The organism is Thiobacillus sp. (assembly GCA_024235835.1).
Taxonomy (GTDB): Bacteria; Pseudomonadota; Gammaproteobacteria; order Burkholderiales; family Thiobacillaceae; genus PFJX01.
Genome location: JACKLQ010000005.1, coordinates 1 through 57,671 on the forward strand (window position 1 = coordinate 1; position 57,671 = coordinate 57,671).

Sequence of the window (57,671 nt, forward strand, 5' to 3'; positions counted from 1 at the left end):
GGTGATGAGCTGGGCGCGGCTCGCGGCCGCCGCCTTGACCAGGTCCACGGCGGGCATGGTAACGGAGATGCCGCCCCGGATGTCACCCACCTTGTAGCCCTGGACGGCGTGGCAGCTCATGCACGGAGGAGTGACCTTCAGGGGCGCCATGTAGCGGTAGGTGGGGCTAGTAACGGTGCCTTGTCCCTGGGGGAAGAATCCCAGACGGTCCCCGGCGCCCCGGGTTTCGAACAGGACGAGGGATTCCTTCTCCCAGGGGTCCGGCGCGTTGGCGGGGCGGATGGGGTTCAGGCTGGTGATGTGGAAGCGGGCGCCCAGGGACTGCTCGGCCAGTTCGGAAAGCTGCCGGGTCATGTAGGCCGGGTTGACCATGGTGAGGGCGCGCCCCGTCTGGTCGGTGAGATCCCGCAGAGGGGCCTTGAGGTAGGGATTTGGCAGGGTTTCTTCGGCGACGGGAACATACACGCCCCCGTGCCGGGCGTTCCAGAGGCGGGTGAGCTCGATCAGGCGAAAGATTTCCACGCCCCGCTCCCGGGCGATGTTGGCGGTGTTCCGGTCGATGCTGGCGATACCCAGGTGGATGCCCAGCAGGGCGCCCAGCGCGGCAGCCACGTAGATGCCCACCACGATCCAGCGAAAGCGATACCTGATCTTGTCCTGCCTTGTGTTGCCCATGGGGGATCGCTTACGAAGAGGTTCCTGGAGTGTGGATCAAGCTGTCAGAAGTTCTATCGGCGGGACACTGTAAATCTGGGCGCCAGGGGGGCGTATGGTTTCAGGGCCGCTGCCGCTGTCAGTATGCCGCCGGCCTGAATCTTGGCCAAATCGCCGGCAAGTGCCAAGTAGGTCCAACCATCCTCGCGACAGTGCCGAGCAGCCACGTCGCGCAGCAGGCTCACAAGCGGACTTACCTGCAGGAACATTTTTTCGAGTAGTAGCTCGAATTCTGTATCCGCAATTTCTTTCGCGAACTGGTTAGCACGCTGCTCTAGACGAGTTTCGGCCCATTCTTCGCAGAACTTCCGCTTGGAATTCTTCGAGTTCAGTGGCCAAGGAACGCGCGTCCAGATTTTCTCAGGCCGCCAGGCTCATCACTTCATCCAGGGAATCGCCCAGTTTCGCCTGTGCTTCCCTGAGTTCATATTCGTCCTGAAGGCCCATCCAGAACTGCACGGATGTCCCGAACGCCTTGGAAAGGCGCAGTGCGGTGTCGGCTGTAATGCCCCGCTTTCCGAGTACGATCTCATTGATGCGGCGGGGCGGCACGCCGATTGCCTGGGCGAGCCGGGTCTGACTCAGGCCCATGGGCTTGATGAACTCCTCGAGGAGGATCTCGCCGGGGTGAATGTTCTTCAGGGTGTCCATGGTTCGACTCCGTTTTCAGTGGTAATCCACGATCTCCACCGCCTCCGCGCCCCGGCGGGTCCAGATGAAACAGATGCGCCACTGGTCATTGATCCGGATGCTGTGCTGCCCTTTCCGATCGCCTTTAATTGCCTCCAGCCGGTTGGCGGGTGGAATGCGCACGTCATCCAGGGACTGGGCCTTGTCCAGCATGAACAGCTTGCGCAACGCGGTCTGCTGGATCTCTCCTGGCAGCCGCCGCGACACCAGTTGACGCCAGATCTTCTCCGTCTCCTTGTCAGCGAAGTCGTGAATCATGACGCCACTATAACGCGTACCGTTATATGGATCAAACCTGCGACAAGGCGGGCCTCTCAGTAGCCGCCCTGATGAGGCTGTAGCAAAGCCGACAATGGACCAGCCGGGTCTGGCCGGATCAATAGTCGAGCTTGGACACCCACGACCGCATGGGGGCCCAGATCCTGCTGGGCGTGCTGAAGCGGGATGCCGAGCCCGGGATGTTCCAGGTAGGTCACGAGGCCGGCGGATGCGGCTGCGGAAAAAGGGGCCCTGCCACGGTTCCGCGGCCGCCCTGGGGAGTTGAAGAGGTCGCGACAAGGACTCAGGCCCTGCAGACCCGCTTCGACTATGGCGATTCGGTGCGCATCACCCGTAGCGTGCGCAACGACGGCACCTGCCCCGGCTTGGACATCGGCAACCTGCTGGTGCGCCGGGGCTCCGTGGGATTCGTCATGAACGTGGGTGCCTTCCTCCAGGACCAGATCATCTACACGGTGAACTTCCTGGACCAGGACCGCATCGTGGGCTGCCGGGAGGAAGAGCTCATCGGCGCCAGCTCTATCCCGAGCCGGACAAGTTCCTGTTCGGGATGACGCCCTTGCAGGTCAGCCCCGTGCTGGAATCCCCCGCGGGCCTGCATCTCCCGCGGTGCGACGAGGCGATGCAAGGGGAAGAAGGATGGCGCCCACGGCAGGAATCGAACCTGCGACCCTTCCCTTAGGAGGGGAATGCTCTATCCACTGAGCTACGTAGGCGGGCAGGTCATTCTAACCCGGCCCGGGCAACGTGCCATCTTCATCGCCCCAAGTCCCCGGCAAGTCACGATGGGAAGTGCTGCCCGATTCAATGCGTCTTGCAGGCCCCGGGTGCCGGACCATAATGAGGGTTGAAAGCCTTCAACCGACCATACGAAGAACCATCATGACCCACCTCAGCCCCCATGACCTGCAGCAGATCCGTGAAGCCTTGAACACCCGCAGGGATGCGTTGCTGGCGCAGATGCGGGAAGCCCTGGAGCAAAGTGGCCAGACCCAGTATGCGGAAATACTGGGACGAGGCTCCGGCGACAGTTCCGACGAGGCCCTGGCCGTTACCCTGGGGGACTTGTCCGCCGCCCGCCTGGACCATGAGGTGCGGCAGTTGCGCGCGCTGGAGGCCGCCGCTGCCCGCATCAGGGGCGAGGAGTTCGGTACCTGCGAGGACTGCGGCGTGGCCATCCCCGCCGCCCGCCTGGTGGCCAATCCGGCCGCCACCCGCTGCGTGGCCTGCCAGGAACTGCACGAAAAGACCTTCGCCGGCCAGGATCGCGGCAGCCTGTAGAATGCCGCTCCATCCCCACGGGAAGGCGGCCAGGCCGCCTTTTCCTTGCGCCATTGCCTGAACGACATGCCCCTGCTCATCCTGGACAAACTGGAACTGGCCTACGGCCACTGGCCCCTGCTGGACGGCGCCAGCCTGGTGGTGGACAAGGGCGACCGCATCGGCCTCATCGGCCGCAACGGCACGGGCAAGTCCAGCCTCTTGAAGGTAGCGGCACGCATCGTCCACCCTGACGCCGGCGAGGTCTGGCACCAGCCCGGCCTGCGCCTGGGCTACGTGCCCCAGGAGCCGGACTTCGAGCCGGGCCACGCGGTGTTCGACGCCGTGGCGGAAGGCGTGGGCGAGGCCCGCCGCCTGCTCACCGCCTATCACGAGATCGCCCATCAGGTGGCCCACGAGGCCACGCCCGACCTGCTGGCGGAACTGGACCGCCTCACCCACGAACTGGAGGCCCAGGACGCCTGGCGGCTCCACAGCCGGGTGGAGGAGACCCTGCAGCGCCTGGGCCTGCCGACGGACGTGCAGGTGGACACCCTGTCCGGCGGCCAGAAGAAACGGGTGGCCCTGGCCCGGGCCCTGGTGGCGGAGCCGGAACTGCTGCTCCTGGACGAACCCACCAACCACCTGGATTTCGAAGCCATCGCCTGGCTGGAGGAATTGCTCAACGCCTTCAACGGCGCCCTGCTGTTCATCACCCACGACCGCCGCTTCCTGGACAACGTGGCCAACCGCATCGCCGAGCTGGACCGGGGCCTGCTGCGGGAGTACAGCGGCAACTACACCGCCTACCAGGCCAGGAAGGCGGAACAACTGGAGGTGGAGGCGGCCCAGAACCGCAAGTTCGACAAGTTCTGGAAGCAGGAGGAGGTCTGGATCCGCAAGGGCATCGAGGCCCGCCGCACCCGCAACGAAGGCCGTGTGCGCCGCCTGGAGCAGCTGCGCCGGGACCGGGCTGCCCGCCAGGCGCGCATGGGCCAGGTGGGCTTCGCCCTGGACGCGGGGGAACGCTCCGGCAAGCTGGTGGCGGAACTGGAACACGTCAGCCACGGCTATGCCGGCAAGCCCCTCATCAAGGACTTCTCCACCCGCATCCTGCGGGGCGACAAACTGGGCCTCATAGGCCCCAACGGCTGCGGCAAGACTACCCTCATCCGCCTCATCCTGGGGGACCTGAAACCGGACGAAGGCCGGGTGCGCATCGGCACCAACCTGCAAGTCGCCTACTTCGACCAGTTCCGCAACGTGCTGAACGAGGAGGCCACCCTCATCGACACCATCTCCCCGGGTTCCGACTACGTGGAGATCGGCGGCCAGAAAAAGCACGTCATCGGCTACCTGGAGGAATTCCTCTTCCCGCCGGAGCGGGCCCGGGCCAAGGTGTCGGCCCTGTCCGGCGGCGAACGCAACCGCCTGCTCCTGGCGAGGCTGTTCGCCCGTCCCTCCAACCTGCTGGTGCTGGACGAGCCCACCAACGACCTGGACATCGACACCCTGGAACTCCTGGAGCAACTGCTCCAGGACTATCCGGGCACGGTGATCCTGGTGTCCCACGACCGGGCCTTTCTGGACAACGTGGCGACCCAGAGCATCGTCTTCACGGGGAGTGCCGGCCAACCCGGTCGGCTGCTGGAACTGCCCGGCGGCTACGAGGACTGGCTGGCGTATCGGCCCCGGGTGCTGGCCGAGGCTGCGCCGGCAGCCAAGCCGGCGGCTGCGTCCAAGCCAGCATCAGCGCCCGCGCCCAAGCCGAGGAAGGCGGGGCTCAGCTACAAGGAGCAGAAGGAGCTGGAGTCCCTGCCCGGGCAGATCGAGGCCCTGGAAGCAGAGCAGGCCGACATCGCCGGGCAGATGGCCGATCCGGCGGTATATGCGGATCACGTCAGATCCGCTTCCTTGCACGCACGTTTGGCGCAGATCGATGAATCTTTGCTGGAAATGCTGGAGCGATGGGAGGCGTTGGAGGCCAAGACTTGCGCCTGAGTGCCTTTTGCATGGGGCCTCAGGCAGCGTACGCCCGATGTCAGTCCATATCAGCGCGGCAAGCTGGATCGCCCGTCCAGCACCGCCCAGGGCCGACGTGCCGCATCAAGCCATCTAACCGCAGCAATGGCGGACTGGAATTTTCTCCCCGCCGCGTGTGCCTAGCCGTTCCTGTCTGTCTCCGCATGAGTCTTTTTGACTAGTTCTAAGTTGGTTCGCCGCAACAGGGGCTTCATGGTCATGGCCGATAGTGACGTTCGTTGGCCACGCGCTGACACCCTTCCGCTTGTTGCTCTGTGGCAAAACCATTTTTTTAGGAACCTAGCAAATGACGCTCAAGAAACTGACCCTCGCCGTAGCCATGGTTCTGGCTGGGCAAGCCCACGCCGCCGTGCCCAATATCGTCAACGCCATCACCCCCGTGGGTGGCGCTGCTGAAACCGTTGCCCCCTTCGCCCTGGGCCCCGGCTTCACCCAGACTGTCATCGCCGACCGCGTAACTCAGAACACTCTGGTCCCCGGCTCCAACTCCGGCAACTGGGACATGATCGACACCAACGACACCGGCGCCGACGCCGGCCGTTACCTGTTCATGCCCTTCGAAACCGGTACCGGTGGCGTGCAGCGCGTGGACCTGTGGGACAACAACTACAACACCCGCACCGTGACCATCGTCGCGCCCGGCACCCAGGGTTTTGTCTCTGGCGATGCCTCCCGCTGGACCCCCTGGGGCACCTATCTGACCGCCGAGGAGTCCTGGTCCGACCCCAACCAGACCGCCAGCGGAAAGGGCCGTCTGTTCGAGGTCACCAACCCCACCACCGCCGGCGTCAACGGCGGCGACTTCGTGCATCGCAAGATCGGCCCGGCCGACATCCGCGTGTCCCATGAAGGCCTGGCGTTCGACAAGGACAACAACTTCTACTTCATCGACGAGCGCAACGACAGCGGCATCTTCAAGTTCACCTCCAACAACCCCAATGCCAATAACGGCGCCGACTTCTTCGCCAATGGCACCATCTCCGTGCTGCGCGTGGGCAACGGCCTGAACGACACCTTCACCAACGTCAACGAGGAAGCCACCGGCGCCTACAGCTGGGTTGCCCTCACCGACGCCAACGGCAACGCCCTGTCCAACGCCATCGTCAAGACCGACGCCAACGGCATGAAGATCATGGACGGCCGCGCCACCCCCAACGTCATCGGCCTGCACGGTACCAACTTCGACCGTCCGGAAGACATGGAAATCGAAACCCTGGCCGACGGCAGCCAGATCCTGTACGTGGCCACCACCACCAACGACAAGGTCTTCGCCATGGACCTGGCCAACAACGAGATCAGCCTGTTCGCCAGCCAGGACACCATCGATGCCGCCACCGGCGCCGCCGTGGGTGGTGTTTTCAACAGCCCGGACAACCTGGCCATCGACAAGAACGGTGACATCTACATCATCGAGGACCAGAACTCCTTCAATGATGGCGGCGTGATCAAGCACCAGGCCAACATCTGGAAGGCCACCGACGCCGACAACGACGGCGTGGCCGAGTCTGTCGAAGTCTGGGCCACCCTGATGACCCAGGGCGCCGAACCCACCGGCCTGTACTTCCACCCCGTCACCAACGAGGCCTTCGTGAACGTGCAGCATCCCTCCAGCGGCAACGACGTGCTGGTGCAGATCAGCGCCGTTCCCGAGCCCGAGACCTATGCCCTGATGCTGGCGGGTCTGGGCCTGGTGGGCTTCATCGCCCGTCGCCGCAAGGCCTGAGCGAGGCGGTTGAACTGACCGTCCATGCTTTGGGCATGGACGGTCAGTGGTAGATCCAGAGCCGCCAACTCCATGGCGGCTCTTTTTTCGTGCGCGGCAAGCCAGATTTCCCTGCAAGCAATGTCGGTGTTTTCAAGCCAGCCAGGCGCCACTTGAATACGGGAGCAATCATGTTCAATCGCGCAATGGGTCGACCGACCCGCATCACCCTGGCACTGGCCCTGGTCTTCTGCGCCCAGGCTGGCAACTCCGTGGCCAGCGGCTACGTGCAGACCAACCTGGTGGCCAACCACGCCAAGTACAACCCCACCGTGATGGTGGACGAATATCTGGTCAACCCCTGGGGCATCGCCCTGCGCCCGCCCGGCGCCGGTGGCCACATCTGGACCAGCAACGCCGGTACCGGCACCACCACCACCTACATCGGAGATGTGTATCGGCCGACCCAGCCCGGCTACCCCGTCACGCCCCTGTATCAGGACGGCCTCAAGGTCGTGCCCATCGTCACCTCCGCCCTGGACATGGAAACCACCCGCCTGGGCGCCGACCAGACGGCCCAGGTGACCGGCCAGGTCTACAACGCCGCCAGCGACTTCGTCGGCCAACCCACCGAGTTCTTCGTGCAGGGCCCGGCCATCAATTACTCCAACGGCAGTGTCCACGGCAATGATGCCGGCTCCGCCAAGTTCATCTTTGTGACCCAGGACGGCACCATCAACGCCTGGCGCACCAAGACCGACCCGGGCATGCTGGAAGCCGTGGTGGTGAAGGACTACTGGACCGAGGATTACGTGGACCAGGGCTTCAACAACCGCCCCGGCTTCAACGGCGTGGCCATGACCGTGGACCATTGGAGCACCGACGCCCAGGGCAACAAGGTGGCCGACAACCGCCTGTACGTGGCGGACTTCGCCAACGCACGCATCATGACCTTCGACAACCAGTGGAATGACATCACCTGGAAAACCCCCTTCGCCAAGCCCGTCGACCTGGTGGCCCCCAATTGGAGTCCGTTCAACGTCCAGGTACTGAGCGACGACCGGGTCTATGTCGCCTGGAGCTTGAGCAGCTTCGAAATCGACGAGCCCACGGAGGAAATCCCCGGCGCGGGGCATGGCCGCATCGTGGCCTATGACCGTAACGGACAGATGCTGCAGGACTATACCGCCCAGGGGCTGCTGAACAATCCCTGGGGCATGACGATAGCCCCCGACAACTTCGGCGAGTTCTCCGGCGCCCTGCTGGTGGCCAATTTCGGCGACGGCACCATTGCCGCCTTCGACGTGAACACCGGCGCTGAACTGGGGTACCTGCGGGATCCGGACGGCAACGTCATCAGCATCGATGGCATCTGGGGCCTGACCTTCGGCAACGGCTGGTCCCTGGGGGATGCAGACAGCCTGTACTTCACCGCCGGCCCCGACGAAGAGCGGGACGGCATCCTGGGTCGCCTGAACGTGGCCGCCGCCCCCGTCCCCGAGCCCGAAACCTACGCCCTGATGCTGGCCGGTCTGGGTCTGGTAGGCTTCATGGCCCGTCGGCGCGCGGCCAAGTAACGCATGCCCGATTCCCGAGTCGAACCATTGGACTTGGCAAAGCGGCCTGTGGGCCGCTTTTATTCTTCCTGGCGCCTCGTGGACCGGAGGTGATGCATGCCAGTCCGCCATCTAGGGCATGCGGCGGACAAGCCCCAGCCATATGAGGTGTTGGCTGCCCTGAATGGCTGAGCCGCAGGGAGCTGGATGAGCGAATCCTGTGGTTGCCTCCCGATGATGCCGCCCACTGGCTCCAATCCCAGACCCACGCGACAGGAGAACCCTTGTGAATCGAGGGGGACTGATCCCTTTTGCTTATGCCGGAGCCCGGGCGGCATCACGAGGCAGTAACCCGATCGCGCTAGCGTGACCTGGTTCAACCAGACCGGAGCCTCTACTATGCGCCTGACCCGCCTTGCCGCCGCCCTTGCCCTGATCCTGCCCGCCGCCGCCCAGGCCGCCGTAGGCGCCCTGTCCCAGGGCGTGGTCGCCGGCGACCTGCGACACGACGCCGCCATGCTGTGGGCCATGCCCAACGTGGCGGGCAGCCTCAGCTTCGAAGTGGCCACCGACGCCGCCTTCACCCAAGTTGTCCTGAACTCCAGCCCCATCTCTGCCACCCCAGGCGTGGCCGCCAAATGGGACGCCACCGGCCTGGCCGCGGGCACCACCTATTTCTACCGGGCCACGGATTTCGCCAACAACATGAGCAGCGGCACCTTCACCACCCCCTTCAGCGGCGGGTTCAACGGCCTCAGGTTCGGCGTCTCGGGCGACTGGCAGGGCGAGCTGACCCCCTATCCGGCCTTCGGCAACGTGGCGGGGCGCAATCTGAACTTCTTTGTGCAGCTGGGCGACACCATCTATGCCGAGGACTACCATACCCCGGGCGAACCCACCGCCGCCACCCTGGCCGAGTATCGGGCCAAGTACGCCCAGGCCCTGACCCCTCCCGCCGGTACGGCCAACACGCTGAAGGATCTGCGCCAGTCCACGGCGGTGTACTCCATGATCGACGACCACGAGGTGGTCAACGATTTCGCCGGCGGCGCCCCTTCGGCCAGCGACCCGCGCTTTGCACCCGGCGCGCCCTATATCAACGAGACCCAGCGCTACGCCAACGGCCTGCAGGCCTTCCACGAGGCCATGCCCATGCAGAACCTGGTCTACGGCGCCACCGGCGACCCCCGCACTGCCGGCAAGACCCAGCTGTTCCGCAGCGAGTCCTTCGGCCGGGACGCCGCCATGTTCCTGCTGGACGCCCGCTCGTTCCGCGACCAGGAGCTGGGCAATCCCAACCTGGCCAACCCCGCCGAGGTGGGCGCCTTCCTGGCCAACTCCGCCCTGGCGCCCCGCACCATGCTGGGGGCCCAGCAGGTGGCCGATCTGAAGGCGGGCCTGCTGAGCGCCCAGAACGACGGCGTCACCTGGAAATTCGTCATGGTCCCGGAGCCCATCATGAACCTGGGGCCCCTGGCCGCCGCCGACCGCTTCGAAGGCTACGCGGCGGAACGCAACGACATCCTGCGCTTCGTGGACGAAAACGGCATCGACAACGTGGTGTTCGTGGCCGCCGACCTGCATGGCACCCTGGTGAACGACCTGAGCTACCAGAAGACCGAAGAGGTGTTCGCCGCGGTCACCAACCCCAACAATCCCTTCGGCAGCCTGGCCGCCCCCCAGCACAAGGTCGACTCCTGGGAAATCATCACCGGCGCCGCCGCCTTTGACCAGCCCCTGGGCCCCACCATCATCCAGCAGGCTCTGGCCGCCGGCCTGATCGACGCCAACACCGTGGCCTACTACGACTCCCTTTCTACCCTGGGCAAGGAGCAGTTCCTCAAGCAACTGATCGATGCCCAGATCGTCCCCCTGGGCTACAACCCCCTGGGCCTGGAGGATTCCGCCATCCCGTTCGCCGACCTGACCCCCTTCGGCCTGCCCCAGGACTACGCCCTGGCCACCCACACCTACGGCTGGACCGAGTTCGCCATCGATCCCGTCACCCAGGCGCTCACCGTGACTACCTACGGCGTGCCCGCCTATGGCCTGGGGGTGCTGTCCGAGGCCACTCCGGTGGTGGTCAGCCAGTTCCAGGTGACCGCCGTGCCTGAACCCGAAGCCTACGCCCTGATGCTGGCCGGTCTGGGCCTGGTGGGTGCCCTGGCCCGTCGGCGGGTCAACAGGTAAGCGGAAGCGCGGATTCCGCAAGGGAATCCGCATGGCGGTGGAACCAGCCATGCGATGTGACGCGACGGCTTTGCCGTCGCGTTTTTTATTGGCGCCGGATCTCATGGCCGGCCCCGGCTAACGGGCCATGAGCAAATCGGCTCAAACAACCCCCATAAAAAATTAACTGGATATTCATATCTGGTTTCTAGCCTACAAGGGCACCCGGTCAACCAGAACAAGGTTACCCAGAATGCCCGTTGGCTGGGGTGCGGGACACACCTCAACCACAGCTCAGGAGTACCCATGAAAAGCCCCGTTCTTTCCGTTCTTGCCTTGACCCTCATCGCCGGTTCCGCCCATGCCTCCGTCAACCTGACTTTCCAGAATGGCGTGAACGGCTATGCAGGCACCCAGGACACGGAGTTGCGCAGCAGCCCTGCCGATACCGGCACTCCCCAGGGAGGCTTCGAGTCCATCAGCGTCGATGGCGACGACGGCAGCCCCGACCGCAAACCCAACCATGGCCTGGTCCGCTTCGACAGCGTCTTCGGCGCCGCAGCCGGTCAGATCAACGCCGGTGACACCATCATCAACGCCACCCTGACCCTGAATGTTTTCAATCCGGGCAGCGGCTTCTCCGTTTACGACATGCTGGTGGACTGGAACGAGGCCACCGCCACCTGGGACAGCCTGGCCAACGGCATCCAGGGCAATGGCGTGGAGGCTTCCAACATCGCCTTCGCAGTTTTCGGTGCCGACACCAGTGGCGAGAACGTGCCCACCGGCGCCCTGGTGATTGACGTCACCGCCAGCCTGCAGAAGGTGCAGGCCGGTCTGTTGCCCGGCCACGGCTGGGGCCTGGTCCCCTTCGTCAACGGCACCAACGGCATCGACTTCGAGACCAGCGAGGCCTTCATGGCCAGCGCCCGCCCCATGCTCAGCGTGGAAGTGGCCCCCGTGCCCGAGCCCGAAACCTATGCCCTGATGCTGGCCGGCCTGGGCCTGGTGGGTTTCGCAGCTCGGCGCGTCCGGGCCTGATTTGTCACAGATTCGGTTTCATGCCTCGCGGGGCGGCACGCGCCCCGCATGCTTAGAAAGGAGCATTTCGTAATGTCCGCGCATCTCAAAGTTAGCACCCTAGTCCTGGCCCTGGGCCTCAGCGCTTCCATGTCCTCTGCCCTGGCCGCCCCGTGGAGCTTCGGCATCATCTCCGACACCCAGTGGTCGCCCACCGGCCCCGTGGACCAGTCCGTGGCCATCCATGTCATCGACCAGGTCAACCAGCAGTTCATCAACCAGGGCGTTGACCTGGTACTCCAGGTGGGCGACCTCACCGACGACGGCAAGAACAACATGCTGGACGTGCGGGCGGCCCACAACCAGGCCCTCTCCGGCGCCGGCATCGAGTTTTATCCGGTTCGTGGCAATCACGAAGGCACGTCCACCGCGGCCGCCTACATGAACACCGCCTTCCCTGGCCTCAGCGGATACAGCACTCCCTATGCCGAGACCGCTGGCCTGACCTACGCCTTCACCCACAACAACACCAAGTTCATGCTGCTGGACACCTTCACCTTGGCCAACGGGACAACCAAAACCGTGGGCGAGTACCAGTCCTGGATCAATACCGAATTGGCGGCGGCCGACCATGAGCAGGCTTTCGTCTTCACCCACAAGAACCTGCTGGGCCAGAACCACAAGGACAACATGTTCGGCTCGTCCAACGATGCCAACCCGGACATGCAGAACGACTTCCTGGCAAGCATGGAAGCCAACAACGTCAAGTACGTCATCAGCGGCCACGACCACAACCACACCCGTTCCCTGGTCACCAGCCCGGATGGTCAGTCCCAGGCGCACCAGCTGATCACCGCCTCGGACAGCTACAAGTTCTACACGCCCAAGGCTCCCTACTCGGACCGTGAAACGCCCTTTGCCCAGGAACTGTACCAGGTGGGTTATTACGTGGTTACGGTGGACGGGCCCAGGGTTACCTTCGACCACTACGCTTCGCCCAAGTGGTGGGCCCTGAGCGATGGCTCCGACGGCTCCCCCACCTGGACTAAGCGCGAAAGCTTCGGCTACAGCCTGAACGGCAAGGAATTCGTCGTCGCCCCGGGTGGGTACTTCGACGGTGTGGCCGACAACAGTCCCACCGGCTCGGGTTGGGTCGGCACCGAGATGGCCATCCTGGACGGCATGAACGCCACCTACAGCAACATTTCCGGCAACCGCGCCACTTCCCAGGACGTCAATACCGGCTGGACCAGTCGTACTGAAGCGGGTGGCAACCTGGCCAGCGACGTGCTCAGCCTGTGGGGCATGGCCGACACCATGGGCTCCGAGGAGACCGACATCTACGTCCTGTCCATGAGCTATGACCCCAGCGAAGGCGCGCCCGTTTTCCTGGCTACCCGGGATGCAAATGGCAACTGGGTCAACGCCGTGGAGCTGAACTTCGGTGGGGCCAAGACTTTTGTGGCTGGCGCCTACTCGGGCCAGGGTCTGGGCAGCTACGGTATCGATGAGCAGACCCACACCGCATGGGCCGTGCTCAACCACGGCAGCGATTTCGCCGTGGCCGCCGTGCCGGAGCCCGAGACCTACGCCCTGATGCTGGCCGGCCTGGGCCTGGTGGGTCTGGTGGCCCGCCGCCGCCGGGCTCAGGGTTCCCTGAACTGAAGTCAAACGTCCCTGTCCGCGCCCGGGTCCTTCCGGGCGCGGCGACCCCTTGAGGAGTTGTTCATGCGTACCCTAGCCCTGCTGGCCGCCGCCCTGGCCAGCCTTTCCGCAATGCCCGCCCAGGCCCTGACCAACGGCAGCTTCGAATCCGGTTTCACCGGTTGGTCCCACATGGGAGATGCCACGATCTACGCCGACCTGGCCAGCGACGGTTTCCTGGTGGCCCTCATCGGCACCGCCTCGGTGGACCAGAATGACGATGGTCTTGTGGGCCTGTCCCCCGGCGAAGCCAACTTCTCCGGGATATCACCCGCCCCGGTGGCCGGCCCCGGCGGCCTGGCCGCTGCCCTGGGCCTGGCGGCCAACGCCTTCGACGGCACCGCGTCCGCCATCGAAGGCTCGGCGGTCTGGCAGGAAATCACCGTCAACGCCGGCGACACCCTGTTCTTGGACTGGACCTTCGTCAGCATCGACCCCCGCGTCGGCGACTACGCCTTTGCCGCCATCGGCGACCAGGTTTTCCACCTGGCCGACGGCAACGACATCGTCTTCGTGGACGATGGCATCGGCTTCAGCATGGGCCAGACCTTCAGCCACGTGTTTGCCCAGGGCGGCACCACCCGCCTGGCCATGGGCGTGGTGGACGTGGGCGACACCCTGGGCACCAGCCTGGTCGTCGCCGACAACGCACGCATCGTCGCCGCGCCGGTGCCGGAACCCGAGGCCTATGCCCTAATGCTGGCCGGCCTGGGCCTGATGGGCTTCGCCGCCCGCCGCCAGGGGCGTTGATGCTCACGGCAAGTGAATTCCCCAGTGGCCCCATCCACGGACATGAGCCGAACAGCTCATTCACCGGGAGATTGCCCGTTACCGGCCCGTCATGTCACCGGCCTAGCCTGATCGGGCACCACGCCCATCATCGCTCTACAAGGAGAAAACCATGCAAGTGAAATCCCTCGCCCTCGTCCTGGCCCTGATCGCCGCCGGCCAGGCCCAGGCCAACAACGTGCTTACCTTCCAGAATGGTGTGAACGGCTATGCAGGCACCGCCGACACCACTCTCCTGAGTTCCGACCCGGACGGGGTCCATGGCAGCGACGAAGAGGTCAGCATCGACGCCTCCGACGGCGGTTCCCCCAACCATGTACTGCTGCGCTTCGACAACCTGTTCGGCAACGGCGCCGGCCAGATCAAGGCCGGCGAGAGCATCGTCAACGCGAAGCTGACCGTGGAGATCACGAGTGCCGGCAGCGGCATCCTGTTCCATGACATGCTGATGCCCTGGAACGAGGCGGCCGCCACCTGGAACAACATGGGTGATGGCATCCAGGCCAACGGCATCGAAGCGTCCGCGACCCCCTTCCTTTCCGTCGGCGACAACAATGGTGGGGGCAACATCTCCAGCGGCATCCTGGAACTGGACGTCACCGCCTCCCTGCAGGATGCGCAGGCCGGCAATGTCCCCGGCCATGGCTGGGCCCTGCTGCCCTTCATGCCCAACGGCACCAACGGCGTGGATTTCTTCACCAAGGAAGCCTTCCTCACCGCCAGCCGCCCCCTGCTGACCGTGGAAGTGGCGCCGGTGCCCGAGCCCGAAACCTACGCCCTGATGCTGGCCGGCCTGGGCCTGGTGGGCTTCGCCGCCCGCCGCCGCGCCCCGCGGTCCAATTGAACTCAACATCTCACGGATGAACCTCGACCCGGGCCCGGCCCGGGTTTTTCCTTTCAGGAGCCCACCATGTCCCTGTTCCCTGGATTTCCCGCCGCCCTGGCCAGCTTGCTCGTCGCCACCGCCCTGCCAGCCCAGGCGGTCGTCGCGCTGGCCGAGACACCCACCATCGGCGCCAACGGCGACGCCGACGATCCGGCCATCTGGCTGCATCCCACCGACCTGGCCAAAAGCCTCGTCATCACCGCCGTGAAGGAGGAGGGGGGGCGGGTCTACGACCTGGGCGCCGGGCAGGTCCAGGTGCTCAGCCCGTTTCCGGTGGCTTCCGGAGTCAGCCGCATCAACAACGTGGACGTCCAGTATGGCTTCCGCATGTATGACGGCAGCCGGGTGGACATTGCCGTGGGCAGCGACCGGGGCCAGGACGTGTTCCGGGTCTGGAAGATCGACGGCGATGCCGCCAGCCCGTTGACCTACATCGGCAGCGCCAACCCCAGCCGGGCATTCCTGGACAAGCCCAACGGCGACCCCAACCCGGTGAGTGCCCAGAACACCGCCTACGGCATGACCCTGTACCGGGACGTGGCCGCCGACCGGATGTACGTGCTGGCCACCCAGCGCAGCCAGCCCCGGGTCGCCCAGTTCGAACTGGTGGCCCTGGCCGACGGCACGGTGGACACCCAATGGGTGCGGGACTGGGATTTTCCCTCCATGGCGGTGAACGGCACGCCGGTGAACCTGGCCGGCAAGCAGTTCGAGGGGCTTGTGGTGGACCAGCAAAGCGGCCTGCTCTATGCCGGCCAGGAAGATGTCGGAATCTGGCGCATCGACCTGAACACAGGCTCCGCCGAGGCTTCGCCCTTCGTTCTGTCGCGGAACTATGACCTCACCTCGCCCCTGCGAGCCGATATCGAGGGCCTGGCCCTCTACTACGGCACCAATGGGGCCGGTTATCTGCTGGCCTCCAGCCAGGGGGACAACAGTTTTGCCGTGTTCGACCGCCAGGCGGGCAACGCCTACCTGGGCTCCTTCTCCGTCGCCGCCGGTGCCTTCGATTCCGTGCAGGAGTCCGACGGCGCCGACGTGACCAACCTGGCCCTGCCGGGCTACCCCCAGGGCCTCTTCATCACCCAGGACGGCAACAACACGCCAGAGGCCGGCACCAACTTCAAGTTTGTCTCCTGGGGAGAAATCGCCCAGGAAAAAGGCCTGGTCGTGGATACCTCGTCCTATGACCCGCGCAGCGTGACCGCCGTGCCCGAACCTTCGGCCTATGCCCTGATGCTGGCCGGGTTGGGCATGACCGCCTGGGCCGCAAGGCGCCGTAAAAGGAGTTGAGGTTCATCGGGCGCGGCCCTTCGAAAAGGCCCTGGTCGATGGACCTGGGAGACGGGCGCCCACCGGGGCATGAGCGGAAAGGCTCATGCCACCGACCTCATCGCCCCACACAGTTGTCATACATCGACGCCAGCATGTCCACCATTCGTGACGCACTCCGAGGAGTTTCCATGTTCGCCCTTAAACCCGTAGTCCTTGCTTCCCTGCTTGTCTTCGCCAATGCCGCCATGGCCTGCTCGGGCCCCGTGACCCTGGGCTCCGTGTCCAGCACTGTCGAAGACCGATCCGTGAACGGCGCCTGCATCAATGACCTGATCATCGACACCCCCAACGCCTGGGGCACCCATGGCGACTTCGTGAACCATGTATCCAAGGTCACCCTTAACCTGATGAAGTCCCGCCAGCTCAGCGCCATGGAGCGCAGCAGGATCATGAAGGCCGCCGCCCAGTCCGACGTGGGCAAGACCCTGATCGTGAAGATCATCGCGTTCAACGATTTCCACGGCAACATCAAGGCCGGCGAGGGTTCCTCCAGCAACCCCGGCGTGGCCCGCTTTTCCACCCGCATCAAGGAACTGCGTGCCCAGAACCCCCTGAACGCCGTGGTGTCCGCCGGCGACATGATCGGCGCCAGCCCCCTGACTTCCGCCCTGTTCAAGGACGAGCCCACCATCGAGGCGATGAACCGCATCGACATCGACTTCAACGCCGTGGGGAACCACGAGTTCGACGAGGGCAAGGATGAACTGCTGCGCATGCAGAAGGGCGGCAACCATCCCTCCGACCCCTTCTCGGGCCTGGGTATGCACCAGGACCTGAAGGCGGGCGAGTTCGCCGGCGCCAGCTTCAACTTCCTGGCCGCCAACGTGGTGGACAGCGCCACCGGCAAGACCATCCTCCCGGCCTTTGGCGTCAAGCACTTCAAGGGCAACCGGGTGGCCTTCATCGGCATGACCCTGGAAAACACCCCCACCATCGTCTCGCCCTCCGGCGTGGCCGGCCTGCAGTTCAAGGATGAGGCGGACACCGTCAACGCGCTGATTCCCAAGCTCCAGGCCAAGGGCATCAAGAGCATCGTGGTGCTGGTCCACGAGGGTGGCTTCGCCGCCGGCGGCATCAACGGCTGCACGGGCGTCTCCGGCCCCATCGTCGACATCGTCAACCGCCTGGATCCCGAGGTGGACCTGGTCATCTCCGGCCACACCCACCAGGCCTACAACTGCCTGATCAACAACAAGGCCGGCAAGCCCGTGCGCGTCACCTCCGGCGGCCAGTACGCCCGCAACCTGACCGACATCGACGTGACCATCGACACCCGGACCCGGAACGTGGTCAACGCGGTGGCCAACAACCTCACCACCGGCACCGGCGCCACCACCGCCGAGGATCCCGCCCTGACCGACCTGGTGGCCCACTACGACAGCCTGGCCGCCGTGCCCAAGTCCCGGGTGATTGGCACCATCACAGAGGCCATCAGCCGCAGCCAGAACGCCGCCGGCGAGTCCGCCCTGGGTGACGTCATCGCCGACGCCCAGCTGGACGCCACCGATGACGCCGGTTTCGGTGACGCGGTCATCTCCTTCATGAACCCGGGCGGCATCCGTGCCGACCTGCCTTACAACGCCCCCAGCGGCCAGGTCACCTACGGCGATGCCTTCACCGTGCAGCCCTTCGGCAATTCCCTGGTGACCATGACGCTCACCGGCGCGCAGATCGACACCCTGCTGGAACAGCAGTTCACCGGCTGCACCAACGGCCAGACTTCCAACCGCATCCTCCAGGTGTCCAACGGCTTCAGCTACACCTGGGACGCCAACGGCGGCGCGTGCGCCAAGGTGGACCCGGACAGCATCAAGCTTGATGGCGTCACCATCGACCCCGTCGCCAGCTACCGGGTGACAGTGAACAGCTTCCTGGCCGACGGCGGCGACCTGTTCAAGGTGTTGATCGAGGGCACCAACCGCCTGGGTGGCGCCCAGGATCTGGACGCCTTGGAAGCCTACCTCCAGGCGAACCCCGCCGGCGTGGCCCCCGGTCCCAAGAATCGCATCAGCCGGATCAACTGAACCCATTTTAGAGATTTGGAGCAGTCATCATGAAACGCACCCTACTCATCCTCGCCCTGACCGGCCTGGCCGGTTCCGCCCATGCCGCCACCTGGACCCTGGGCGACACCACCGTGGCCGGCCTGCGCACGGGTGTGGTGGCCCTCACCGACGGCGTCGGCGCCATGGGCACCGCCGGTGACGCGTTGTTCGGTTCCGTCACCAACGACCTCAACGAGATCGACACGGATGCCGTGGCCGTGGGCAGCTGGGACTTCACCAGCGCCGTCCTGGGCGGCAACGCCATCGACCTGGGCCTGAGCCACGAGATCTATGCCGGCAACGCCTACTTGGGCGATACCAGCACTGCCTTCGCCAACCTGCTGACCAGCGCCAGCGTGGATAACGCCTCCCTCGCCGACGCCGGCCTGGATCTGGAGTTTTCCGGCTTCGCCCCCGCCCGCCTGAACCAGCGCTTCGTCATCACCCCGGAACTGGGGGAGCAAGCGGGGGATCTGGTGATGGTGAACGTGAATGCCTGGGCCACCCACGCCCTGGATGGCAATCTGAACGGCAACGGCATCAGCCTGGATCAGGATTTCCTGTCCAGCTACAGCCTGGCCTTGAACGGCACAGTGCTGGATGCCGACAGCTACACGGATCTTGGCAACGCTGGAAAGAGCTGGAGCTTCCAGGCCCACGTGGGCGATGAGCTGAGCCTGCAACTGCGCACCCAGAGCCAGGTCGGGGGGACTGTCCTGGCCATGGCTGCTGGCGCCACGCCCGAAGTGATGGCCAGCAGCGAGGCCTTCCTGAGCATGAGCGTCACGGCCGTCCCGGAACCCGAAGCCTACGCCCTGTTGCTGGCCGGCCTGGGCCTGGTGGGCCTGGTGGCCCGCCGGCGTGGCGCCGAGCGTCAGCGCCTGTCTCTGCATAGCTGATCGGGCTGATGACCCATCCCGGCGGCATTGGCGCCGCCGGGATGCGCGGGGATGAACCATGGGGTTGCATCCCGGTATCGATCGCCTGTCCTGTTTTTCCACCCGTATTTCTGGAGATGAGCATGTCCAAAGGAATTGCCCGGGTCCTGGGCCTCTCGCCCCTCATCCTGGGCTGCTCGGTCATGGCCGATACCGCCCTGGCGGCCGATACCGTCCGTTTCGCCACCTTCAACGCGTCCCTGAACCGGGACGCCAGCGGCCAGCTGCTCTCCGACCTGGGCAATCCCCTGGCCAGCGGCGTCACCACCACCGTGGCCAGGCGCATCCAGCAGGCCCACAACGTGGCCGAGATCATCCAGCGCGTGAATCCGGACATCCTGCTGGTGAATGAATTCGACTTCGACCAGAACGGCGTGCCCGGCTCTTCCTCCATCCCCAGCGCCCTGGGTTATTCCAGCCAGGCCGCCCAGCTGTTCCAGGACAACTTCCTCTCCGCCGCCCACGGCAACGCGGTGCGTGGCACCACCCAGGGCGTTGTCTTTCCTTACCGCTATACCCCCGTCACCAACACCGGTCTGGCCAGCGGACTGGACCTGGACAACAGCGGCGGTGTCGGCGGCGGCAACGATGCCTTCGGGTTCGGAAATTTCGCAGGCCAATACGGTTTCACCGTCTACTCCAGGTACGAAATCGTGGGCGTGCGCACCTTCCAGAATTTCCTGTGGAAGGACATGCCGGGCAACCTGCTCACCAACGACAACACCGGCAACAAGCTGTGGGCGGCCGACGGCAGCGGCTACTACAACGATGCCGAGAAGAATGCCCTGCGGCTGTCCTCGAAGAACCACGTGGACGTGACCCTGCGCATCAACGGCCAGGACGTGCACTTCCTCACCGCCCATCCCACACCCCCCACCTTCGACGGCGCCGAGGACAAGAACGGCAAGCGCAACCACGACGAGATCCGCTTCTGGGCGGACTATGTCGATGGCGCGGACTATATCTACGACGATCAGGGGGCGATGGGGGGCCTGGCCGACGGCGCCAGCTTCGTCATCGCCGGGGATTACAACGCCGACCCCTTCGATGGCGATTCCTATGCCAACGCCATCAACCAGCTGCTGAACCACCCCCGGGTGAATGCGGCCGTCACACCGGAAAGCGCGGGGGGCACGGCGGCGGCCACCTATCCGAGCAACAACGGCGCGGCCAACCAGAGCCACGACGGCGATCCCAGGTTCGACACCGCCGACTTCAGCGACAGCGCGCCCGGCAACCTGCGGGTGGACTACGTGCTGCCCTCCGCCAACCTGGACATCCAGGATGCCGGCATATTCTGGCCCGTGGACAGCAACACCGGCGTGGCCAACACCACCGGCGAGCTGTTCGACCTGGTGGGCACCTACAACAACCCGGGCCTCTACGCCGGCCTGCCTTCCTCCGACCACAAGGCCGTCTGGGTGGACGTGCAGGTGGCCGCCGTGCCGGAGCCTGAAACCTATGCCCTGATGCTGGCCGGCCTGGGCCTGGTGGGCCTTGTGTCCCGCCGCCGCAGGATTTTCTGAACCCCACAGTGACCAAACCAAAAAGGAAACCTCCCATGAATGCCCGACTCCTCAGCAAGCTCCTCTCCACCGCGATCCTGTCCGCCGGCCTGATACACGGCGCCCAGGCCGACGTCGTCATCACCGAGTGGATGTACAGCGGCAACGGCGGGGAATTCATCGAGTTCACCAACCTGGGCAACAGCGCCGTCGACTTCACCGGCTGGAGCTATGACGACAACAGCGCCATCCCCGGTGTGTTCGACCTGTCCGGCTTCGGCCTGGTGGCCGCCGGCGAATCCGTGGTCATCACCGAAGACCCGGCCGCGACCTTCCGCGCGGACTGGAACCTGGGCGCCGGCGTCAAGGTGCTGGGCGACTACACCAACAACATCGGTCGTGGGGACCAGATCAACCTGTATGACGGCGTGACGTTGATCGACCGCCTCACCTATGACGACGAAACAATTGGAGGCCCTCGCACCAAGGATGCCAGCGGCGTGGCCAAGAACGCCGCCGCCCTGGGCGCCGATGACGCGACCCAGTGGCAACTGGCCGCCTTGGGCGACTTCGAGAACTCCTATCTCTCCGCCAAGGGCGATATCGGCAGCCCCGGTTTCACCAGCTACGCCGCCCCCGTCCCCGAGGCCGACACCTATGCCCTGATGCTGGCCGGCCTTGGCCTGGTGGGCTTCATGGCCCGCCGTCGCGGCAGCCGGTAACCAGGAATCGAGAAAAGCGCCTCCCTCGAATCCGCCGTCCATCCGCCAAGCGAGAACAAACAATGCTGAAAAAATCCATCCCCGGCCACGCCCTGCTGGCCACTTTCTTCGCCCTGGGCGCCGCCAGCACCCAAGCCGTCGCCGGCATCAACCTGGCCAACTACCAGCTGAGCGGCACCTACGCCATCGATGCGGCCAAAACCCTGGGCGAGCTGAGCCTGGAATCCTCCGCCGTCGCCTATGCCCGGGACCGCAACTCCCTGTTCGTGGTCGGGGACGAGGGCGCGGGCGTGATCGAGCTCTCCCTGGACGGCGGTGTACTGGGCAGCATGTCGTTCAGTGCCTGGCCCGCCCGTACCACCCACAACGATGCGGAAGGCCTGGCCTATCTGGGCAATGGCGTTCTGGTGGTGGGGGAGGAGCGCATCCAGGATGCGTTCCGGTTCAACTTCGTCAACGGCGGCAGCGTGGACCTGTCCGCCGCCCCCTGGGCGTCGGTGGCCAACGAGGCCTATGCCAACACCGGTATGGAAGGCATCAGCTTCGACCCCCGCAATGGGAGCTTCGTGGCCGTCAAGCAGGACAGCCTGCAGAAGCTCTGGACCGGCACGCTCTCTTTCGAGGCGGACGCGGACGGCGGCGCCTCCGGCATGACCGAAGCCCTCAGCGGCGCCTCCCTGTTCGGCGGCCTGGCCAGCCTCTCGGACGTGCAGACCCTGTCCCCGGTGGACGCCCTGGCCGGCACGGATGACGCGGACAATCTCCTGGTGCTGAGCCTGGACTCGCGCAGGCTGGTTGAAGCCAGGCGCGATGGCACGGTGCTGAGCAGCTTCGACCTGGCCCCGCTGACCACCCAGGGCATCGAGGGGGTCACCGTGGACGAGCTGGGCCGCATCTACCTGGTGGCCGAGAGCAACAACACCAATCCCTCGCGTCTTTTCGTGCTCACCCCCGTGCCCGAACCCGAGACCTACGCCCTGATGCTGGCCGGCCTGGGCCTGGTGGGCGCGCTGGCCCGTCGGCGGACACGCGCCTGAACCGTATTCGATCCGAAGCATTTGTTTGAAGGAACAACCATGAACAAGCTCGTACTGATTTCAGCCCTGCTGGCATCCGTCGGCGTTCAAGCCGCCCAGGCCGCCAGCGTCGAAGCGTTTGCCAATGCCACCGTCCAGCCTGCGGGCCCCCGAACCGGCTCCAGCGGCACCAATTACTTCAACATCGAAGGCAGCGACAACGGCGGCTTTGCCTCCTACGGTGTCGCCCGTTTCGACCTGGCCGCCATGAAGGCCGACTTCGACGCCCTCTATGGCGCCGGAGGCTGGAGGGTGGACAACGTGGTCCTGGAACTGACCCAGTCCAATGCCGGCTTCACCACCGACGGCGGCGTCCAGATCTACTTTACCGGCGACGACGCCGTATCCATCGCCAACGATGGCACCAGCCCTCTGAGCCATCCTTTCGCTGGCGATTTCGCCGATGCGCTCCTGGTCAAGAGCTATGCCTTCACTGAAATTGGCAGCGGCACCGTGGAGAACCACACTCTCTACCTGGCCGGTGGCGCCAATGGCGCCGGTGGGCTAAGCCTCGCTGCCAATATCCTGGCTGATAACCTGGTTACCCTGGCCCTGGTGGACGCAGATGCCGCCGTCGCCGCCACCTATGCCGGCCATACCAACTCCTCCTACGCCGGTCCCACGTTGAGCGTCAGCGTGGCCGCGGTGCCCGAACCCGAGACCTACGCCCTGATGCTGGCCGGCCTGGGTCTGGTGGGCGCGCTGGCCCGCCGTCGCATGGCCTGACCGGATGGTTTCGGGTACGCCCGAGTCTTCTGACTGATCAAGACCCTTTGCCGGAGATCAATCGCATGAACAAGCAACTGAACATCCTTTGTGCAGCCCTGGTGGCCGGGTTCCTTTCCGCCGGCGCCAACGCCGACATGCTGGTGGACTGGGACCTTTCCGGCATGACGGGCACCGAGGCCAGCCGCGCCTCCTTCAGCGCCGCAGCCGGCATCACCGGGCTGGATCTCGCCCGGGGCGCCGGCCTGGCCGGCAACACGGGGGCCAACTCCTTGAACACAAAGGGGTGGGACGGGGCCAACGGCGATGACTACATCAGCTTCGGCTTTTCCGTGGCCCAAGGCCTGGAAGTCGATCTCGACTCCCTGGTGATCGGCTCCAAGTCTTCGTCCACCGGCCCCGGCACCATCGGCCTGTTCCACAACGGCGACAATTTCACCACCGCCCTGACCACCTTCGTCCAGGACGGTGCCAACTACGTGAATGCCATCGTGGACCTGAGCAACCTGGCCAGCCTGACGGGCACGGTGGAGTTCCGCCTCTACGAGGTGGGGGACACCCAGGCCGACGGTGTTGGCGCCACCTCCAGCGCCGGTACCTTCCGTGTCGCCGAGTACACCGATGGCGCGAACTTCACCAACCTGCAGATCAACGGCGCCGTGGCCGCCCCCGTGCCCGAGCCCGAGACCTATGCCCTGATGCTGGCCGGCCTGGGTCTGGTGGGCGCGCTGGCCCGCCGTCGCAAGGGCTGACCCGGACTGACCATGTCTCCCGCGCCAGGAGGCGCGGGAGATTCCGGCTGATCGAACCCATACTGGATGGGTTTTCCGGGCAACCAGACCCTTTCAGCCCGCCTGGATTTCATGAAATTGTCATCCGCGGCACGGACCATTGCGCCACGTTCGGAGTCGCCCATTCAGTGAGCGGGCCCGAAACGATGCATCCCCGGGCCGTGTCGGCTCGACCTCTCCAACCCTTTCGCCAACCAGTCCGTTACCCCGTTGAAATTGCTCATCGCCCTGACAGCCGGTTTGGGCCTGCTGGCCATGGCCGCCACGGATAAGGCCCTGCTGCCCGACGGAAGAACGCTGGAACTGGCCCGTGGCCGTTTCGGGCCCCAGGCGGCGGCTCGCCTGGAGGAATGGCGTGACCTGGTCAAGAGCCTGGCGGGGGCGACGGAGGGCGAAAGATTGTCGCGCGTCAACCGCTTCTTCAATGCCTTGCCCAACGTGGACGACCAGGCACTTTGGGGCCGGCGGGACTACTGGGCCACGCCGGTGGAACTGCTGGTACGCAACGGCGGGGATTGCGAGGATTTCGCCCTGGCCAAGTACTTCAGCCTGAAGGCGGCGGGGGTGTCCACGGCCAAATTGCGTGTCACCTATGCACGGGCCTGGCTGGCGCGCCAGGGGCGCATGGAATCCCACATGGTGCTGGCCTACTATCCCGCACCTGACGCCGATCCGCTGATCCTGGACAACCTGGTGGCCGCGATCGTGCCTGCCGCCCAGCGCACAGATCTGTCCCCAACCATGAGTTTCAACGCGGAAGGCCTCTGGTCCGCTCGGCAACGGGGTCAAAGCGGCCGCATCGGAGAGACCGCCAGCATCCGCCACTGGAACGACCTGCTCGAGCGCATGCGCGAGGAACACAACGGAGGCCCGCGATGAAACACATCAGCCTGAAAGCGCTGCTGATCCTGGTATTGCTGCCCATGTACCTGACGATGGGCATCGCCCTGTTCGCCACGGGCCTGGACCATACCCGGGACTTCCTGCGGCAGCAGTTACGGAACCATGCCCAGGACGCCGCCAGCGCCCTGGCCCTGCGCCTGGCCCCGGCCTTTGCCGCCAACGACATGGCGGCCGTGGCCAGCGCGGTGGACGCCCTGCATGACAGCGGCTACTACCGTGCCATCGTGCTGGAGCGACCGGGCGGCAGCCCCGTCGTGTCCAGGGAGTTCCCGCTGGTGGTGGAACAGGTGCCGGCATGGTTCATGCGCCTGTTACCCATGGAGGCGCCCCGGGGCACGGCCGAGGTCACCACGGGCTGGCGCCTGGCCGCGCAGGTTGGCGTCGTCAGCCACCCCGGCCATGCCTACCGCCAGCTATGGCAAGATGCAAGGGACACCTTGCTCTGGACCCTGGCCTTCTGCCTGGCCACCATCCCCATCCTGATATGGGTGATTAACCGCGCGCTGCGCCCCCTGGGCGCCATGGAAAGGCTGGCCATACAGGTGGGGGAGGGGCGCTTTCCCAGGCTCGATGCCGTGCCCCGCGTGCGGGAACTGGTCCACATAGGCCGGGCACTGGACCACATGTCCGCGTCCGTGGAGCGGATGCTGGACGAGAAGACGCGCCTCATCGACCAACTGCGGGCCGACCTGCTGCACGACCCGGCCACCGGCCTGGCGAACCGCGCCTACTTCGAGTCCAGCCTGGACCATGCCCTGGGCCAGGACGCACCCCGCTGCGGCATCGCCCTGCTGCGGGTCGAAGGCCTGGCGGAACTGAATGCCCGGCAGGGGAGGGAGGCGGGCGATCGACTGATAAATTGCGTGGCGGCGGCCCTGCACGGGTTCGCCCTGGGGCACGGTGGCTCCGCTGCCCGTATGGATGGCGCCCAGTTCGCGATGCTGCTGGAAGACTGCGAACGGGACACCTGGCGAGAGTACGCGGAAACCCTGTCCCTGGATCTTTCCCAGGCCCTGGACCAGGTGCTGGCACATCGCCTCCCCGAGTTGGGGGTGGACCACGGTTGTGCCCTTCACGTGGGCACGGCCTGGACGAGGGAAGGTGACCGCCCCGGCCTCCTGGCCCGGGCGGACGCGGCCCTGCGGGACGCCCGGCTGGGGCCGTCCGGCAGCACGCGGCAGGCCGATGGCCCGATGCCCGGGCGTGAGGAAACCCGCCGATGCCTGCGCCAGGCTCTGGGAGAAGACGCGTTGACGCTTGCCTGGCAACCCCTGGTGAACTGCGGGGACCAGGCCCTGGTGCACCGGGAGGCCTTCGCCCGCCTCACCGATGCCCAGGGCATCCTCCTGCCGGCGGGGGCATTCATCGCCCTGGCCGAGGAAGAGGGCCTGTTGCCAGAACTGGACCGCCTCGTCATCGCCCGGGCCTGGCGGGCCCGGGCCGCAAACACCCGGGACGCCTGCGCCGTCAACGTCTCCGCTGCCACCCTGGCGGGGGCGGATTTCCCGGAATGGCTGGCCGGATTGGCGGGTGAGCCGTCCCGGCTATTCCTGGAATGCACCCTGGGAGGCGCCGAATTCGCCCCTGGCGTCACGCGGGCCCTGGCGCGCCTGAAGGCCACCGGATTCCCCGTCGTGCTGGATCGCTTCGTACCCGGGGCCCGGGCCCTGGAGCAGATGGCCACCCTGGCGCCGGACTGGGTCAAGCTGGAAGGGGGGCTATGTCGCCACGCGGTCGCCCACCCGGGTACCCGCATCCTGCTCACAACCCTGTGCGAGTACGCCCATGCGCTGGGTATTCGGGTGGCCGCCACGGGCGTGGAAAAGGAGGAAGACGTGGCCGTGCTCCAGAGCCTGGGCCTGGATGCCGTGCAGGGCCGCGTGTTCGACGGCCTGTTTCCGTTTCAGGATGGGATTAAGGCGTAACGTGGAGGTCATGGCCAGGCTCTAGCATGGGCCCTTTCAACCAATGACATCCGCCATGCGCCGCATCCTGATTACCTGTCTGCTCACCCTGGCCGCCGTGCCGCTTGTTCATGCCGCGGAAAGCGACGTGGTGGCCCGCATGGGGGACATCACGCTGACCCTGGCCGAAGCCCGCCTCCTCGCCGCCCAGGGCCCTGCCGAGGCCCTTACCCCCCAGGCCCTGGAACGCCTGGCCCGCACCGAGATCATCCGCAAGTCCATCGCGGCGGAGGCCCGCAGGCAGACGTTCGACAGGAAGCCTGACGTGGCGGCGCAGATGGAGCGGGCGGCCGAACAGGCCCTGGTCACGGCCTACATGAACGGCATCGCCCGTCCTCCGGCGGACTTTCCGCCGGAGGATCTGGTCAGGCAGGCCTACGAGTCCAACAAGGCGGCTTTCACTACCGCGCCCCAATTCCATGTCAGCCAGATCTACGTCGCCGGCAGCGATGCCAGTGCCGCCCGCAAGGCTGATGACCTTCACCGCCAGGCCGTCAAGAAGCGGGCGGACTTCGCCGCCATCGCCCGCAAGTCCTCCGACCACAAGCCCAGTGCCGAGAAGGGCGGCGACATGGGCTGGCTGTCTGCCAAGGACCTGGTTCCCGCCGTGCGCGCAACCCTGGAGGGGCTGAAGAATGGGGAAGTCGGCAAGCCCGTGCAGGGCGGCGAGGGTTACCACATCCTGAAGCTGGAAGCGCGCAAGGACGCGGAAGTCCTGCCTCTGGACAAGGCTCGGCCCATCCTGGCGCGGAACCTGCGCCTGGCCAAGGCCCAGGAAATCGAGGCGGCCTACCTGGACGCGCTGCTGGCCAAGACCCCCGTGGCCATCAACGGCATCGCCCTGAGCGAATTGGGCAAGGACGGCAAGAAGTAAGGCCTGGCTCCCGTCCACCCGGGGACGATGCCCTGTGAGTTGGGCTGCCCCGACAGGCTCCAGCGCGTCACCCTGGCCTGCCCGGGAGGTATCTCAGCCGCCCGGCGGCTTGATGATCTTCTGCTCGTCCAGCTTGTCCCGGTACTCTTCCAGCAGGTTTTCGACTTCAACCCGCTTCAGCCCGGTGAAGGGCTCCTTCTGGGCCAGGATCTCGTTGCAGCTCTTTTTATCGAATCGGACCATCAGGTCGCGGCCGATGCCATAGAGCTTCAGGTTCTTGTCCTCGCACAGGGCGATCTCCCTTTCCTGGCGGGTCTTGATGCCCTCAAGCCTGCGCTTGTCGCCTTCCGTGACTTCCAGGGTCTGGCTGGTGCGGGCCAGGTTGGCGCGGGTTTCGGACAGCCGGCCTTCGGTCTGGGTCAGCCGCTCCCGGGTGGCGGCCAGATCCTGCCTGGCCTGCTCCAGGTCCTTTTCCAGGGCTTCCCGTTGCCGCTTCTCCGCCTTCAGGTCCCGGTTCAGGCGCCAGGCCCGGCCCTGGGCGGCCTTGGCCTCCCTGGACGCCTTGTCCAGGTCCTGGGTCAACCTGGCCTTCTCCTGCTCCAGGGTGGAGACCTGGCCCTGGACCTGCCGCACCTGCTGCTGCAGGCGTCGCATCGCCTCCTTATCCCTGTTCTTTTGCTTGTCGCTCGCGGTGGCCGTGCCCGTCGCGAGCAATACCGCCGCCAGCAGCATCACGGCCTTTCCGACGCGATCACTCGTTTGCATCCCGGTCGCCCTCATTGGGTTGAGGCGCCGTACTGCACCAGCAGATCCAGCACCTCTGTGTGGTCATCGAACCCCGCGGCCGTCAGCGCCGTGCCGCCCGACTTGTCGCGGACGTTGGCGTCCACCCCCGCCTCCAGCATGGCCCTCACCGCGTCCGTGAAGCCTTCCAGCGCCGCCACGCTCAGGGCGGTGCGGCCTTCCAGGTTGTAAAGGGTGTAATCCGGCCTGTACGACATCAACTCGCCTATCACTCGGGGGTGGTTCATGGACGCCGCCGCCGTCAGGGGCGTGTTGCCGTCGCTGCTTTTCAGGTCAGGATCGGCCCCGTGCTTGAGCAGCATCCAGGCGATTCGCGCATGCCCATGAAGGGCCGCCAAAACCAGGGGTGTGTAGCCCCCTGCTTTCATATCAGGGTCGGCACCCGCCTCCAGCAGCAGTCGCGCCAGTTCCATGTCACCCTTGTCGACCGCCAACACCAGGGCGGATCGGCCCCACATGTCCGGCCTGCCGTTGGGGTTGACGCCCTGCCTCAGCAGCGCTTCCACTTCGGCTCGGTTTCCACTGGCCACGGCCACGATCAGGGCCCGCTGGGCGGGATTGGCGTAAACCGGTTCCACTTGGTTGCCCGCGGCCCGCATGCGCACGTACTCCAAAGGATCCGATACCCGGAACTCGCCGGGTGGGGACTGGGTCTGCAGCAGGGGCAACAGCCAGGTATCCCGCTCGGGGTCGAAGGCCAAGGCCATCCGCGCCGGGACGAGCACCATAAGCCCCAGCAGCGCGATCCCCAGGCGGCTAGAACTTGGCATTCAGGTCCACCTGCAACACGTCCACCCCGAACGGCAAGCCGTCGATTTCATCGGCCGAAAGCCAGCGGGCGGACAGCCAGGTATTGCGGTCGATGCCATACAGGCCGCCGATGTAATAGCCCTTCCCGTCGGTGCCTCCCAGGCGGAAGTCCGAATCCGCGAAGGCATCCAGCACGGCGTCCCGCTCCAGGTGACGGTAGCCCAGGTAGACCTGCCAGTCGCCGGGCAATTCCATGCTGGGTTTTCCCACCGTGAGCTTGGCGTTCCAGCCCAGGGTTTTCTCCGCGTAGCCCGCGCCCATGCGGGTAGCCATTTCGCCGCTGTCATAGCCGATGTTCTTCACCACATCCCCGCTCAGGATGACGTGGATGGGGTCGAAATGGGCCAGGTCGGCCATGGCGGTGAAGTTCAGCAAGCGGTAGTCGGATGCCAGGCCCCAGATCGGGTCATCGGCCGTACCGTTGTTGTTGGCGTCGGTGTCGATGACATACAAGGAATTCCCCTTCTGCCGGAACTGGGGCGCGGTGGCGTCATGGAAGCCGTTGGCCAGGGGGGTGGGATTGCGCACGCCGGCCACGTTGCGGTAGTCGTAGTAAGCCAGGCCAAAGCGCCAGCGGGTGAAGGCGCCCGTGCGCCAGTCCAGCCCGGCCTGGGCCGCATAGAGCCATTTGTCCCGGGCCAGGTTGGTGGCGGAGGTCTCCACTTCCTGCAGCGGGAAGGCGCCAAGGGTGAAGAAAGGCTTGGCGGTCATGGATTCGCGGGGCCAGGGCTTGAACGTGGCGGCCACGCCCTCGAAGTTCAGGTCGTCATCCCACACCAGATCGGTGCTGAAGAAGGGGTTGGGAATGCGGCCCCCGCTGGCCGAGAGCCAATCCCAGGGTTTTGCCTTGATGTAGGCCCGATCCAGCACCAGGGAGTACTTGTTGGCGGTGGTGCCCAGGGTCTGGTTGGTGGATACGGGGTCCGACGTATTCCCAGTGCTAACCCGAACTCCCGCGACCACCTTATCCGTGATCTTTGCCAGCAGCCCCAGGCGCGCTCGCAGTCGCATGCGTTCCCGATCCTCGGCTGTATTGCCGAGGGTCACGCCTGTAGCCTGGAAGACAGCTGGAGCGGCGTTGCCGTCGGCGAACAGGTCATCCTGGTAACGAACCCGCAGGTCACCTTCCCATTTCAGCCTTCCGACCCATTCGGGCACGGCGTTCACGTCGCCCCAGCGCTCCGTCTTGGCCTGGGCCACCACTTCCTGGCGGATCTGCTCGCGGATCTCCCGCTTCACCGCCTCGGGCACATACTGTACCCGCACCACGCCGGCCTCCGCCTTGGCCAGGGCCTCGGCCTTCTCGCGGCCCTTTTCCTCGGCCTGCCTGAGCAGGGTGTCGGCGGCGTCCTTGTTCATTATGCCTTTCTCCACCAGGGCGTCGAGGATGGCCAGGGTGGTCTGGCGCAGTGCTTCCAGGTCCTCGCGTTCACCGGCGTGGGCGGGCAGGGCGGTGATCAGTCCCCCCAAGGCCAGGGCAGCTGCGATTCTTTTCTTGGTCATGAGTCTTTTCCGGTCAATCGAATTGGTTACGCCCTCGAGGCCACCCGGATGCGCACCGGCTGGGCCAGGTCATCCGGCAGGACCTCGCGCAGGGGCGGCAGGGTCATGATTTCCTCGCGGATCGCCGCGTCAGTCTCTGAGTTGCCACTGCCCCGGGTCAGGCGCACCTGGCGCACGGCGCCGCCGTCGAACCAGACCTGGGCCACCACCTGGTAATTCGTGCCCTGCAGGCGCTTGGAGCGGCGCAGGTATTCCTCGAAATGACGGGAGATGAGGCGGCCGTACCAGCCTTCCCGGTCCCCCATGCCGCCGCCGGAGCCCAGGGTGGTGATGTCGCGCCCGCCCTTGCGCGCAGCCAGGCCGAAGCCGTCACTGCCGGCGCCGCCCTCGGCGTCCAGGCCCAGCTGCTCGCCGGGGGGCGGGCCCTCGTCCTGGGGCTGGTCAGGGGTAGGAGGCGCGTCCATCTGCACCTCCTCTTGCCGGCTCTCCTTGATTTCTTCCATCTTTTCCGGCTCGGGGGGCTTTTCCTCCGGCTTGGGCGGGGGCGGCTTCACCAGGGAGATCTTCTGCACCCGGGTCTTTTCCGGTGGCTCGGCGTTGTCGATGAACCCCTTCACCATCCATACCACGCCGGCGGTAAACAGCAACATGAACAACGCGCCGGCCAACACCGGCAAACGACTGCGCAGGGAACGCTGCTTGCCCGCCATGCCTACTTGACCAGCTTCTGGGTCACCAGGCCCAGCTGGGTGATGTCCAGCCGTCCGCACAGGTCCATGACCTCGATGACCTTCTCGTACTGGATCTTGGCGTCACCCTTGATGACCACCGGCAGGTCCGGGGTGATGGCCTTGAAACCCCTCAGACGGGTCTCCAGTTCATTCATGCTGACTGGATAGGTGTCCAGGTAAATCTGCCCGTTGGCGTCGATGGTGACCGCCTTGGTCTTGGGCTTGGCCAGGCTGGGGGCGGCGCTGGCCTTGGGCAGGTTCACCTGGATGCCCTGCACCGTGGCCGTGGTCATGATGATGAAGATCACCAGCAGCACGTAGGCCAGGTCCAGCATGGGCGTGATGTTGATGTCGTCGTAGGGCTCGTTGTCTTCGCGCAGTTCGGCCATGATCGTCGCCCCTCAGCGGCTGTAGGTTTCCGCGATGCGGGCGATGTACTCGTCCACGAACACATGCATGTCGGCACCCACGGACTTGATGCGGGAGCCCAGGTAGTTGTAGCCGAACAGAGCCGGGATGGCCACGGCCAGGCCTGCCACGGTGGCCACCAGGGCGGCGGCGATGCCCGGCGCGATGGCCGCCACGTTCACGTCCCCCGTGGCGGCGATGGCGGCGAAGGTGATCATCACCCCCACCACCGTGCCCAGCAGGCCCAGGAAGGGACCGCCGGAAATGGCGATGGTGAGCAGCACCATGAGACTGTTGAGCTTCTGGTTCTCCCGCACCAGGGTGGCGTCCAGGGTGGCGCGAATGGCGTTCAGGGCCTGGGACGACAGCACCGCGTCGGTCTTCTCCCCCACCCGTTTCTTCACTTCCTGGATACCGGCGTGATAGATGCGGTAGAGGCTGGAGTTCTGGAAATGGTCGTGGTGACCAAACACCATGGAGGCCAGGCCCGAATCCTTCAGGTCCGCGTCTTCGCTTGCTTCCTCACGGTCCAAATCCGCCGTGTGCCGACTGTCCAGACCACGGAAGGCCTCCAGGAACTGCTGGTTGGCCTTGTCCGTCTTGCCCACCACCATGGCCTTGGTGACCATGACCATGGCGCTGATGCCCAGCATGATCATCAGGATCACGATCACCACCCAGCCGTCCAGGGTAACGCTCTGGAGGATGACGCCGAAGTAGGAGGCCTCGCCGCCGCCCCCCTCGCTCTCCTCCTCGCCGAAGACGGTGAGCCTGGCATCCGGCCCCTGGCCCAGGGCTATCACCTTCACCCAGTCTGCGCCTCGGGCCAGGTTGGACAACACGATTTCGTCCATGTCTCCCCGGAAGCCCCGGCCGAAGATGAACTCGCCGTTGAGCTCGGGGCACCGGGAGGCGGATTCCGCCACCTTCTGGCCGTTCACGTACAGGGCCGTACCCTCGCCCACCGACAGGGCCACGTGGTGCCAGCCCCCGGGCGGCAGGTCCACGCCGGGGTCGGTGCGCAGGTTTACGCCCCCGTCGTTGACGGCGGCCACCAGCTTGCCCGCCTCCAGCGCCAGAACAATGGACCTCGGGCCTTCCTGAACGCTGAAGAGGACCGCGTCCTGGGCGCCTTCGGCCCGCACCCAGGCCGAGTAGGTGAAGCCGGACGCGGGCCCGATCTTCAGGGACGGGGAGGCCGGGATGGCCAGCACGGCCTCCCCGTTGAGCTTGATGCCCTCGCCGACGGGGGCCCCCGCGATGCGGGCCCCGTTGAATTCCCGCGCGTGGTTGGCGTAGCCCGTGGCGTCCTGGGGCGCGCCATTCGCCTCCGCCAGGTGGTACACCCCGACGTAGGCCACGTCGTAGGTCCCCTTGGCGTCGCTGACCGGCGCCGCATCCTCGTTGCCGGAATAGATCCAGATTTTCTGGGTCTTGTTGCCGGGCTGCAGTTTGGGCACCTGCACCCATACCAGGGCAACCTCGTTCACCGCGTCGAATTTCTCGATGTGGAATCTCAACGGCGTCTTGTCGTCCTCGGCAATGAAGCGCAGGTCGGCCCCGTCGTCCATGACGGAAAGGAAATCGAAGTTGCCTGTATGCAGGCGCACCAGCACCGGCACGTTCTCCAGGCCCGCCGCGGTCTCGGCCCCCGAGGCCGAGGTGTCCAGGGTGACCTGTCTGCGGACGGTCCAGTCATCGTTCCACCAGGCATGGGAAACAGGCGCTATGAACAACAGGGCAAGGAACAGGAGCAGGCTTCTCATGCTTCGCTTCGCGGAGGGGGAACAAAGCCTGCGAGTTTGTGGGCAGGTCGTTACATGAACGTGAAGACGGCATGAGCCGAACGGCTCATGCCGGCAAGGATCGACGCGGATGCCCCGCATCGGCGGTTCCTTATCACATCAGGACGCGGAGGGAGCTCTTCAGCCGTCCCCGGCCCGGTCGCATCCTATGCGCCACCGTCCGGGCCGCGTTTCTCCATTTCCCGTCGCTTGCGTTCGGCCTCGTCCATCTGCCCCCCCAGGCTGGCGGTGCCTTCGCCGAAGCCCAGCACTTCAACGGAGATGAAGGTGGGCTTGAAGCTTGCCAAGAGTTGCCTGGTCGCCTGGGCGTTCTCCTCGCCGTCCTTGGCGGAAGATGACATGGAGCGGGTGGCTTCGCTGGTGGCGCCGGCGGACTCGTTCAGGCCGCTCACCCCGCTCAACCCCGAAGACAGCCCGGATGTGTCGGCCACGGGCACCCCGGTGGAAATGCCGCCTACCTGGATGTTGTCCGCCCCCACCACCCGCACGGCGGCGATGGACAGGTTGCCAGCGGAACGGATGCCCGCGTCGCCGGCATTGATTTCGCCGTTGGGCGCGATCAGGTGGCCATCGTCGCGGGGGTTGGCCCGGCTGGTGTTGATGGTGCCGATGCCGCTGCCGGCGACGGAGCTGGTGATGTCGAAAAAGATGCGGCCGTTCTCCACGCGCAACTGGGGTGGTGGCGCGGCGGCGGCGGTCTTGGCCCCCTTGCCGGCATCGATGTCGCCCACGTCGGACCAGAGCAGGATGGCCCCCCCCCCCAGGGTGAAGACGCGGGATTGGTTCACCAGGAAGTCGTCATGGACGTAGGCGCGGATATCGCCGCCGCGAATGGTGAAAAGGCCCAGTTCCGCTTCGCTCTTGCTGAGTTCTCCGCTGCTGGCGAGGCCCACGTTCACCAGGCCGCCAGGCGCGAAGATCTCCACATTCCCGCCCCGGTTGGAGCGTACTTGGCTGAAATAGAAATTCACGTTGCCGGCATAGGTGATGGCTTCGCTGCCTGCTTTTGTCGGGAACAAGCTCGCCACGGCGTCAAAACCACGCTGGGCATCCTGGGCGACCTTGGGGGAGGGGGCCGCGTTGAACTCTTCACCGGCGGCCTGCAGTTCGTTGAAGAACACCCGGGTCACCCGGGCTTCCAGGGGCATGGCCTCAAAGGCGGACCACAACGCATGCTGGCGGGCCGTCACCCGGGCGGCGTAATGGCCGTCCAGATAGGCATCGATGGTTTGCCTGTCAGCGGCGTTGTCCGGGTCCAGTTCAGGATGTTCAGCCAATACGGTAACCGCCACGTCCTTGCGGGCTCGGTAGCCAAGCTCGTTCCGAAGGTCGTTGAGCGCCTTGCTTCCCGCCGCCAGGTAGTCGTTGGCGAAGGCCTGGTAATGCGGTTCACGCACTCCACCATCCTGGATGCCCAGGCCAGCCATGATCATCAGGTCGGCGCCCTGCTTGTCCAGGTAAGGGTTGAATTCATTGCCGATGGAGAGCACCCCTTCGGAACTGCCCAGGTCCACGTCCCGGCCCGCCTGGAGCATCAGGTAGCCGGGGCCGGCCACGGCCATGGCATGGTTGCTGGAACTCACGCTGCCGTCTGCCACGTTGAAGCCATCCGGCAGGCGGATGTCCCGTCCGGCGCGGATGCTGCTCATGTCATCAGAGTGGACGTTCTGGATCACCATGGAGAGGTCCTTCACGTCCCGTCCCGCCTTGAGATGAGCGGCCTTCGGGAGCACCAGTTCCACCAGAGAGCCCCCTTCCGTGACCCCGAGGATGTCCCCTGCAAGGGCGTAGATACGCGCCGCGGTCCTGTCTCCTAGATGCAGTAGGCCGGGGGCGTGGTTCAGGAAGGACTCATACAGGGAGAGATCCGGCTGGCTCGTGCCAGGTCGGGTCAGGTTGGGCAGTTGGTCCGGACTGTAGTCGGACATCACCAGTCCGCCCTCGAAAACGACGTCCCGCCCGGCTGCCAGCACCAGTTGGCCGGTGGCATGGGGCAGCATGGTCAAGCCATCCTGGATCACCACGCCGCCCAGGGGGGTCCTGGCGGCCAGGGTGCCTGGGTAGGCATGGGTCGCATTGGCCAGGGAGATGCCCTCCAGCACCGACAGGACATCCAGCCTGGAGGTGGGGGCACCGCTGTTGACCACAAAATTGACGTTGTCCGCCCCCACGCCAGGGGGGGTGTTGTTGCCGTGGGCGTCCTGCAGGAGGGGATCTACAAATCCCAGGATGGTCGCTTTCTCGGGTGCATACACCGAAATCCGGGCATCCCCGGCGGTGAAGCCCACTTCAGCGGTGAGCCCTGCCACCAGCCGGCCCTGGCCCTCTTGCACCATCACCTGGGCACCGGTGATGTCACCCCCGGCCCGCAAGCGTACGTCTCCGCCTCCCTGCTGCGCAAGGTTGGCGGCATCGGGGGCGGCGCTCCGGTCGCCACCCTGACGCGCGTTGGTGGGGGCGAACAGCCAGAGATTGACGACATCCCCGGCCGCGGCCACATCGATGTCTCCGCCTCCCAGGGTGCCAATGCCTCGTTTGAACAGGTCGAAGCGAGGGAAGTACGAGGGCTGCCGGTTCAGGTACACCTGGCCCGTGGCCAGGTCGATGTCCGCATCCTGGTAGCGCAATTGCCACTCTCTCGCCTCTGTCGCCAGTGTATTCCTGTCTTCGATGTCTCCCCCCGCACGGATGTGGATGTCCCCGCCCTGGGTGGGATAGATCGCTTTCAGAACCTGGTTGGGGTAGGCGGTGGGGAAACCGGCAGGTGACAGGCGATCGAAGCCGGGCACCGCCGGCCCAGGGATGCCCGCCGTATAGATCACCGACTTGGCCCCCTCCAGGACCACGTTTCCACCGGCGGCGATGCGGATGTCGCCGGCTCCGGTGCGGATGAATTTGCCGGCCGCGAGGGAGAAGTTCCCGTTCCCCGCCGCATAGGCAAAGGGGTTCGCGGCCTGGGTGTCCGCGCCCGCCACGAAGTTGTAGGCGCTGGAAGGCCCTGCCTGGAGTACGTAGGCGGAGTGCTTGCTTTGGTCGAATTTTTCGCCGTTGGGGAGGCTATTGCCGATCCAGAAACCATCATTGATGGACCCCTTGATGACGAGATCTCCAGCCGCCCTCAGGGTCAGTACCATGGCCTGGCTGGTGCGTACTGCCACCGGTCGGGTGATACTCAGGGTGGCCGAGCTGGACTTGAACAGGTTCCAGTCCCGGGATACTTCCAGATTGCCGGCACTGCGGACTTCAACACCCGGCGTGACCCGGAATGCAGGATTTCCGGTTGGGTCCAGGCGGCTGGCAATGGCGGCGGCCTTGCTCATGAAAATGTTGTTTTCAGTATTCAGGCTGTCGAACCCCAGCTTGATTCCGCTGGTGGTGCCGATGTCGATCTTGCCGAAGCCGTCGTAGACCTTGACCCCTTCCGCCAGGATTTCCCGGGCGCCCAGGATTTGTCCATCCAGGGCGGATATTGCCAGGTCTGTCCCGGCCCCGTTGCCAGTTCGCGGAGCCCGCAACCAGACGCGCCCGCCGCCTCCTGTAATCATGCCTGCCCGGTCCCCTGTCACATCGATCATGGAATCCGCTTCCGTGGCCAGGGTTCCGGCGGAGCTGGAAAGGATCACCGTGCCGCCCCGTCCCAGGGTGCCGGCCGTGCTTTCAGTGTCGGCCAGCCCCAGGGCCAGGAGCTTGCCGCCGGCATCCAGGATCAGGTCGTCCTTGGCATATAGCCCGATCTCGCCGCCCTTGTCGCCCGAGGCATCCAGGGTGCCCAGCACGCGGATGCCGCCGTTGTCGGCGGTCAATTCCACCCGGCCGGCCCGTAGGGTATCAGTGGCCGCCACCTCCAGGTCGCCACTGCGCAGCCGTAACACCTGCTCGCCCCGGAAGCCCTGGCCCAGGGCCGAGTTAATCGCGGACAGGTCATCGCCGCCCCCCGGGGCGCCGGCATCGAACAGGGCCAGGGTATCCAGCCGGAAGGTCGCGCCCTCGCCGGCGGGGGCCAGGCTGTTGCCGTGGACATCCCGTAATGCCTGGGCACGTCCCCGCAGTTCTCCCTCTACCCGGAAGTGGCCGGATCGGGCGGACACTTCCACCGAGCCCGCGTCGGCGCCATCTGCGGATACATCCACCAGGCTGCCGTCGTCCATCACCACGTTACCCGCTTCCGCCACCATCTGCACCGCGCCGCCAGGCAGGGCAAAGGACTCGTCATGAATGCCCACCACCTGGCCCCGGGCCAGGACTTGGCCCCCGTCCACCAGAGTGAGGTCACCATCGGTGGCGGTGAAGGTCACCGTGCCAGAGGGTGTCTCCACAATGGACCCATGGACCACGCTGGCGCCACTGAAGGCGAGGCTCGCGACGACCCCCGCGCTCTCCGCTCTGAAACCCTGTGGTGGGCTGCGCCGGACGGTCCGCAACATGCCATCGGCTTCGAAGGCGTAGACGGCGCCATTGTTGGCGGTGATGCGGGGAGTGGCCAGGGTCAGGTCGCCATCCGCTTTCAGGCTGCCCTCTCCCTGAGCCTGAAGGGCCCCTTGGGCGATCACCGTGCTGGAAGTGTAGCCGGCGATGCGGAAGACACCATCACCGAGGCTCAGGGTATCGGCCTGAAGTGTCAGGTTGCCTGCTCCGGGGACAAGCTGGCCGGGGGTGGAAAAGCCATTGCCGGATCGGTTGTTCAGTTCCAGCCTGCCTGCCGCCAGTACCGCATCGCCCCCGTAACCGGCGATACCTGCCGATTCAAGCCGCAGGCGGGGCATTGCCAGGTTGGGGTTGGCGAGGCGCAACGCCTGGAACATGGCTTGCATGTCCAGGTTCCCGTGGATGTCCAGGGTGCTGTAACTGCGCAGGGTCAGGTCACCCACCCCGGCAAGGAGGGCCTTAAGGTCTTCCTGGGCGAACACCAGTCCGGGCACCTGGATGGCGGGGGCGCCAAAGCTGATGCGGCCCGCGCCAATATCGAGCTGGCCACCGTCCAAAAGGGTGGGCTGGGCCGCCGCCAGGTTGTCCAGGGTGGCGTCCAGGATCACGGCATGGCCGCTGATGCTGGCGTCTGCCGCCACGTCGAGCACCCCCCTCTGGCTGCCCACGGACTGGCGCACGATTTCCAGGCCACCGGCACTGGCCACGGCCAGCAGGGCGCCATCACCGGAAACGCCGGCCAGATCAGAAAAATCCATCCGGTTATCGCCATCCAGGTCGCCGATGGCATATACCGCTGCCAGATCTCCACGATTGGCCTGCCTGGGGTTGTTGCTTTCATCCAGATAATCCAGCCCATTCCCCAGGGCATGAATGGCCACATCGTCCAGGTCATGCAGGCCATCAGCGTTGAGGTCGGCCCCCAGGGCAAGGGCGTCTGCGTCGTTCAGGAACCCATCCTGGTTGATGTCCAGGTCGGCATGGGCGGCGTGGCCCAGAGTCAGCCGTCGCGGTGCGTCCGCCGCCGTGCCCCTGGTTCGCAGGGTCGCGCCGTCCGCCAGGGTGACGCGCTCCGTGGCGGCCAATAGCACTTCACTTCCGGCCAGGGGATGCCGGACATCATTTGCCAGCAGTATCTCCGAGGCGCCTACCCGTGCCCAGGTGCCCAAAGCGGTTTGTGTCCGGGTGCCTCCCAGCAGCAGGCTTTCCGCCTTCAGGGCATTGAGCATGCCCACCTCCAGGGTCAGATACCCGGCCATCGCCGGCGCGCCATCGGACACCACCGCCAACCGGGGCGCGGACAAATCCACCTGGGCCCCCCTCCGCCCGGAGTCATGATCTGCGGCAAGGTTGCCGGCGAAGATCAGATCACCACTGGCTTCGATGCTTACCCGCCCGGCATCGCCGGGCAGCAGGCCGCCGGAGCCCGACAGGAAGGCTGACGCGGCGGTGGAGAGATATTCGGATTGGCCGCGGATCAGGTCGCCGGGCTGCACCCGATAGGCGCCCCGTCGGCCCACGTTGACCAGGGCGCCGTTGTGGGTCAGCAGGGCGCCTTGTCCGGCGACGATGGCAGCGCCGTCCGCTTGGACATGGTTCTGGCCAGGGACCATGTCCAGCTGGCCCGGCACTGGGGTGATGGCGTAGGCACCAGGCAGCAGGGCATAGCGGGCCGGCAGGAGGGTGTAGTAACCGTCCTTCAAGCCAGTCACGCCGGCCAGGTGGATGGACTGGCCCGCCAGGGGCTGGGTGGCATCGTCGTCGTACTGGGGGTCCTGGGGGGCGAAGCCATTGCCGTAGCCCGGGAGGATGGCGTAGGTGTCGGGGTTGTGGGCGGAATCAAGCACGTCCATGGAACCGCCCAGGCCAGGAATCCACTCCTGGGCCAACAGGTCACCACCGCCGCTCACATCCAGGGTAGCCCGCTTTTTCACCGCCACCGCCGGCGCAGAAAGGACCACGGCCTTGTCCGGGGCGCTCAATTCCCGGCTCAGGCCATTGACCTGATAGACCCACTTGCGTCCGGTGAGTACGGTGCTGCCCAGGGGAATGACCTGGCCTTCCCCTGACACGCTGGTGAGGCTGCCGGCATCCAGGGTCACCGAGTTCGTGCCTTGCAGGGCGATCTCGCCGAAGGGTGCCTTGACGACGCCCCGTTGCATGATGTCATCGGCCTGGACCACCAGGCTGCCGGCGGCGGACAGCACGGGACCGGGGGTGCCGTTGCGGTTGAAGATCACCCGGCTGCCGGCCCCTTGGGCATGTATCACGTATTCCGTCAGCGTGGCGGGATAGACCTGGCGGGCAGTGAAGTTGATCGTGCCCGCGGCGCCCAGGGCGCCGGTGGGGTAGGGCAGAGCGGCGTCAGCAATGACCCCCACGGCCCGGATATCCCCAGCGCTGGTGAAATGGGCCTGCTCAATGCCTTGCAGGCTGAGGTAGCCATGCAGGTCGATGTGTCGGGCCGATACTTTCAGTTGCCCGGTGCCGGGCAGGGGCGTCTCCAGGACCTGCCGCTGGACGAACCGGGTGGTGTTGCCCAGACCCACGTAGGCTGCTGCCAGGTCCACGCGGCCGCCATCTGATTCCAGAACCGGCGCATTCAGGTTCATGACCCGATTCATGCCCAGGTTCGGGTTGCCTTCAAAGGCCACGGCATGTTCGGCGTTCAGGTGCAGGCTGGCAAAGCCCGCATTCTCCAGTTGGCTGGCGCCCAGGCGAACTCGTCCCGGGGCCGCGCCATCGATGGCGTCACCGGGGTTCAGGGCGTCCGCCAGGGGAGTGTGGATGTCGCTCAGGACGATCTTCCAGCGCCGGTCGGGGTCGATGCTGGGGTAGGACGCGGGGTTGCCCGACGTGGTGCCGGGGTAGGGAGGCACCCGCAGCTCCGGGTCCACGCCGGCCCGGTCCAGGGTCACCGTCAGGGCGCCTCCCACACTGCCGGGAGCCGAGGCTGCCATGGCCGCATCCAGCACGGCGCCTTCCCGCGCTTGGACCAGGATGGCGCCGCCCGAGCTGGCCACCCGCTGGCGAAGGTAGGTGAAGCCACGCTGGGTGGGGACGGCCACATCCAGTTGCGCCGCGGCTCCGGAAACGTCCAGGCGTGCCCCGGACTGGGCGACCACATAGCCCTTGTGAGAAGTAAGGCGGATGGTGCCGCCGTCCAGTACCTGGCCCCGGTTCAGGCCATCATTGCCGGGCTGGCTCACCACGGCGCCGCCCGCGTCCAGTACCGCGCCATGGCCGATCCAGATGGCCTGGCTGGGGTCATAGCCAGGATCCGAATCCTCCTCCCCCGGGTTTCCCCGCATGGTGAGCCGGATTTGCCCCGCCGGCGCCACAAGCCTGCCATGGACCTGGAGCTGGTGCTGGGTGGCGGAAAGGTCCAGCTCACCGCCGGCCTCGAGTTCGAGACGGGAACCGGCTTCCACCGCCAGCCAGCCGGTGGGGGTGCCATCCGCCAGGTAGGGGCTGCCATGGGTGGACTTCAGGCTGACATCCACCGCCTGGCGGTAGTCCTCCGGAGGACGTTCCACGTGGGTCATGCCCGCCAGGGCCTGGCCACTGATCCGGGTGGCAAAGTCCAGATTCAGAGCCAGCAGGCGTTGCCGGGGGTGCAATTGGGCGCCGCTTTGCAGCACCACGCTGTTCACACCCTCAAGGGCATAGGCACCGAAACCGGCTTGGTTGAGGTCGTCCGGGCTGAATAGCAGTTCACCCGCCACGCCCCGGCGCGTGGTGCCCAGGGTCAGGGCCGGGGCACGCAGGGTCAGGGTACCTCCCCGGTTCATGCCCCAGGCCCGCAGTTCTCCCCGGAGCAGCAGGTTCGGGGTCATGAGGTCCAGCACCTCCTCGTTGCTGGTGGATAGCAGGGTGATGTCCCCGCCGGTGCCACCTTCCAGGACATGATCCGCGCCATACCAGCCACCACTGTTGGCATCCAGCAAGCTGCCGGCGCCCAGTGCCAGCCCCGTGACCGACCGGAGGGTGATGTCACCGCCATCCAGCACCACGGCAGCGTTGATGTCGGCGTCCGGCAGGGTGTCGTTGGTCCAGACCCCGGCCACGGAGAGCACCACGCCATCGCCCACCCGGATGCCTGTTTCCCCCAGGCCGGTGGTGGTCGTGAGCTGGCTGGCCAGATGCATGGAGCCCCCCGCCACCTGAATGCCGGCCTGGACATCCACGGCGCCCCCCACCAGGGTGGCGCTGCCGTAGGCCGGCAAATCCAGGCCGCCGTCCGGGGCCACGATGATCTTGCCGTTGCTGTACACCTCCACATGGCCCACTCCGCTGTCGCGCAGCATGCCTGTGGATAGCACGAAGGTGTCCCAACGGTTCGCGGCCAGGGCCGTGTTGGCGGTGAATTTTCCCGGCAAGGTGGTGGAGGTGCCGCTCAGGAGCACATCCGGGATTTTCATGTCACCGTTGGCCACCCCGGCCTGGCTGGCGTTGCCGATCACCAGCCGGCCCAATGCCGGCAACTGGCCCTGGGTGGGCGCGGTGCCGTCAGTGCTGGGCCGCCGCCTTTGGAAGGGGCCGGTGATGGTGCGGGCGATCAACGACCCATCCATGGCCAGGGCACTGGCTTCCAGGCTCAGGCTGCCGGCATTCTGGCCCTGCACGTAGCCTTCGTGGTACTGGACGATGAGGGGTAGGGTGATGGTGCGTGTGACGCCCCACTTGGGGTCGGTGTAACTGTATTGGCCGACGATGCCGTCATATAGCCGGTCCGCCGGCGCGTCGCCAATATCAAAAACCTGGCCCTGGGATATCAGCTGGCTGGCGGTGGCGTAGCCGCTATGGTAGTTCAGTGAGCCGCCGGAGAGATCGATGGCCGAGCCCTGGCGCAGGACGATATCCCCTTCGGACCGCATGGAGGCGCTGCCCCCGGCCGACAGTTTTTCGCCTATGCCGCGACCCACCTGGTCGACGTAGCCGGACACGTCCGCCAGGTCCTTGTCCGGCAGGTTGCGGATGTCCACCCAGACCTTGTTGCCACGCAGGTAGCCGTTCCGGTTCAAGGGGTTGTCGCGTAATTCCGTGCCCCGCAGTTCCACCTCGATGAAATTGCGCGCCATGGCGATGTCCACGTCTTCCACCCCGGATACATCGATCAGGCTGCCTGGCGCCATGTAGATGCGGTGGCCGTTGTCGGCGCCGTCGCCGCCCTGGTAGAGGCTGCCATCCGCCTGGGCGGAGAGGCTGACATGGCCACCGGGTACCACAACCCGGGCGCCTTGATCCAAAACGATACGGCTGCCCATGACCTCCACCGTGGAGGGGTTGAAGGTCTGGCTGTCGTTGATGGACTTTTCGCTGGCCAGTTCCGGCAGCACCTCGGTGACGCTATTGGCCCCCAGCTCGGCCTTGCCGGTCTCGCTGGCGGTGATGACATTCGCCCCCCGGGCGAGAAAATTCTGGTCGTAGGTCATTCGCTCCCGGGCCAGCAGGCGCACCGACCCCTTGTGGGTAACCGAGGTGGTGGCGGTGACCCTTCCAGACTGGTTGACCGCCAGGGCAGCCAGGGTGGCGTTGCCCCGCTCGGTGATGATGCGCCCCATGGCATCGTTGATGACCTGGCCGGAAAGCCGCGTCCCCGTGACGGCCTCCTCGAAGGGGTCCACTTCCACCAGCATGCCCGCCAGGCCCCGGTAGGGCGAATCCGCCTTCAGCCCCTCGGATCCGGGGGGGGCGGACAGATAGACCTTGCCGCCCGCGGCCAGCACGGTCTGCCCTTCCTGGGTGTGGATCTCGCCCTGGTTGATCACCCGGGGGCCGAACAGCATGATGGCGCCGCCCAGGGCGGCCTCCAGCCTGGCATCCGGCTTGACCCGAATGAGGGTGCTGGAAAATTCCGCCGCCGTACCCCGCCACTGGAACGCTGGGCTCACCCGGCCGGCATCATCCGTCCGGCTGAAAAGGCCATTGGGATGCAGGAAAACCGCATCGTCCATGTCCAGGGCCGAGGCTACCAGGCCGCCCACGTTTACCTGGGCGCCGTTGGCGAACAGGATGCCGTTCTGGTTGAGCAGGTAGAGCTGTCCGTTGGACTTGAGGGCCCCGGCGATGGCGCTGGCATCGCTTTGCCAGATGCGGCTCAGGGTGGCGGCATCCGCGCTGGGCAGAAGGTACTCCATGCTGAAGCCCCGGCCCACGTTGTGGCTCTGCCAGTTCAGGATGGCCTTGTCGGTGGTCTGGTGGACGATGCCCCGGGTGCCCTGGACGGCATAGCTGGCTGCACCGCCGGTGACAAAGGCGGTGGGGTTGGGGTTGGGGTTGGTGCCGCAGGCCCCGCCGCCGCAAGGCACCGGCAATTGGGCCGGGGCGGGGCCGGCGGCTAGCAGGCTGGCCAGGGTGAGGGTGGCGGCGGTGACGCCGGAGGAGGTGCCGGCCTTGCCCCGGGCGCGGGCCGTCTCGTGGGCGGGCACGACCATCCCCAACTTGGTGTTGAAGACCAGGCGGAAAAGACGGGCGTTCATGGCGGCACTCCTCGGTCGATCAGTTCAGTGTCCGGGGCCTTACCAGGCGTAACCCAGACGCAGATGGAAACGGTCCTCGCCGGCCAGGACCGGGCCGGCGTCTTCATAGGGATGGGCCCAGTCCAGGTGGCCGTAGAACCCGCCCCAACCCTTGAACCGCAAGCCCAGGCCGGCGGCCAGCAGATCGAACTGGTCAGTCTGGGCGGGCAAGGGATCGTGGATGCTCAGGCTGGCCCCTTCCACGAAGGCATACAGGTTGAATTCCTCCAGCCGGGGGGAGAGTCTCTGGGCCAGGGAAGGGGCTCTCATTTCCAACCCCCAGGCCAGGCCCTGGTCCCCGGAGACAACGGATTCCGTATAGCCCCGCACCGAATCCACACCCCCGGCGGAGAATTGTTCGTTGGAGATCAGGGGGCTGCTGGCCACCTGGGCCGTCCCTCGTCCAAACAGGCTCCAGCCGCTTGGGAAGGTGCGGGTGTGCTTCAGGTCCAGGCGCAGGTAGGCATAGTTGGCCCGCCCCAGGAAGCGCTTGCAGGCGAATTCATTCACGAAGATGCCGGGCAGGCATTCAACCTCCCCGTCCGCCAGGCCCCGCAGGGAGAAGTTCAGGGTGGCGTTGAACTGGGTCTGGGACTGGTCCGAGCGCAGGTTGCCCTCGTAGCCCAGGCTGAAGGGCAGATAGGAAATGGGGGTATTGGCGCTGTCCGTGCCCTGCAGCTTGACGGTTTCATCAAAGTCCTTGAAATCCATGCCCAGGGTCAGGGTATGGAAATACCCGGGCCGGGACCGCAGGGGCAGGATGTACCTCAGGCCGGCAATCAGGCCGTTGCCGACCACATTCACATCCCCCACGCTGGCCACGTCGCTCTCGGACAAGACGCCGTAAGCCGCCAGGTAATTGCCATTCGCCATGGGCCAGACGTAGGTGGCGGAAAGGACCTTGCTTTCATCCGTATCCTCGGGAGCTGTTTGCAAGCCCAGGGTGAGGCTGTGCTCCTGCTGCCACAGGTTGTCGTAGCGCAGGTTGGCATTCAGCCGGCTCTTGGTGGTGTTGGCTGAATAGCGGTCGTTCAGTTCCACACTGCCATGCAGGGGTAGCTGGTCCTCCACCTTCAGGTCCACCTCCACCTTGCCCGGGGTCCGGCCGGGGCGCAACACCGGCGTCACCCGCCGGTCCGCGCCCTTGTTGACCCCGGCCAGCTGCTTCTGCACCTCGGGGAAGTAGGGCACACTGCCTTCCGCCAGGTCCGGGGCCTTGGCCCTGATGCGCCCCAGGCTGTAGTAGCGGGAACCAGTCACCCGCAGGCGTTCCACCTGGCCTTCGGTCACACGCAGGCGCACAACGCCGGACTTCACTTCCTGCTCGGGAATGTCCACGAATACCGTCAGGTAGCCGTTGTCGTGATAGGCCTTTTCCAGGGCGGTACGGGCGGCATCCGCTTCGCCGATGCCCTTCTTTTCCCCCATGAAGGGGTACACGGCTTCCTCGATGTGCTGGGCAGGCAGCACGGTGTTGCCCTCCACCACGAATTCCAGGATGTCAAAGCCGGTTTCTTCGGCCTGGGCGGTGGCGGAAAGGAGGGCCAGCAACGCCCCCCAGGCCCAGACGCGGTGGGGGTGTGCGCCCTTGGCGGGGGGCGTGAGTCCGTGGTTCCAGTTCATGGTCTTGTCGGTGGCATGTTTCTCCATGGCCCCGGCAGGCAGGGCCATGGAGAAACACCCGCCCGTAGGCGACGTATCCCTTCAAGCAAAAAACCACTCCCCGCAAGCGGGGAGTGGTAGGGGCTGATGGGCGGCACGGGGCCGCCTGTCATGGGGCCGATCAGGCTATGCCCGGCTTAGAACAGCTTCTGCAGAGGAGAGCACATGTTGCCGAAGCGGGTGGCCTTGGCGACCAGACCGCCGTCGTAGGCGACGGTTTCGGTGGGGTCATAGACCGGGGGCAGGGCCAGGGTCCAGGGCTTCTGGAAGGCGGGGTCGCCGGCGCGGTCGATGAACTCGTTGGCGAAATCCAGCTTCTGGCCGCTCAGGCTGGTGCGGTACTGCATGGACAACTCGGCGGCGAAGTCATAACGGCCTTCACGCAGGTTCTCCCGGTTGGGGCACGTGCCGGACAGCGTGCCGGTGCTGGAGCAGGTCTCGTCGGCCACGTTGTTGGCGCCCTTGTCCATGGAGCCGGCACCGTTCAGGGTGCGGAAGGTCCACAGGGTGCCCGCGCCGTCGCTGGTGGACTGCTGGCTGTCCAGGGACAGCACGCCCACGGCGCCCATGGCACCACCGGCGGCGGAGAAGTTGGCCTTGTAGTAGGTGCCGTCTTCACCCTTGAAGGTGTAGTCGGTGCCAGACTGGGCGGCCTTCAGGCACTTGCGCACGTCGCCGGAACCGGAGTTCTCCAGGACGGTATAGCCGGCGGTCACGTCGATGACGAAGGGATCGGCGGAGGTGCCGGAACCAGCGGCCATGAAGCCGGCGCTGGCGTCCATGCGGGCAGGCACGGTATCGCCGCTGACACCGGAGGTGCCGGAAGCAGAGGTGCAGGGGAAGTTGTTGAAGTACCAGTTGTAGCTGGTCTGCGTGCCGGAGCCCTGGTGGCGGCGGCAGACCACCACCTGGGTGCCGCCGGCGGGGGCCACGGCGCCATCGCCGATCTGGCTCCAGTCGGTCAGGTTGCCGGTGAGCATGGCGCCGTAGTCGGCGGTGGAGATGTAGGAGCTGTTGGGCACGGCGGCGGTGGCCACCACACCCATCATCAGGGTGTTCACGGCGCGCACGGTCAGGCCGGCGGTCTCGGCGGCGGACAACTGGCCAGCGCCGAATTCCACGTTGTAGGGTTCCTTGAACATGAAGGGGGCCACGTCGGACACGCCGAAGTCAGGCACCAGTTCCTCGCCGGTGGGGGCGCCTACGCCCGGGTCCACGCCTACCACGGGGCAGGTGTAGTAGCCATCGGCCTCCGGGGTGGCGGAGCAGGAGGCGTCGGCGGCCTTCAGGCGGGAGATGGCCTCGGCGCGGGCCAGGGGGTTAACGCCCCAGACGGAACCGCCGGCGGAACGCTTGATGAACAACACCTTCTGGCCGCGGATGGAGGCGGGGATGGAGGCGTCGCTCTTGATGTAGCCCAGGAAGGCGCGGCCGGCGGAGGTGCCGCTGGTGGCCTTGTACTTGTAGAAGCCGGCATCCATCATGCCGGTCATGATGGACTCCATGAACTCGTCAGGGGCGGAGGCACCGGACATGAAGATGGTGATGGCGCCGGCGGTGTCGGTGGGGCTGGCGGGGGCGGTGGCGAAGGCGGCGGGGGCGACCAGGGCGGCGGCCACGGCCAGGGGGAGGTGCTTCAGTTTCATGTCAAAACTCCTAAATCAAGAAGAGGTACGACCTGCCCGGTGCACCGGGCAGAAGACGGAATAAGCCGGGATCAGGCAGCCTTGCGACGACGGGCCATGAAGCCCACCAGGCCCAGACCGGCCAGCATCAGGGCGTAGGTCTCGGGTTCGGGTACCGGGGTGATCAGCAATCCGCCATCGGCGGACAGGGTTGCGAAATTGGCCAGATCCAGTTGCTTGACCTTGGTGGTGGTGGAGCCAGAGGCCACGGTTTCGTAGAACATCCAGATGCCCAGGCTGTCGCCGATGCCGCCGTCATTGGCGAAGTCGGCCTTGCCGCCGATGTTGTTGCCCCAAATCACGCCACCGGAGTAAGCATTGCCATCGGCGGAAGTGGCGGTGCCGGAGGCATTGATGGCGTTGGAAGTGTTGTCGCCAAGGGGGTTGACAGCAGCCAGATGGGTGGCGGCACCGCCAGACCAACCGCGGAATTGAGCATAGGTCTGGGTGGAACCGGCGAATCCGGTGGCCACGGTGAGGGCCGCACGGTCGGCACTGAAGGCATCGAAGCCCGCCACGTTCCAGCGCAGGTTGCCCAGGTCGCTGGTTTGCCCCAGGAAGCTGGTCATCAGGGCATCGGCGGCAAAGGAGAATGTGGGCTGGGGGGCAACGGCCACGGGAGATGCCAGGGCGGAGGCGAAATCATTCAGGGTGATGCCCAGATCCCGGGTGTAGGACCGGTCATCGGCGGCTTCGGCGGTGCCGTTGTTGTCCCACACGGACAGGAACAACTCGCCGTTTCCGGGGCTGTTCAGACCGTTGTCGATCTTGGCCTGGGCGGCGCCAGAGGCAGCCAGCAGGCCGGCCAGGGCGATGAGGTGCAGTTTCATACTTGAATCTCCTGTAGGGTCAAACGTCGAAAAGCAGTGCGGGGCGACATCCCCAGGGACCATCCCAGTCTCCAAGGAGGCAGAACCGTAGCGGGGCGCCAGGCCACCTTAACGCCAGGCTGTTACACATTTAATGGCTGCAACACCATGATAAATAAGCCTTTTTGCTCACATGGCGGCAAACGGGAACCATGGCCCAATCAAATGTTAGGGAGCTTGAATGACAGTTCGTCCGCGCCCGGACGATCGAAAAATGAGCCGAATGGCTCATACATGTGGATCCCGGTCAGGGTTTGGCTGTGTCCAGTGGGTGGAATTGAAGTTCAGCGGACCGCACTGCAGGCCTGGAATGTCCGGTTGGCTGCGCCCATGCATGCCTGCCAGGCCTGACGGTCTCTTTCCATGATGGAGCCGCAGGCCAGGTTGTCCCGCAAACGGGCGCTGTGGCACGCGGAAAGCTGCTGGGCTCTGGTCAACTCGCCGCCGGTGCCGGTGGCTGTTTCGGAGGTCGGGAATGGCGTGCCTTCCGCCGAGTCGTCGGTGCCATGCTGGCTGCTTGTGAAGGGTACCGAAGAATCGCCCCAGGCTTCGCCCTGCCCAACTTCTCCCGGGGAATGGACTTTGCTTTCGCCGGACTGATCGTTGGCAAGCGAGCCAACTTGCGCCACTACCGGATTGCCGACCATGTATTGAAATACCCAGCTACTGTATTTCCGGGCGCCCGAGAAAATGGCATAAGAGGCAGGGAAGTTGCCCGTCTTCCGCGGGGCTTTCTCCGACAGGCTGTATACCCCGGCAATCCCGGGGTTAGGCCCTTTCACCAGCCCCCACTCCACCGAACCAGTCATGGGGTCCTTATAAAGCCGACGAAGATGGCGGATGGTGTTCGGAAAGCGGGGGTCACGCAGCAGTTCTTCCAGATTCTTCGGCAGGCGCCGGGCCTGTCCCTGGGGCAAGGAGACATTCCAGAAACTTTCTATGGCCCTGCGGTACTGGTCGCCCACGAACAGCAGTTCCCTTTCCTTCTCCCTTTGGACGGTGGTCTGCCAGACCGTGCCTACCGCAGCCATGGCCACTCCCAGTATGGCGACGAAGAACATCACCCAGACCAGGGTGAATCCGCGCTGGCCATGGCGGTACGACGGGTTGGTCAGAAAAATTCCATGCATCAGATCGTCTGGGGCTTGCCCGGCGTGGGCCGGAACGGTTCCTGCTGCCGGAAGCTGGCTTCAGAACTCCTCCCTGGAGGGTCTTATCAAACCGAGGCGTATGGCCTCGGCCACGGCCTGGCCCCGCGTGCGCACATTGAGCTTGCCGCGGATGTTCTGCATGTGGTTCTTGGCGGTCATCACGCTGAGACTGAGGTTCAGGGCGACATCGGCATTGGACATGCCGTCCCGCACCATCTCCAGTACCTGGATCTCCCGCGCGGTGAGCAAGTTTCCCAGGCGGCTTGAAGTGGCTTGGCCGACGCTGTCCGAGGCGACCACGCGGGCATAGGTCGCCGAAAGGATGGGCATCAGCATTTCCAGCAGGTAGGCGGTTCGCTCGTCCAGACGCTGAACTCGGCTGAATCCGAACCAGAACTGGACGCCGCCATTGGGGCCCAGCAGCGCATGGGATGCGATGTTCCTGAGTTCCAGGCGAGACAGCGTGTCCACCGTGGCGATATCGCAGGTACCCCTTCCTTCGGGCGAAGGCAGAATGCACGGGCGCTGAGTAATCCGCCAATGACGTATGGCCATGGTGACCAGGCCATGACGGGGGTTGCACACGATCTCGAAGTGTTCCTGGCGGAAATACCGGCTGGCGCTGAAATAGCGCAGTTTCAAATCCCCATGCCCCTGTTCGGCATGGCCGCAGAGCAGTATTTCATGGGGCAGCAGCATGAATACCGGCCCCTGGACCCACGTAAAAAATTGCTTTGCGTTGCAGACTGCCAGCGAAGTTTCCAGGATATGCGTGATTCGGTAGCGGTCCTCGGCATCCACCAGTTGATGTGCTGCTTTCATGGCCCGGGTGTTCGAGAAGGACTTATGACTTATACGTACCGAATGTGATGATTTGGTGATGGGTTGATGAAGAAGGTCTGACAGACCCCACAGGGCGCAAGAATTCCTGATGTGGAGGGCCTGATGTGGAGGGCGGTGGCATGGTTGCCTCGATGGACCTGCCCGGCAGATATTCCAGCTATAAGCCATGTGCCGGAATTCTGATGGATGCGGCGCCTTGGTCAGCCATGGTTCATGGTGGCTGGAAAGTGACGCACCCGCCTTTCGCCAGGCGAAACGCCCTGGGCAAGGCTTGGAACTCGCAACGGTAATGCATGAGGTTGCCCACGGAGGATGGGCGCCCCAGGCCCAGCCCGGTGGGCTTGATCAGAATCTGGTCGTGCGTGCCCCGTGCCTTGGCGGCTGGTTCGGGCGGATGCTCAGCCCTTCAGTTCGGCGGTGACGTGGGGTTCGATGGCCTGCAGCAACTGCACGAACACCTTGGGGTTGCCGGCCACCACGTGACCGTTTTCCAGGTAGTTTTCGTTTCCGGCGAAGTCGCTCACCAAGCCACCCGCCTCCATGATCAGCAGGCAGCCGGCGGCGATGTCCCAGGGGCTTAGGCCGATTTCGAAGAAGCCGTCCATGTGGCCGGCGGCCACCCAGGCCAGGTCCAGGGCGGCGGAGCCGGGACGGCGCAGGCCGGCGGTCTTCCGCACCAGGTCCTTGAACATGCCCATGTAGGCGTCCAGGTGGGTGAAGTCGCGGAAGGGGAAGCCGGTGCCGATGAGGCTGTCCTGCAGCTTGTCCCGGCGGGTGACGCGGATGCGGCGCTCGTTGAGGAAGGCACCCCGGCCCCGGCTGGCGGTGTAGAGATCGTTGCGAACCGGGTCGTAGATCACGGCCTGGGAGAGCTGGCCCCGGTACAGCAGGGCGATGGAGACGGCGTACTGGGGCACGCCGTGGAGGAAGTTTGTGGTGCCGTCCAGGGGGTCGATGATCCACTGGTATTCGGATTCGCCCACTTCGCCGCCGGATGCACCCGTTTCCTCCCCCAGGATGGCATGTCTGGGGTAGGCCTCCAGCAGGGTCTGGATGATGGCCTGTTCCGCCATCTGGTCCACTTCGCTGACGAAGTCGTTCTCGCGCTTGACGCGCACGGTGAGGCGGTCCACGTTAAGACTGCCGCGGTTGATGATGGCGCCAGCGCGCCGTGCGGCTTTCACCGCCGTGTTGAGCATCGGGTGCATGGTTGTATAAAGAGCGTTTGAATTCGGCGTCGATTTTACCGTGAACCAGCCCATTTCCTTAGCCAATATACGCATCGTCCTCCTGGAAACCAGCCACCCGGGCAACCTGGGAGCCGTGGCCCGGGCCATGAAGGTCATGGGTTTGAGCGACCTTCGCCTGGTCACGCCCAAGTGCGCGATCGATGACGAGGCCCGGGCCCGGGCCTCCGGTGCGGTGGATGTGCTGGAGGCGGCCCGGCTCTGCGCCAGCCTGGACGAGGCCCTGGCGGACACGGTGCTGGCGGCGGCCTGCACATCCCGACGCCGGGATTTGCCTCATCCCGCCTATACCCCGCGCCAGGCCGCTCCGGAACTGCTTGACCTGGCAGGCTCCGCGCCCGTCGCCATTGTCTTCGGCTCCGAAACCTTCGGCCTCTCGAATGAACAACTCATGAAATGCCGCTGGCTCATCAACATCCCCACCAATCCTGATTACGCCTCCCTGAACCTGGGGGCGGCAGTGCAGGTCGTGGCCTATGAACTGCGTAGCAGCCTGATGGACGCGCCTCTGGCCCTGCCGGAGTTCGAGCCGGCCACCCACCAGGCGGTGGAGGCCCTGCTGGCGGAGATGGAGCGCACCCTGGTGGACATCGGCTTCCTGGATCCGGCCCACCCCAAGCGGCTCATGCCCCGTTTGCGGCGCTTCTTCGCCAAGGCCGGGCTGGAAAAGGAGGAGGTGGCCATCTGGCGGGGCATCCTCGGTGCGGCCAAGGGGGGAATCAAGCCTTGAACCGGAACGTGTGCCGAATTTGACCGGATTGGTCGGGAATTGGGACAATTCGCTCCTTAATCTTTTCTGAATATTCAAATGTTCGCCAGACTGCGGGAAGACATCCGTGTCGTGTTCGACCGGGACCCGGCGGCGCGCACCTTCTTCGAGGTGCTGACGACGTACCCGGGGCTGCATGCCATTCTTTGGCATCGCATGTCCCATGGTCTGTGGCATATGGGGTTCAAGTGGCTGGCGCGGCTGTCCAGCACCATCGCCCGCTGGTTCACCGGCATCGAGATCCACCCGGGCGCCAGGATCGGCCGCCGGGTGTTCATCGATCACGGCATGGGCGTGGTGATCGGCGAGACGGCGGAGATCGGCGACGACTGCACCCTTTATCACGGTGTGACGCTGGGCGGCACTTCCTGGCAGAAGGGCAAGCGGCATCCCACCCTGGAGGCGGGGGTCATCGTCGGCGCGGGGGCCAAGGTGCTGGGTCCCATTACCCTGGGAGCCGGCGCCAAGGTGGGCTCCAACGCGGTGGTGGTGAAGAGCGTGCCGGCCGGCGCCACGGCGGTGGGTATTCCCGCCCGCATTCTGGATAGCGAGTCGGACAAGGAAAGGGAAGAAAAGGCCAAGCAGATGGGCTTCTCCGCCTATGGCGTGGGGGCGGACATGAATGACCCCATGGTGAAGGCCATCCACGGCCTCATCGAGCATTCCTCCAACACCGACAAGCGCCTGGACTGGATCGTGACAGAGTTGCAGCGCCTGGGAGCCAGTCCTGAAGGGAAGAAACCGGACGACCATTTCGACCCGGATTCCTTAAACAAGATGGTTGATTGATTTTTGTCAGGATGAATAGTTGACTGTTTTTCTCGGGATTAGTAGAGTGGTAGCACCTTATCCCTTCGAGCGAGGCACACCATGCGTCTGACCACCAAAGGCCGTTTCGCTGTAACCGCCATGATTGACCTGGGCATGCGCCACCAGCGCGGCCCCGTGACCCTGGCTGGCATCAGTGAGCGCCAGCGTATCTCCCTGTCCTATCTGGAGCAACTGTTCGGGCGCCTGCGCCGGCAGGGCATCGTGGACAGCGTGCGGGGCCCCGGTGGCGGGTACACCCTGGCCTTGCCCATGGACGATATCTCCGTGGCCAGCATCATCCGTGCCGTGGACGAGCCTATCGACGCCACCCAGTGCGGTGGCCTGGGCAACTGCCATGACGACCGGGAATGCATGACCCATGACTTGTGGATGAGCCTGAACGCCCGCATCTACGACTATCTGGAATCCGTGCATCTGGGCGAGCTGGTGCGCAAGCAGTTGCAAAAGGAGGCCGACGAAGCGTCCGGCAAGACTGAAGCAAGGAAGCATGACCACCGCGTCATCGGTTCGGCGGAATTGAAGGCCGTGGTCCACGGCTGAACACGAAGAAAAAGGTTCAACATGGTCAAGACCCCCATTTACCTCGACTACTCGGCCACCACCCCGGTGGACCCCCGCGTGGCCGCCCAGATGATTCCCTATCTCACCGAGAAGTTTGGCAATCCGGCCTCCCGTTCCCACAGCTTTGGCTGGGTGGCGGACGCGGCGGTGGAGGAGGCCCGTGCTCACGTGGCAGCCCTGGTGAACGCCGACCCCAAGGAGATCGTCTGGACCTCAGGCGCCACCGAATCCAACAACCTGGCCATCAAGGGCGCCGCCCACTTCTATTCCGGCAAGGGCAAGCACCTGATCACAGTGAAGACCGAGCACAAGGCGGTGCTGGACACCTGCCGGGAACTGGAGCGGGAAGGTTTCGAGGTGACCTACCTGGGCGTGCAGCCCAACGGGCTGCTCGACCTCGAGGAGCTCAAGTCCGCCATCCGTCCGGACACCATCCTGGTCTCCGTCATGTTCGTGAACAACGAGATCGGCGTCATCCAGGACATCCCGGCCATCGGCGAGCTCTGCCGCGCCAGTGGCATCATTTTCCACGTGGACGCCGCCCAGGCCACGGGCAAGGTGGAAATCGACCTGCAAAAGCTGAAGGTGGACCTCATGTCCTTCTCGGCCCACAAGACCTACGGCCCCAAGGGAATCGGCGCGCTGTATGTGCGGCGCAAGCCCCGGGTGCGCCTGGAGGCCCAGATGCATGGCGGCGGGCACGAGCGCGGCATGCGTTCCGGCACCCTGGCCACCCATCAGATCGTGGGCATGGGCGAGGCCTTCCGCATCGCCAGGCTGGAGATGGGCACCGAGACCGAGCGCATCCGGCACCTGCGCGACAAGCTCTGGTACGGCCTGCAGGATATCGAGGAAGTGCACCTGAACGGCGACCTGGAGCGCCGCATCGCCGGCAACCTGAACGTGAGCTTCAATTTCGTCGAAGGCGAGAGCCTCATCATGGCCATCAAGGACCTGGCCGTGTCCTCCGGCTCCGCCTGCACCTCCGCCAGCCTGGAGCCCTCCTACGTGCTCAAGGCCCTGGGGCGCAACGACGAGCTGGCCCACAGTTCCATCCGCTTCACCATCGGCCGCTTCACCACCGAGGAAGAGATCGACTACACCGTCAAGCTGCTGCACGAGAAGATCGGCAAGCTGCGCGAGATGTCCCCCCTGTGGGAGATGTACAAGGACGGCATCGATCTCAACACCGTGCAGTGGGCGGCACATTAACTTCGTGTGAAGGAGGAAGGGAGAAGGGTCAAGGGTAACAGCGCCACACCCTTCCCCCTTTACCCTTTCCCCTTTACCGCGACGCAAGGAGCAAAAAATGGCATATAGCGAACAGGTTCTGGACCACTACGAGAATCCCCGCAACGTGGGTGCCTTCGAGAAGGATGATGCCGGTGTGGGCACCGGCATGGTGGGTGCCCCCGCCTGCGGCGACGTGATGAAGCTGCAGATCAAGGTGAACGAGCAGGGTGTCATCGAGGACGCCAAGTTCAAGACCTATGGCTGCGGCTCCGCCATTGCTTCCTCTTCCCTGGTGACCGAATGGGTCAAGGGCAAGACCCTGGACGAGGCCATGAACCTCAAGAACACCCAGATCGCCGAGGAACTGGCCCTGCCGCCGGTGAAGATACACTGCTCCATCCTGGCGGAGGACGCCATCAAGGCGGCCGTGGCGGACTACAAGCAGAAGCATGGCGCCGTTGCTGGCAGCGCCGAGTACACCGCCTGCAACCCGCCCAAGGAGCACTGACATGGGCGCCGCAAACTGCGCTGTACCCGAGGGTATGCCCTCCGACGTCTCCCAACTGGGCATGGGGCCCGCCGCCCAGGTCGGTTCGGTGACCCTGTCAGAGCGGGCCGCCACCCACATTCGCAACTTCCTGGAGAAGCGCGGCAAGGGCCTGGGCATCAAGCTGGGCGTGCGCACCTCCGGTTGCTCCGGCATGGCCTACAAGCTGGAGTTCGTGGACGCGGAAGACCCGGAAGACCAGCGCTTCGAGAGCCACGGCGTGGCCATTTACATCGACCCCAAGAGTCTCTCCTACCTTGCAGGCACCGAGCTGGACTACGTGCGAGAAGGCCTGAACGAGGGCTTCAAGTTCAACAACCCCAACGTCAAGTCCGAGTGCGGCTGCGGGGAATCGTTCAACGTCTGAATTCTTGAAGGGTGAAGGGGGAAGGGATAAGGGTAAAACCCCGCGCCACCTCTTCTCCCTTCCCCCTTTGCCCTTCACCGCATGACCCTCGACTTCTCCAAAAGCCATTTCGAACTCTTCGGCCTGCCGGTGTCTTTCGGCGTGGACGCCGGGTGCCTGGACCAGGCCTACCGGGACATCCAGGCGGAGATCCACCCGGACAAGTTTGCCCATGCGGGGGAAGCGGAGAAGCGGCTGTCCATGCAGTGGACCACCCGGGTGAACGAGGCCTACCAGACCCTGAAGAAACCCTTCGAGCGGGCCCGCTATCTGCTCCAGCTGCAGGGCATCGACGCCATGGACCCCAAGAACACGGTGATGCCGCCGGACTTCCTCATGCAGCAGATGGAATGGCGGGAGGCCCTGGCGGAGGCTGCCCAGTCCAGGGACGAGGGCGCATTGCAGAAGCTGGAGAAGGATCTGCGCGCCCACGCCACGGCCTTGCAGGGCGAGTTGGCCCGCCTTATCGACGAAGACAAAAACTACCCCCGCGCCGGCGAAACCTTGCGCAAGGTGCGTTTCATGGACAAGCTTCTGGAAGAGACCGATGCGGCTTACGAAGAGTTGTGAAACGTGAAATGTGACTCGCCGCAATGCGGCTCAAGTGAAATGTGATGGACTGAACGTAGCGCCGCATTTCACCTTTCACATTTCACGTTTCACCTTTCACGGTAATCTCATGGCCCTGCTGCAAATCGCCGAACCCGGCCTTTCCACCGCGCCCCACCAGCACCGGCTGGCGGTGGGCATCGACCTGGGTACCACCAACTCCCTGGTGGCCACGGTGCGCAACGGCGTGTCCGTGGTGCTCAACGACGCCCGGGGCCACGGCCTGCTTCCCTCCGTGGTGCGTTATCACGCCGACGGTTCCACCACCGTGGGCCTGGCCTCCCAGGCCAAGGCGGCGGAGGACCCCCACAACACCATCATCTCGGTTAAGCGCTTCATGGGGCGGGGCATCAAGGACATCCCGGACGTCGCCACCATGCCCTACAAGTTCGTGGATGCACCGGGCATGGTGCAGTTGAAGACCGTGGCCGGCGTCAAGAGCCCGGTGGAAGTGTCCGCCGAGATCCTCAAGATCATGAAGCACCGGGCCGAGGCGGCCCTGGGGGGAGAACTGGTGGGGGCGGTGATCACCGTGCCGGCCTATTTCGACGACGCACAGC

General features: G+C 65.3%; 44 protein-coding genes, 1 tRNA gene and 1 pseudogene (1 of these 46 running past the window's edge). 29 read left to right on the forward strand and 17 right to left on the reverse strand.

All coding sequences use genetic code 11. The features are described from left to right. From H6935_16440 to H6935_16450, 3 genes are all read right to left on the reverse strand, one after another. Positions 1-675 (reverse strand): DUF3365 domain-containing protein (locus H6935_16440; protein ID MCP5279922.1); only part of this gene is annotated, 675 nt, incomplete at its 3' end. Between the two features lie 399 nt (positions 676-1,074). Next, positions 1,075-1,365: a HigA family addiction module antidote protein gene (locus H6935_16445; protein MCP5279923.1), complete on the reverse strand. Its 291-nt coding sequence runs from the start codon at positions 1,363-1,365 to the stop codon at positions 1,075-1,077. Positions 1,366-1,380: 15 nt separating this feature from the next. Then, positions 1,381-1,662: a type II toxin-antitoxin system RelE/ParE family toxin gene (locus tag H6935_16450; GenBank protein MCP5279924.1), complete on the reverse strand. Its 282-nt coding sequence runs from the start codon at positions 1,660-1,662 to the stop codon at positions 1,381-1,383. Positions 1,663-1,973: 311 nt separating this feature from the next. Between H6935_16450 and H6935_16455 the strand changes: the two genes are divergently transcribed. Beyond that, positions 1,974-2,237: a nitrogen fixation protein NifZ gene (locus H6935_16455; GenBank protein MCP5279925.1), complete on the forward strand. Its 264-nt coding sequence runs from the start codon at positions 1,974-1,976 to the stop codon at positions 2,235-2,237. Between the two features lie 86 nt (positions 2,238-2,323). Here the strand turns inward: H6935_16455 and H6935_16460 are convergent. Continuing rightward, positions 2,324-2,399 (reverse strand) — tRNA-Arg (locus H6935_16460). 166 nt (positions 2,400-2,565) lie between these two features. Between H6935_16460 and H6935_16465 the strand changes: the two genes are divergently transcribed. The 20 genes and pseudogenes from H6935_16465 (at position 2,566) to H6935_16560 (ending at position 27,691) form a co-directional block, all read left to right on the forward strand. Next, positions 2,566-2,964, forward strand: coding sequence for a TraR/DksA family transcriptional regulator (locus H6935_16465; GenBank protein MCP5279926.1), 399 nt, complete (start codon positions 2,566-2,568; stop codon positions 2,962-2,964). 66 nt (positions 2,965-3,030) lie between these two features. Further along, a complete protein-coding gene (locus tag H6935_16470) occupies positions 3,031-4,944 on the forward strand; it encodes an ATP-binding cassette domain-containing protein (protein MCP5279927.1) in 1,914 nt (637 codons plus the stop codon). A gap of 328 nt (positions 4,945-5,272) precedes the next feature. Further along, positions 5,273-6,709, forward strand: a complete 1,437-nt coding sequence (locus H6935_16475) for a DUF839 domain-containing protein (GenBank protein ID MCP5279928.1) — start codon at positions 5,273-5,275, stop codon at positions 6,707-6,709. Positions 6,710-6,879: 170 nt separating this feature from the next. Further along, a complete protein-coding gene (locus H6935_16480; protein ID MCP5279929.1) occupies positions 6,880-8,265 on the forward strand; it encodes a TIGR03118 family protein in 1,386 nt (461 codons plus the stop codon). Between the two features lie 378 nt (positions 8,266-8,643). Continuing rightward, entirely contained in the window at positions 8,644-10,434 is a 1,791-nt protein-coding gene (locus H6935_16485) for an alkaline phosphatase D family protein (GenBank protein ID MCP5279930.1), read from the forward strand. Positions 10,435-10,719: 285 nt separating this feature from the next. Next, a complete protein-coding gene (locus H6935_16490; protein ID MCP5279931.1) occupies positions 10,720-11,454 on the forward strand; it encodes a PEP-CTERM sorting domain-containing protein in 735 nt (244 codons plus the stop codon). A 72-nt stretch (positions 11,455-11,526) separates the two neighbouring features. Continuing rightward, positions 11,527-13,098, forward strand: a complete 1,572-nt coding sequence (locus H6935_16495) for a metallophosphoesterase (protein ID MCP5279932.1) — start codon at positions 11,527-11,529, stop codon at positions 13,096-13,098. Between the two features lie 702 nt (positions 13,099-13,800). Next, positions 13,801-13,887: pseudogene (locus H6935_16500) on the forward strand (PEPxxWA-CTERM sorting domain-containing protein). A gap of 151 nt (positions 13,888-14,038) precedes the next feature. Further along, a complete protein-coding gene (locus H6935_16505; GenBank protein ID MCP5279933.1) occupies positions 14,039-14,770 on the forward strand; it encodes a PEP-CTERM sorting domain-containing protein in 732 nt (243 codons plus the stop codon). Between the two features lie 66 nt (positions 14,771-14,836). Beyond that, a complete protein-coding gene (locus H6935_16510; protein MCP5279934.1) occupies positions 14,837-16,105 on the forward strand; it encodes a phytase in 1,269 nt (422 codons plus the stop codon). A gap of 170 nt (positions 16,106-16,275) precedes the next feature. Continuing rightward, positions 16,276-18,171: a bifunctional metallophosphatase/5'-nucleotidase gene (locus tag H6935_16515; protein ID MCP5279935.1), complete on the forward strand. Its 1,896-nt coding sequence runs from the start codon at positions 16,276-16,278 to the stop codon at positions 18,169-18,171. A gap of 29 nt (positions 18,172-18,200) precedes the next feature. Further along, positions 18,201-19,091 carry a PEP-CTERM sorting domain-containing protein gene (locus tag H6935_16520; protein ID MCP5279936.1) on the forward strand — a complete coding sequence of 297 codons (891 nt, stop codon included), beginning with the start codon at positions 18,201-18,203 and terminating at the stop codon, positions 19,089-19,091. Between the two features lie 116 nt (positions 19,092-19,207). Further along, entirely contained in the window at positions 19,208-20,656 is a 1,449-nt protein-coding gene (locus H6935_16525; GenBank protein ID MCP5279937.1) for an endonuclease/exonuclease/phosphatase family protein, read from the forward strand. 35 nt (positions 20,657-20,691) lie between these two features. Beyond that, positions 20,692-21,357 carry a lamin tail domain-containing protein gene (locus tag H6935_16530; GenBank protein ID MCP5279938.1) on the forward strand — a complete coding sequence of 222 codons (666 nt, stop codon included), beginning with the start codon at positions 20,692-20,694 and terminating at the stop codon, positions 21,355-21,357. A 62-nt stretch (positions 21,358-21,419) separates the two neighbouring features. Then, positions 21,420-22,394 (forward strand): SdiA-regulated domain-containing protein, encoded by a 975-nt coding sequence (locus tag H6935_16535; protein MCP5279939.1) that lies wholly within the window; start codon positions 21,420-21,422, stop codon positions 22,392-22,394. A 39-nt stretch (positions 22,395-22,433) separates the two neighbouring features. After that, entirely contained in the window at positions 22,434-23,159 is a 726-nt protein-coding gene (locus tag H6935_16540) for a PEP-CTERM sorting domain-containing protein (protein MCP5279940.1), read from the forward strand. A gap of 65 nt (positions 23,160-23,224) precedes the next feature. Continuing rightward, complete coding sequence (locus H6935_16545) at positions 23,225-23,911, forward strand: PEP-CTERM sorting domain-containing protein (GenBank protein ID MCP5279941.1); 687 nt, start codon at positions 23,225-23,227, stop codon at positions 23,909-23,911. A 249-nt stretch (positions 23,912-24,160) separates the two neighbouring features. After that, positions 24,161-24,829 carry a transglutaminase-like cysteine peptidase gene (locus H6935_16550; protein MCP5279942.1) on the forward strand — a complete coding sequence of 223 codons (669 nt, stop codon included), beginning with the start codon at positions 24,161-24,163 and terminating at the stop codon, positions 24,827-24,829. Further along, positions 24,826-26,778, forward strand: coding sequence for an EAL domain-containing protein (locus tag H6935_16555; protein ID MCP5279943.1), 1,953 nt, complete (start codon positions 24,826-24,828; stop codon positions 26,776-26,778). The genes H6935_16550 and H6935_16555 overlap by 4 nt, the downstream gene beginning before the upstream one ends. Positions 26,779-26,833: 55 nt before the next feature. After that, positions 26,834-27,691, forward strand: coding sequence for a peptidylprolyl isomerase (locus H6935_16560; protein MCP5279944.1), 858 nt, complete (start codon positions 26,834-26,836; stop codon positions 27,689-27,691). A gap of 93 nt (positions 27,692-27,784) precedes the next feature. Here the strand turns inward: H6935_16560 and H6935_16565 are convergent, their stop codons facing one another. From H6935_16565 to H6935_16625, 13 genes are all read right to left on the reverse strand, one after another. Beyond that, positions 27,785-28,456 (reverse strand): hypothetical protein, encoded by a 672-nt coding sequence (locus tag H6935_16565; GenBank protein MCP5279945.1) that lies wholly within the window; start codon positions 28,454-28,456, stop codon positions 27,785-27,787. A gap of 11 nt (positions 28,457-28,467) precedes the next feature. Beyond that, positions 28,468-29,265 (reverse strand): ankyrin repeat domain-containing protein, encoded by a 798-nt coding sequence (locus H6935_16570; protein MCP5279946.1) that lies wholly within the window; start codon positions 29,263-29,265, stop codon positions 28,468-28,470. Further along, positions 29,252-30,808, reverse strand: a complete 1,557-nt coding sequence (locus H6935_16575) for a putative porin (protein MCP5279947.1) — start codon at positions 30,806-30,808, stop codon at positions 29,252-29,254. Before H6935_16575 ends, H6935_16570 begins: the two co-directional genes overlap by 14 nt. Before the next feature lie 26 nt (positions 30,809-30,834). Then, the gene (locus tag H6935_16580; GenBank protein MCP5279948.1) at positions 30,835-31,518 is read right to left on the reverse strand and encodes a hypothetical protein; all 684 of its coding nucleotides are present in this window, start codon (positions 31,516-31,518) and stop codon (positions 30,835-30,837) included. Between the two features lie 2 nt (positions 31,519-31,520). Then, positions 31,521-31,928, reverse strand: coding sequence for a biopolymer transporter ExbD (locus tag H6935_16585; GenBank protein MCP5279949.1), 408 nt, complete (start codon positions 31,926-31,928; stop codon positions 31,521-31,523). A gap of 12 nt (positions 31,929-31,940) precedes the next feature. Beyond that, positions 31,941-33,713 carry a DUF2341 domain-containing protein gene (locus H6935_16590; protein MCP5279950.1) on the reverse strand — a complete coding sequence of 591 codons (1,773 nt, stop codon included), beginning with the start codon at positions 33,711-33,713 and terminating at the stop codon, positions 31,941-31,943. Positions 33,714-33,898: 185 nt separating this feature from the next. Further along, a complete protein-coding gene (locus H6935_16595) occupies positions 33,899-44,659 on the reverse strand; it encodes a filamentous hemagglutinin family protein (protein MCP5279951.1) in 10,761 nt (3,586 codons plus the stop codon). Positions 44,660-44,698: 39 nt separating this feature from the next. Next, positions 44,699-46,369, reverse strand: a complete 1,671-nt coding sequence (locus H6935_16600) for a ShlB/FhaC/HecB family hemolysin secretion/activation protein (GenBank protein MCP5279952.1) — start codon at positions 46,367-46,369, stop codon at positions 44,699-44,701. 128 nt (positions 46,370-46,497) lie between these two features. After that, on the reverse strand, positions 46,498-48,006 hold the full coding sequence (locus tag H6935_16605) for a hypothetical protein (GenBank protein MCP5279953.1): 1,509 nt from the start codon (positions 48,004-48,006) through the stop codon (positions 46,498-46,500). Positions 48,007-48,077: 71 nt separating this feature from the next. Beyond that, positions 48,078-48,938: a PEP-CTERM sorting domain-containing protein gene (locus tag H6935_16610; GenBank protein ID MCP5279954.1), complete on the reverse strand. Its 861-nt coding sequence runs from the start codon at positions 48,936-48,938 to the stop codon at positions 48,078-48,080. A 260-nt stretch (positions 48,939-49,198) separates the two neighbouring features. Next, positions 49,199-49,975 (reverse strand): type II secretion system protein, encoded by a 777-nt coding sequence (locus H6935_16615; GenBank protein ID MCP5279955.1) that lies wholly within the window; start codon positions 49,973-49,975, stop codon positions 49,199-49,201. A gap of 129 nt (positions 49,976-50,104) precedes the next feature. Then, positions 50,105-50,887 (reverse strand): transcriptional regulator EpsA, encoded by a 783-nt coding sequence (locus tag H6935_16620; protein ID MCP5279956.1) that lies wholly within the window; start codon positions 50,885-50,887, stop codon positions 50,105-50,107. 419 nt (positions 50,888-51,306) lie between these two features. Further along, entirely contained in the window at positions 51,307-52,116 is an 810-nt protein-coding gene (locus H6935_16625) for an inositol monophosphatase (protein MCP5279957.1), read from the reverse strand. A gap of 40 nt (positions 52,117-52,156) precedes the next feature. Here H6935_16625 and H6935_16630 point away from each other — a divergent pair, with 40 nt between their 5' ends. The 8 genes from H6935_16630 to hscA all read left to right on the forward strand — a co-directional run. Next, positions 52,157-52,885, forward strand: a complete 729-nt coding sequence (locus tag H6935_16630; protein MCP5279958.1) for an RNA methyltransferase — start codon at positions 52,157-52,159, stop codon at positions 52,883-52,885. A 78-nt stretch (positions 52,886-52,963) separates the two neighbouring features. Next, the gene (gene cysE / locus H6935_16635) at positions 52,964-53,713 is read left to right on the forward strand and encodes a serine O-acetyltransferase (GenBank protein MCP5279959.1); all 750 of its coding nucleotides are present in this window, start codon (positions 52,964-52,966) and stop codon (positions 53,711-53,713) included. Between the two features lie 81 nt (positions 53,714-53,794). Further along, complete coding sequence (iscR, locus tag H6935_16640; GenBank protein MCP5279960.1) at positions 53,795-54,295, forward strand: Fe-S cluster assembly transcriptional regulator IscR; 501 nt, start codon at positions 53,795-53,797, stop codon at positions 54,293-54,295. A gap of 21 nt (positions 54,296-54,316) precedes the next feature. After that, positions 54,317-55,528: an IscS subfamily cysteine desulfurase gene (locus H6935_16645; GenBank protein MCP5279961.1), complete on the forward strand. Its 1,212-nt coding sequence runs from the start codon at positions 54,317-54,319 to the stop codon at positions 55,526-55,528. 97 nt (positions 55,529-55,625) lie between these two features. Further along, a complete protein-coding gene (gene iscU / locus H6935_16650) occupies positions 55,626-56,057 on the forward strand; it encodes a Fe-S cluster assembly scaffold IscU (protein MCP5279962.1) in 432 nt (143 codons plus the stop codon). A 61-nt stretch (positions 56,058-56,118) separates the two neighbouring features. Beyond that, complete coding sequence (gene iscA, locus H6935_16655; protein ID MCP5279963.1) at positions 56,119-56,463, forward strand: iron-sulfur cluster assembly protein IscA; 345 nt, start codon at positions 56,119-56,121, stop codon at positions 56,461-56,463. 81 nt (positions 56,464-56,544) lie between these two features. Beyond that, positions 56,545-57,072, forward strand: coding sequence for a Fe-S protein assembly co-chaperone HscB (hscB, locus tag H6935_16660; GenBank protein MCP5279964.1), 528 nt, complete (start codon positions 56,545-56,547; stop codon positions 57,070-57,072). A gap of 109 nt (positions 57,073-57,181) precedes the next feature. Next, positions 57,182-57,671, forward strand: partial view of a Fe-S protein assembly chaperone HscA gene (gene hscA, locus H6935_16665; GenBank protein MCP5279965.1) — the start only. Its footprint extends 1,379 nt past the window's final position; only the first 490 of its 1,869 coding nucleotides appear in the window; it begins with the start codon at positions 57,182-57,184; its stop codon lies beyond the right edge, outside the window.

Excerpts from the sequence above, each read along its gene's own strand:
- iscU (MCP5279962.1), top strand. The coding sequence starts at position 55,626 with ATGGCATATAGCGAACAGGTTCTGGACCACTACGAGAATCCCCGCAAC.
- H6935_16520 (MCP5279936.1), top strand. The coding sequence starts at position 18,201 with ATGAAACGCACCCTACTCATCCTCGCCCTGACCGGCCTGGCCGGTTCC.
- H6935_16570 (MCP5279946.1), bottom strand. The coding sequence starts at position 29,265 with ATGCCAAGTTCTAGCCGCCTGGGGATCGCGCTGCTGGGGCTTATGGTG.
- H6935_16555 (MCP5279943.1), top strand. The coding sequence starts at position 24,826 with ATGAAACACATCAGCCTGAAAGCGCTGCTGATCCTGGTATTGCTGCCC.
- iscR (MCP5279960.1), top strand. The coding sequence starts at position 53,795 with ATGCGTCTGACCACCAAAGGCCGTTTCGCTGTAACCGCCATGATTGAC.
- H6935_16475 (MCP5279928.1), top strand. The coding sequence starts at position 5,273 with ATGACGCTCAAGAAACTGACCCTCGCCGTAGCCATGGTTCTGGCTGGG.
- H6935_16485 (MCP5279930.1), top strand. The coding sequence starts at position 8,644 with ATGCGCCTGACCCGCCTTGCCGCCGCCCTTGCCCTGATCCTGCCCGCC.
- H6935_16470 (MCP5279927.1), top strand. The coding sequence starts at position 3,031 with ATGCCCCTGCTCATCCTGGACAAACTGGAACTGGCCTACGGCCACTGG.
- H6935_16445 (MCP5279923.1), bottom strand. The coding sequence starts at position 1,365 with ATGGACACCCTGAAGAACATTCACCCCGGCGAGATCCTCCTCGAGGAG.
- H6935_16620 (MCP5279956.1), bottom strand. The coding sequence starts at position 50,887 with ATGAAAGCAGCACATCAACTGGTGGATGCCGAGGACCGCTACCGAATC.
- H6935_16580 (MCP5279948.1), bottom strand. The coding sequence starts at position 31,518 with ATGGCGGGCAAGCAGCGTTCCCTGCGCAGTCGTTTGCCGGTGTTGGCC.
- H6935_16645 (MCP5279961.1), top strand. The coding sequence starts at position 54,317 with ATGGTCAAGACCCCCATTTACCTCGACTACTCGGCCACCACCCCGGTG.
- H6935_16600 (MCP5279952.1), bottom strand. The coding sequence starts at position 46,369 with ATGGCCCTGCCTGCCGGGGCCATGGAGAAACATGCCACCGACAAGACC.
- H6935_16565 (MCP5279945.1), bottom strand. The coding sequence starts at position 28,456 with ATGCAAACGAGTGATCGCGTCGGAAAGGCCGTGATGCTGCTGGCGGCG.
- hscB (MCP5279964.1), top strand. The coding sequence starts at position 56,545 with ATGACCCTCGACTTCTCCAAAAGCCATTTCGAACTCTTCGGCCTGCCG.
- H6935_16505 (MCP5279933.1), top strand. The coding sequence starts at position 14,039 with ATGCAAGTGAAATCCCTCGCCCTCGTCCTGGCCCTGATCGCCGCCGGC.
- H6935_16510 (MCP5279934.1), top strand. The coding sequence starts at position 14,837 with ATGTCCCTGTTCCCTGGATTTCCCGCCGCCCTGGCCAGCTTGCTCGTC.
- H6935_16560 (MCP5279944.1), top strand. The coding sequence starts at position 26,834 with ATGCGCCGCATCCTGATTACCTGTCTGCTCACCCTGGCCGCCGTGCCG.
- H6935_16490 (MCP5279931.1), top strand. The coding sequence starts at position 10,720 with ATGAAAAGCCCCGTTCTTTCCGTTCTTGCCTTGACCCTCATCGCCGGT.
- H6935_16530 (MCP5279938.1), top strand. The coding sequence starts at position 20,692 with ATGAATGCCCGACTCCTCAGCAAGCTCCTCTCCACCGCGATCCTGTCC.
- H6935_16605 (MCP5279953.1), bottom strand. The coding sequence starts at position 48,006 with ATGAAACTGAAGCACCTCCCCCTGGCCGTGGCCGCCGCCCTGGTCGCC.
- H6935_16585 (MCP5279949.1), bottom strand. The coding sequence starts at position 31,928 with ATGGCCGAACTGCGCGAAGACAACGAGCCCTACGACGACATCAACATC.
- H6935_16535 (MCP5279939.1), top strand. The coding sequence starts at position 21,420 with ATGCTGAAAAAATCCATCCCCGGCCACGCCCTGCTGGCCACTTTCTTC.
- H6935_16545 (MCP5279941.1), top strand. The coding sequence starts at position 23,225 with ATGAACAAGCAACTGAACATCCTTTGTGCAGCCCTGGTGGCCGGGTTC.
- H6935_16575 (MCP5279947.1), bottom strand. The coding sequence starts at position 30,808 with ATGACCAAGAAAAGAATCGCAGCTGCCCTGGCCTTGGGGGGACTGATC.
- H6935_16525 (MCP5279937.1), top strand. The coding sequence starts at position 19,208 with ATGAGCATGTCCAAAGGAATTGCCCGGGTCCTGGGCCTCTCGCCCCTC.
- H6935_16495 (MCP5279932.1), top strand. The coding sequence starts at position 11,527 with ATGTCCGCGCATCTCAAAGTTAGCACCCTAGTCCTGGCCCTGGGCCTC.
- H6935_16625 (MCP5279957.1), bottom strand. The coding sequence starts at position 52,116 with ATGCACCCGATGCTCAACACGGCGGTGAAAGCCGCACGGCGCGCTGGC.
- H6935_16540 (MCP5279940.1), top strand. The coding sequence starts at position 22,434 with ATGAACAAGCTCGTACTGATTTCAGCCCTGCTGGCATCCGTCGGCGTT.
- H6935_16610 (MCP5279954.1), bottom strand. The coding sequence starts at position 48,938 with ATGGTCCCTGGGGATGTCGCCCCGCACTGCTTTTCGACGTTTGACCCT.
- H6935_16480 (MCP5279929.1), top strand. The coding sequence starts at position 6,880 with ATGTTCAATCGCGCAATGGGTCGACCGACCCGCATCACCCTGGCACTG.
- H6935_16450 (MCP5279924.1), bottom strand. The coding sequence starts at position 1,662 with ATGATTCACGACTTCGCTGACAAGGAGACGGAGAAGATCTGGCGTCAA.
- H6935_16465 (MCP5279926.1), top strand. The coding sequence starts at position 2,566 with ATGACCCACCTCAGCCCCCATGACCTGCAGCAGATCCGTGAAGCCTTG.
- H6935_16515 (MCP5279935.1), top strand. The coding sequence starts at position 16,276 with ATGTTCGCCCTTAAACCCGTAGTCCTTGCTTCCCTGCTTGTCTTCGCC.
- H6935_16595 (MCP5279951.1), bottom strand. The coding sequence starts at position 44,659 with ATGAACGCCCGTCTTTTCCGCCTGGTCTTCAACACCAAGTTGGGGATG.
- H6935_16590 (MCP5279950.1), bottom strand. The coding sequence starts at position 33,713 with ATGAGAAGCCTGCTCCTGTTCCTTGCCCTGTTGTTCATAGCGCCTGTT.
- H6935_16615 (MCP5279955.1), bottom strand. The coding sequence starts at position 49,975 with ATGTTCTTCGTCGCCATACTGGGAGTGGCCATGGCTGCGGTAGGCACG.
- cysE (MCP5279959.1), top strand. The coding sequence starts at position 52,964 with ATGTTCGCCAGACTGCGGGAAGACATCCGTGTCGTGTTCGACCGGGAC.
- iscA (MCP5279963.1), top strand. The coding sequence starts at position 56,119 with ATGGGGCCCGCCGCCCAGGTCGGTTCGGTGACCCTGTCAGAGCGGGCC.